This window comes from Pseudoduganella sp. jia 12 (genome assembly GCF_055502675.1).
In genome coordinates this window covers 1-55,727 of record NZ_JBUXKP010000014.1, presented here as the reverse complement: position 1 = coordinate 55,727, position 55,727 = coordinate 1, and the positions used below count along the sequence as shown (strand labels likewise).

The 55,727-nt window shown below is 65.6% G+C and carries 55 protein-coding genes and 1 pseudogene (1 of these 56 running past the window's edge); 30 read left to right on the top strand and 26 right to left on the bottom strand.

Going from position 1 to position 55,727, the window contains the following annotated elements; all coding sequences use genetic code 11:
• The 9 genes from rpsP to ACY65G_RS26215 all read left to right on the top strand — a co-directional run.
• On the top strand, position 1 holds a 1-nt sliver of the coding sequence (gene rpsP / locus ACY65G_RS26255) for a 30S ribosomal protein S16 (RefSeq protein ID WP_465000229.1). 248 nt of this gene lie to the left of the window's left edge; just 1 of its 249 coding nucleotides falls inside the window; the start codon falls outside the window, past its left edge; its stop codon straddles the left edge of the window (only 1 of its three bases is visible, at position 1).
• Positions 2 to 37: 36 nt separating this feature from the next.
• A complete protein-coding gene (rimM, locus tag ACY65G_RS26250) occupies positions 38 to 556 on the top strand; it encodes a ribosome maturation factor RimM (RefSeq protein ID WP_465000228.1) in 519 nt (172 codons plus the stop codon).
• Between the two features lie 25 nt (positions 557 to 581).
• Positions 582 to 1,343 carry a tRNA (guanosine(37)-N1)-methyltransferase TrmD gene (gene trmD, locus ACY65G_RS26245; protein ID WP_465000227.1) on the top strand — a complete coding sequence of 254 codons (762 nt, stop codon included), beginning with the start codon at positions 582 to 584 and terminating at the stop codon, positions 1,341 to 1,343.
• A 106-nt stretch (positions 1,344 to 1,449) separates the two neighbouring features.
• The gene (gene rplS / locus ACY65G_RS26240) at positions 1,450 to 1,842 is read left to right on the top strand and encodes a 50S ribosomal protein L19 (protein ID WP_130185800.1); all 393 of its coding nucleotides are present in this window, start codon (positions 1,450 to 1,452) and stop codon (positions 1,840 to 1,842) included.
• Between the two features lie 141 nt (positions 1,843 to 1,983).
• A complete protein-coding gene (locus ACY65G_RS26235) occupies positions 1,984 to 2,655 on the top strand; it encodes a CoA pyrophosphatase (RefSeq protein ID WP_465000226.1) in 672 nt (223 codons plus the stop codon).
• A gap of 36 nt (positions 2,656 to 2,691) precedes the next feature.
• Positions 2,692 to 3,651 carry a CobD/CbiB family protein gene (locus tag ACY65G_RS26230; protein WP_465000225.1) on the top strand — a complete coding sequence of 320 codons (960 nt, stop codon included), beginning with the start codon at positions 2,692 to 2,694 and terminating at the stop codon, positions 3,649 to 3,651.
• 266 nt (positions 3,652 to 3,917) lie between these two features.
• Positions 3,918 to 4,229, top strand: a complete 312-nt coding sequence (locus ACY65G_RS26225) for a DUF3579 domain-containing protein (protein ID WP_465000224.1) — start codon at positions 3,918 to 3,920, stop codon at positions 4,227 to 4,229.
• 178 nt (positions 4,230 to 4,407) lie between these two features.
• Complete coding sequence (locus tag ACY65G_RS26220) at positions 4,408 to 7,128, top strand: M16 family metallopeptidase (protein ID WP_465000223.1); 2,721 nt, start codon at positions 4,408 to 4,410, stop codon at positions 7,126 to 7,128.
• A 177-nt stretch (positions 7,129 to 7,305) separates the two neighbouring features.
• On the top strand, positions 7,306 to 8,730 hold the full coding sequence (locus ACY65G_RS26215; protein WP_465000222.1) for a serine hydrolase: 1,425 nt from the start codon (positions 7,306 to 7,308) through the stop codon (positions 8,728 to 8,730).
• 16 nt (positions 8,731 to 8,746) lie between these two features.
• Here ACY65G_RS26215 and ACY65G_RS26210 read toward each other — a convergent pair whose 3' ends face one another.
• The gene (locus ACY65G_RS26210; protein ID WP_465000221.1) at positions 8,747 to 9,484 is read right to left on the bottom strand and encodes a GntR family transcriptional regulator; all 738 of its coding nucleotides are present in this window, start codon (positions 9,482 to 9,484) and stop codon (positions 8,747 to 8,749) included.
• A 395-nt stretch (positions 9,485 to 9,879) separates the two neighbouring features.
• On the opposite strand from ACY65G_RS26210, the gene ACY65G_RS26205 reads away from it, so the two are divergent.
• The 3 genes from ACY65G_RS26205 (at position 9,880) to ACY65G_RS26195 (ending at position 14,716) form a co-directional block, all read left to right on the top strand.
• Positions 9,880 to 12,681, top strand: coding sequence for a TonB-dependent receptor (locus tag ACY65G_RS26205; RefSeq protein ID WP_465000220.1), 2,802 nt, complete (start codon positions 9,880 to 9,882; stop codon positions 12,679 to 12,681).
• Between the two features lie 212 nt (positions 12,682 to 12,893).
• Positions 12,894 to 13,739: a cupin-like domain-containing protein gene (locus ACY65G_RS26200; RefSeq protein ID WP_465000219.1), complete on the top strand. Its 846-nt coding sequence runs from the start codon at positions 12,894 to 12,896 to the stop codon at positions 13,737 to 13,739.
• Positions 13,736 to 14,716, top strand: a complete 981-nt coding sequence (locus tag ACY65G_RS26195; protein WP_465000218.1) for a glycoside hydrolase family 18 protein — start codon at positions 13,736 to 13,738, stop codon at positions 14,714 to 14,716. The genes ACY65G_RS26200 and ACY65G_RS26195 overlap by 4 nt, the downstream gene beginning before the upstream one ends.
• An 87-nt stretch (positions 14,717 to 14,803) precedes the next feature.
• Here the strand turns inward: ACY65G_RS26195 and ACY65G_RS26190 are convergent, their stop codons facing one another.
• The 9 genes from ACY65G_RS26190 to ACY65G_RS26150 form a co-directional block, all read right to left on the bottom strand.
• Positions 14,804 to 16,108 (bottom strand): tetratricopeptide repeat protein, encoded by a 1,305-nt coding sequence (locus tag ACY65G_RS26190; RefSeq protein ID WP_465000217.1) that lies wholly within the window; start codon positions 16,106 to 16,108, stop codon positions 14,804 to 14,806.
• A gap of 146 nt (positions 16,109 to 16,254) precedes the next feature.
• The gene (locus tag ACY65G_RS26185; RefSeq protein WP_465000216.1) at positions 16,255 to 17,604 is read right to left on the bottom strand and encodes an MFS transporter; all 1,350 of its coding nucleotides are present in this window, start codon (positions 17,602 to 17,604) and stop codon (positions 16,255 to 16,257) included.
• The gene (gene nagZ, locus ACY65G_RS26180) at positions 17,601 to 19,091 is read right to left on the bottom strand and encodes a beta-N-acetylhexosaminidase (protein ID WP_465000215.1); all 1,491 of its coding nucleotides are present in this window, start codon (positions 19,089 to 19,091) and stop codon (positions 17,601 to 17,603) included. Before nagZ ends, ACY65G_RS26185 begins: the two co-directional genes overlap by 4 nt.
• 37 nt (positions 19,092 to 19,128) lie before the next feature.
• Positions 19,129 to 20,142, bottom strand: coding sequence for an SIS domain-containing protein (locus ACY65G_RS26175; RefSeq protein ID WP_465000214.1), 1,014 nt, complete (start codon positions 20,140 to 20,142; stop codon positions 19,129 to 19,131).
• A complete protein-coding gene (nagA, locus tag ACY65G_RS26170) occupies positions 20,132 to 21,259 on the bottom strand; it encodes an N-acetylglucosamine-6-phosphate deacetylase (protein ID WP_465000213.1) in 1,128 nt (375 codons plus the stop codon). Before nagA ends, ACY65G_RS26175 begins: the two co-directional genes overlap by 11 nt.
• Positions 21,256 to 21,990, bottom strand: a complete 735-nt coding sequence (locus ACY65G_RS26165; protein ID WP_465000212.1) for a GntR family transcriptional regulator — start codon at positions 21,988 to 21,990, stop codon at positions 21,256 to 21,258. Before ACY65G_RS26165 ends, nagA begins: the two co-directional genes overlap by 4 nt.
• A gap of 3 nt (positions 21,991 to 21,993) precedes the next feature.
• The gene (locus ACY65G_RS26160; RefSeq protein ID WP_465000211.1) at positions 21,994 to 22,890 is read right to left on the bottom strand and encodes a glucosamine kinase nucleotide-binding domain-containing protein; all 897 of its coding nucleotides are present in this window, start codon (positions 22,888 to 22,890) and stop codon (positions 21,994 to 21,996) included.
• Between the two features lie 271 nt (positions 22,891 to 23,161).
• Positions 23,162 to 24,520 (bottom strand): GIN domain-containing protein, encoded by a 1,359-nt coding sequence (locus tag ACY65G_RS26155; protein WP_465000210.1) that lies wholly within the window; start codon positions 24,518 to 24,520, stop codon positions 23,162 to 23,164.
• A gap of 147 nt (positions 24,521 to 24,667) precedes the next feature.
• Positions 24,668 to 25,045 carry a hypothetical protein gene (locus ACY65G_RS26150; RefSeq protein ID WP_465000209.1) on the bottom strand — a complete coding sequence of 126 codons (378 nt, stop codon included), beginning with the start codon at positions 25,043 to 25,045 and terminating at the stop codon, positions 24,668 to 24,670.
• A gap of 114 nt (positions 25,046 to 25,159) precedes the next feature.
• Between ACY65G_RS26150 and ACY65G_RS26145 the strand changes: the two genes are divergently transcribed.
• The 9 genes from ACY65G_RS26145 to bufB all read left to right on the top strand — a co-directional run bounded on the left by ACY65G_RS26145 (position 25,160) and on the right by bufB (position 31,532).
• Complete coding sequence (locus ACY65G_RS26145; RefSeq protein WP_465000208.1) at positions 25,160 to 25,366, top strand: hypothetical protein; 207 nt, start codon at positions 25,160 to 25,162, stop codon at positions 25,364 to 25,366.
• A gap of 38 nt (positions 25,367 to 25,404) precedes the next feature.
• A complete protein-coding gene (locus tag ACY65G_RS26140) occupies positions 25,405 to 25,881 on the top strand; it encodes a hypothetical protein (protein WP_465000207.1) in 477 nt (158 codons plus the stop codon).
• A 10-nt stretch (positions 25,882 to 25,891) separates the two neighbouring features.
• Positions 25,892 to 27,481 carry an AAA family ATPase gene (locus ACY65G_RS26135; protein WP_465000206.1) on the top strand — a complete coding sequence of 530 codons (1,590 nt, stop codon included), beginning with the start codon at positions 25,892 to 25,894 and terminating at the stop codon, positions 27,479 to 27,481.
• Between the two features lies 1 nt (position 27,482).
• Positions 27,483 to 28,202 (top strand): general secretion pathway protein GspB, encoded by a 720-nt coding sequence (locus tag ACY65G_RS26130; RefSeq protein WP_465000205.1) that lies wholly within the window; start codon positions 27,483 to 27,485, stop codon positions 28,200 to 28,202.
• Between the two features lie 122 nt (positions 28,203 to 28,324).
• A complete protein-coding gene (locus ACY65G_RS26125; RefSeq protein ID WP_465000204.1) occupies positions 28,325 to 28,504 on the top strand; it encodes a hypothetical protein in 180 nt (59 codons plus the stop codon).
• 92 nt (positions 28,505 to 28,596) lie between these two features.
• On the top strand, positions 28,597 to 29,133 hold the full coding sequence (mobB, locus tag ACY65G_RS26120) for a molybdopterin-guanine dinucleotide biosynthesis protein B (RefSeq protein WP_465000203.1): 537 nt from the start codon (positions 28,597 to 28,599) through the stop codon (positions 29,131 to 29,133).
• Positions 29,134 to 29,234: 101 nt separating this feature from the next.
• A complete protein-coding gene (locus ACY65G_RS26115; protein WP_465000202.1) occupies positions 29,235 to 29,426 on the top strand; it encodes a YjfB family protein in 192 nt (63 codons plus the stop codon).
• A gap of 175 nt (positions 29,427 to 29,601) precedes the next feature.
• Entirely contained in the window at positions 29,602 to 29,877 is a 276-nt protein-coding gene (locus ACY65G_RS26110; protein ID WP_465000201.1) for a BufA1 family periplasmic bufferin-type metallophore, read from the top strand.
• Positions 29,878 to 29,882: 5 nt separating this feature from the next.
• A complete protein-coding gene (gene bufB, locus ACY65G_RS26105; RefSeq protein ID WP_465000200.1) occupies positions 29,883 to 31,532 on the top strand; it encodes an MNIO family bufferin maturase in 1,650 nt (549 codons plus the stop codon).
• On the opposite strand, the gene ACY65G_RS26100 is transcribed toward bufB, so the two are convergent.
• The 3 genes from ACY65G_RS26100 to fumC all read right to left on the bottom strand — a co-directional run bounded on the left by ACY65G_RS26100 (position 31,529) and on the right by fumC (position 33,690).
• Positions 31,529 to 31,888, bottom strand: coding sequence for a hypothetical protein (locus ACY65G_RS26100; RefSeq protein ID WP_465000199.1), 360 nt, complete (start codon positions 31,886 to 31,888; stop codon positions 31,529 to 31,531). The two genes, bufB and ACY65G_RS26100, sit on opposite strands and share 4 nt — an antisense overlap.
• Positions 31,889 to 31,981: 93 nt before the next feature.
• On the bottom strand, positions 31,982 to 32,212 hold the full coding sequence (locus tag ACY65G_RS26095; protein WP_465000198.1) for an RNA-binding S4 domain-containing protein: 231 nt from the start codon (positions 32,210 to 32,212) through the stop codon (positions 31,982 to 31,984).
• A gap of 80 nt (positions 32,213 to 32,292) precedes the next feature.
• The gene (fumC, locus tag ACY65G_RS26090; protein WP_465000197.1) at positions 32,293 to 33,690 is read right to left on the bottom strand and encodes a class II fumarate hydratase; all 1,398 of its coding nucleotides are present in this window, start codon (positions 33,688 to 33,690) and stop codon (positions 32,293 to 32,295) included.
• Between the two features lie 130 nt (positions 33,691 to 33,820).
• Between fumC and ACY65G_RS26085 the strand changes: the two genes are divergently transcribed.
• Entirely contained in the window at positions 33,821 to 35,470 is a 1,650-nt protein-coding gene (locus ACY65G_RS26085) for a type IV pilus assembly protein FimV (RefSeq protein ID WP_465000196.1), read from the top strand.
• An 80-nt stretch (positions 35,471 to 35,550) separates the two neighbouring features.
• Here the strand turns inward: ACY65G_RS26085 and ACY65G_RS26080 are convergent, their stop codons facing one another.
• Positions 35,551 to 35,817: a flagellar protein FliT gene (locus ACY65G_RS26080; RefSeq protein ID WP_465000195.1), complete on the bottom strand. Its 267-nt coding sequence runs from the start codon at positions 35,815 to 35,817 to the stop codon at positions 35,551 to 35,553.
• A gap of 108 nt (positions 35,818 to 35,925) precedes the next feature.
• Positions 35,926 to 36,741, bottom strand: coding sequence for an HDOD domain-containing protein (locus ACY65G_RS26075; protein ID WP_465000194.1), 816 nt, complete (start codon positions 36,739 to 36,741; stop codon positions 35,926 to 35,928).
• A 221-nt stretch (positions 36,742 to 36,962) separates the two neighbouring features.
• On the opposite strand from ACY65G_RS26075, the gene ACY65G_RS26070 reads away from it, so the two are divergent.
• Together ACY65G_RS26070 and ACY65G_RS26065 are read left to right on the top strand one after the other, a co-directional pair.
• Complete coding sequence (locus tag ACY65G_RS26070) at positions 36,963 to 39,029, top strand: M13 family metallopeptidase (protein ID WP_465000193.1); 2,067 nt, start codon at positions 36,963 to 36,965, stop codon at positions 39,027 to 39,029.
• 191 nt (positions 39,030 to 39,220) lie between these two features.
• Entirely contained in the window at positions 39,221 to 39,439 is a 219-nt protein-coding gene (locus tag ACY65G_RS26065; protein ID WP_465000192.1) for a CsbD family protein, read from the top strand.
• Positions 39,440 to 39,518: 79 nt separating this feature from the next.
• On the opposite strand, the gene ACY65G_RS26060 is transcribed toward ACY65G_RS26065, so the two are convergent.
• Positions 39,519 to 41,735 carry a S9 family peptidase gene (locus ACY65G_RS26060; protein ID WP_465000191.1) on the bottom strand — a complete coding sequence of 739 codons (2,217 nt, stop codon included), beginning with the start codon at positions 41,733 to 41,735 and terminating at the stop codon, positions 39,519 to 39,521.
• Between the two features lie 135 nt (positions 41,736 to 41,870).
• Positions 41,871 to 43,259 carry an MATE family efflux transporter gene (locus tag ACY65G_RS26055; RefSeq protein ID WP_465000190.1) on the bottom strand — a complete coding sequence of 463 codons (1,389 nt, stop codon included), beginning with the start codon at positions 43,257 to 43,259 and terminating at the stop codon, positions 41,871 to 41,873.
• A gap of 153 nt (positions 43,260 to 43,412) precedes the next feature.
• Between ACY65G_RS26055 and ACY65G_RS26050 the strand changes: the two genes are divergently transcribed.
• Positions 43,413 to 44,336, top strand: a complete 924-nt coding sequence (locus ACY65G_RS26050) for a DnaJ C-terminal domain-containing protein (RefSeq protein ID WP_465000189.1) — start codon at positions 43,413 to 43,415, stop codon at positions 44,334 to 44,336.
• Positions 44,337 to 44,348: 12 nt separating this feature from the next.
• Entirely contained in the window at positions 44,349 to 44,660 is a 312-nt protein-coding gene (locus ACY65G_RS26045; protein ID WP_465000188.1) for a chaperone modulator CbpM, read from the top strand.
• A gap of 427 nt (positions 44,661 to 45,087) precedes the next feature.
• Here ACY65G_RS26045 and ACY65G_RS26040 read toward each other — a convergent pair whose 3' ends face one another.
• Together ACY65G_RS26040 and ACY65G_RS26035 are read right to left on the bottom strand one after the other, a co-directional pair.
• Positions 45,088 to 46,371, bottom strand: coding sequence for a hypothetical protein (locus ACY65G_RS26040; protein ID WP_465000187.1), 1,284 nt, complete (start codon positions 46,369 to 46,371; stop codon positions 45,088 to 45,090).
• Between the two features lie 150 nt (positions 46,372 to 46,521).
• Complete coding sequence (locus ACY65G_RS26035) at positions 46,522 to 47,439, bottom strand: LysR family transcriptional regulator (protein WP_465000186.1); 918 nt, start codon at positions 47,437 to 47,439, stop codon at positions 46,522 to 46,524.
• A 100-nt stretch (positions 47,440 to 47,539) separates the two neighbouring features.
• Between ACY65G_RS26035 and ACY65G_RS26030 the strand changes: the two genes are divergently transcribed.
• The 3 genes from ACY65G_RS26030 to pncB all read left to right on the top strand — a co-directional run bounded on the left by ACY65G_RS26030 (position 47,540) and on the right by pncB (position 50,419).
• Entirely contained in the window at positions 47,540 to 48,154 is a 615-nt protein-coding gene (locus ACY65G_RS26030) for an FMN-dependent NADH-azoreductase (RefSeq protein WP_465000185.1), read from the top strand.
• A 147-nt stretch (positions 48,155 to 48,301) separates the two neighbouring features.
• Positions 48,302 to 49,168, top strand: a complete 867-nt coding sequence (locus ACY65G_RS26025) for a cysteine hydrolase family protein (RefSeq protein ID WP_465000184.1) — start codon at positions 48,302 to 48,304, stop codon at positions 49,166 to 49,168.
• 36 nt (positions 49,169 to 49,204) lie between these two features.
• Positions 49,205 to 50,419, top strand: coding sequence for a nicotinate phosphoribosyltransferase (pncB, locus tag ACY65G_RS26020; RefSeq protein ID WP_465000312.1), 1,215 nt, complete (start codon positions 49,205 to 49,207; stop codon positions 50,417 to 50,419).
• A gap of 24 nt (positions 50,420 to 50,443) precedes the next feature.
• Here pncB and ACY65G_RS26015 read toward each other — a convergent pair whose 3' ends face one another.
• Both ACY65G_RS26015 and ACY65G_RS26010 read right to left on the bottom strand, forming a co-directional pair.
• Positions 50,444 to 50,746, bottom strand: a complete 303-nt coding sequence (locus ACY65G_RS26015; protein WP_465000183.1) for a hypothetical protein — start codon at positions 50,744 to 50,746, stop codon at positions 50,444 to 50,446.
• 72 nt (positions 50,747 to 50,818) lie between these two features.
• A complete protein-coding gene (locus tag ACY65G_RS26010) occupies positions 50,819 to 51,118 on the bottom strand; it encodes a putative quinol monooxygenase (protein WP_465000182.1) in 300 nt (99 codons plus the stop codon).
• Between ACY65G_RS26010 and ACY65G_RS26005 the strand changes: the two genes are divergently transcribed.
• The gene (locus ACY65G_RS26005; RefSeq protein ID WP_465000181.1) at positions 51,117 to 51,725 is read left to right on the top strand and encodes a GNAT family N-acetyltransferase; all 609 of its coding nucleotides are present in this window, start codon (positions 51,117 to 51,119) and stop codon (positions 51,723 to 51,725) included. The genes ACY65G_RS26010 and ACY65G_RS26005 overlap by 2 nt on opposite strands.
• A gap of 3 nt (positions 51,726 to 51,728) precedes the next feature.
• On the opposite strand, the gene ACY65G_RS26000 is transcribed toward ACY65G_RS26005, so the two are convergent.
• From ACY65G_RS26000 to ACY65G_RS25980, 5 genes and pseudogenes are all read right to left on the bottom strand, one after another.
• Complete coding sequence (locus ACY65G_RS26000; RefSeq protein ID WP_465000180.1) at positions 51,729 to 52,124, bottom strand: hypothetical protein; 396 nt, start codon at positions 52,122 to 52,124, stop codon at positions 51,729 to 51,731.
• Between the two features lie 144 nt (positions 52,125 to 52,268).
• On the bottom strand, positions 52,269 to 52,832 hold the full coding sequence (locus tag ACY65G_RS25995; RefSeq protein ID WP_465000179.1) for a PEP-CTERM sorting domain-containing protein: 564 nt from the start codon (positions 52,830 to 52,832) through the stop codon (positions 52,269 to 52,271).
• Between the two features lie 40 nt (positions 52,833 to 52,872).
• Positions 52,873 to 53,424 (bottom strand): PEP-CTERM sorting domain-containing protein, encoded by a 552-nt coding sequence (locus tag ACY65G_RS25990; protein WP_465000178.1) that lies wholly within the window; start codon positions 53,422 to 53,424, stop codon positions 52,873 to 52,875.
• A 391-nt stretch (positions 53,425 to 53,815) separates the two neighbouring features.
• A complete protein-coding gene (locus ACY65G_RS25985; RefSeq protein ID WP_465000177.1) occupies positions 53,816 to 54,361 on the bottom strand; it encodes a PEP-CTERM sorting domain-containing protein in 546 nt (181 codons plus the stop codon).
• A gap of 1,002 nt (positions 54,362 to 55,363) precedes the next feature.
• Positions 55,364 to 55,705, bottom strand: a pseudogene (locus ACY65G_RS25980) (helix-turn-helix domain-containing protein); the annotation flags it as partial.
• Between the last annotated feature and the right edge of the window lie 22 nt (positions 55,706 to 55,727).

The following is a 55,727-nucleotide window of genomic DNA, read 5'->3' as shown; positions in this document are numbered from 1 at the left end:
AGTTATTACGGGTTTGAGCGGTTTGAGCGGCAAGGGCGTGGTTCCCGACGATCTGGTGCAGGTAGGCTTCATCGCCGGCGCCTACGGTCTGGTTGGTGGCGTGCGGATTCGTCCGTTCTCCACGGATGCCGATGCCTTGCTGCACGCAAAAACCTGGTGGCTGGACAAGCCGGGCCTGCGCGACGTTGAAGTCAAGCGGGCCAAGGTTCATTCCGGCGACGTGGTGGCGACGCTTGTCGAAATCACCGACCGGGACATGGCGGAAGCGCTGAAGGGCGCCGCGGTCTTCATCCCGCGCAGCCAGTTTCCGCAGCTGGACGATGAAGATGAATTCTATTGGGCCGACCTGATCGGCCTGGACGTCGAGAACCTGCAGGGCGAACGCCTGGGCACGGTGCACGACATGATGAGCAACGGACCACAATCGATCCTGCGCATCAAGGATCCGGCCCAGCCGGATGCGGATGAGCGCCTGATCCCGTTCGTGGACCAGTTCGTGAAGAAGGTCGACCGGGAAGCGAAGAAGATCGTCGTGGACTGGGGCCTCGATTACTGAGCCCCGATTCCCTTTTCGATCGATCATGCAGTTCGACGTCGTCACGCTGTTCCCCGAAATGTTCGCCGCGCTCACGCAGTCCGGCGTCACCCGCCGTGCGCACGAGCAGGGCAGGTGGGGTTTGAACCTGTGGAATCCGCGCGATTTCACGACCGACAACCACCGCACCGTGGACGACCGGCCGTATGGCGGCGGCCCCGGCATGGTGATGCTGGCCAAGCCGCTCGAGGCGACGATCGCCGCCGCGAAACGGCGCCAGGTCGTGGCCGGCCTGCCGGCGCCGCGCGTGGTGTACATGTCGCCGCAAGGCCGGCAGCTGACGCATGCGAAGGTCATGGACCTGAAAAGCAAGCCCGGCCTCGTGATCCTGTGCGGCCGCTATGAAGCGGTCGACCAGCGCCTGCTGGACCGCTGCATCGACGAGGAAATCAGCCTCGGCGACTTCGTGCTGTCCGGCGGCGAATTGCCGGCGATGGCGCTGATGGATGCCGTGGTGCGGCAGTTGCCCGGTGTGCTGAACACCGATGCGTCGGCCGTCGAGGACAGCTTCGTCAACGGCCTGCTGGATTCGCCGCATTACACGCGGCCCGAGGTCTATGAAGGCGTGGCCGTGCCGCCGGTGCTGATGGGCGGGAATCACGCCGAGATCAACAGGTGGCGCCGCGAGCGGATGCTCGAGGCGACCGCGCACAAGCGTCCCGACCTGCTCGAGAAGGCCCGCGCCGCCGGCCTCCTGGGCAAGCAGGATGAAAAGTTTTTGGCAGGTTTAGCAAAACCTGTGCAGTAACCAGGGCAGTAACCGTGCGAACCGCCACCGGTTCGCTTGTATAACCCCATCCTCTACCGGGCAATCGAAAACATCGCGCCGGCAAGATGGCAACAGGAGTCATAAAATGGATCTGATCCAGCAACTCGAGCAAGAAGAAATCGCCCGCCTGGGCAAGAACATCCCCGATTTCGCCCCTGGCGATACCGTGGTGGTGAACGTGAACGTGGTCGAAGGCACGCGCAAGCGCGCCCAGGCCTACGAAGGCGTGGTAATCGCCCGTCGCAACCGTGGCCTGAACTCGAACTTCATCGTTCGCAAGATCTCGTCCGGCGAAGGCGTCGAGCGTACCTTCCAGCTGTACTCCCCGCTGATCGCTTCGATCGAAGTGAAGCGTCGTGGTGACGTCCGTCGCGCCAAGCTGTACTACCTGCGCGAGCGTTCGGGCAAATCCGCACGTATCAAGGAAAAACTGCCGAACCGCCGCGCCGCTACCGTCGCTGCGAAGCAGGGCGAGTAATTGCCGGTTTTCGCCGCGAAGTCCTTCGCCGGCGATTGAAAAAGGGGTGCCTCGGCGCCCCTTTTTTTATTTCCCATTCGCCCATACTTGCGGGTATTGCTGCGCAGTCATCACTTCCTGCATCGCCACCTGGAGACCACCTTGGCCAAGCCTTCCTTCGACCCCGCCAGACTGCCCATCGACGCCATCGCCGGCGAGCCGCCGGTACCGCCCGAGCGCCTCGCAGCAGGCTGGCTGCGCGAACGCTTTGCCGCGCCGCCCGACTGGTTGCCCGAAACGTCCGACGAATCGCGCGCCGCGAAACCGCATCCCACGTCGGCCTCCGTGCTGGTGCCGCTGGTCGAGCGCGAGGGCGGCCTCACGGTGCTGCTGACGCAGCGCACCGCGCACCTGCACGACCATGCCGGCCAGGTCGCCTTTCCCGGCGGGCGCGCCGAGCATGACGATGCCGATGCCATCGACACCGCGCTGCGCGAAACGGAAGAGGAGATCGGCCTGCACCGCCGCCACATCGATATCCTGGGCACGCTGCCGCTGTACTACACGGGCACCGGGTATGCGGTGACGCCGGTGGTGGGCCTGGTGCGGCCGCCGTTCGAACTGAAGGCCGACCCGTTCGAGGTGGCCGAGATCTTCGAGGTGCCGCTGCGGTTCCTGATGGACGGTGCCCATCACGAGGTGCGTTCGGCAACGGTGCCGGAAGGTGCGCCGGGTGGAAAACGAACGTTCTACACCATGCCTTACGAGGGGCATTTCGTCTGGGGCGCCACGGCCGGCATGCTGCGCAACCTGTTTCATTTCTTGCGCGCTTAAGCTATCGTAGCGCACATTGCACCCCAAGGGATTTAGATGACTTTTCTTTCGATTCTCTGCGCGCTGCTGCTCGAGCAAATGAAGCCGCTGCGCGCGGATAACCCGATCTACGCCAACATCAAAATGTTCGCGGTGCGCATGGAAACCTGGTTCAACGCGGGGCAGGCAAGCCACGGCCGCATGGGCTGGTTCCTGGTGATGGCGGCCCTGATGGTGCCCACCGCGCTCATCTACTGGGCCCTGCTGCGCTATAACCTGATCCTGGGCGCGTTCGCATGGAACGTGCTGATCGTCTACCTTACCCTGGGTTTTCGCCACTACAGCCATTACTTCACCTCGATCCAGCTGGCGCTGAACGCCGGCGACGAAGCCACCGCCCGCGGCCTGCTGGCCGAATGGACGAAGCACGATACGGTGGGCCTGGAAGCGAACGAAATCGCCCGCATCGCCGTCGAAAAGGCATTGATCACCACGCACCGCAACGTGTTCGGCGTGTTCTTCTGGTTCCTGCTGCCGCTCGGGCCCGCCGCCGCCGTGATGTACCGCGTGTCCGAGTACCTGGCGCGCGCCTGGAACGAGCCGGACCACATGAAGAACGAGGCGTTCGGCCAGTTCGCCGCGAAGGCGTTCTACTGGATCGACTGGATTCCCGCGCGCCTGACGGCCGTGGCGTTCGCCGTCGTCGGCAATTTCGAGGACGCGATCTACGCCTGGCGCAACTTCGCCCACCGCTGGCGCGACGAGGCGATCGGCATCATCCTCGCCGCCGGCGGCGGCGCGATGGGCGTGCGCCTCGGCACGCCGCACGAAAACGCCGCCAAGGTGGTGCCGGCCGATGCCGCGACCGTCGATATCAGCGACGTCGACGTGGAAACGCTGCCCGGCGACGAACCCACCGTGCGCGCATTGCAGAGCACCGTCGGCCTGGTCTGGCGCGCGCTGCTGCTGTGGATGCTGCTCCTGCTGCTGATGTCCGGCGCCATGGCGCTGGGCTGACGCATGCCCGGCGCCAGGCGCGCTGCGGAAAACCGCGATCGCGCGAACCGGCTTACAATGCGGGGCGCGCTTGCGGTCCGCAAGCCGGCTGCACCGGCAGGCGCATCGACGAACATGTGCGGAACGGATATGGGCACGAACGATCATTATTCACTAATCCACCCGCCGCAGTCGGGTACTGCGGCGCCCAGGTCTTCTATAAGATATAATACTCAGCGCGTTATATCCCTGCACGTATCCCTGCCACATACCCAGTTCCTCAGCCTATGGCCAGCGAGTTCTTCATTCTTGGGCTTACCACCGACGGCAAGCAGTTTCGACCCAGCGACTGGGCCGATCGCCTGTGCGGTGTGATGTCATGCTTCCGGCCCGCGGGTACCGGCGGCCGCAATGCCCACCTGCAGTACTCGCCGCTGGTGCGGCCGACCATGATCAACGGCGTCAAGGCCGTCGTCGTCGACGAGGGCCTGAAGGAGATCGAGCCGATGGCCTATCACTTCGTCAAGCAGTTCGCCCTCGATAACAAGCTGCAGGTGGTCGATGCCTGCTATGTGCCCGGCCCCGGCGACAAGCCTTAAGAGCGCCCGACAAACACCCCATGGCTGCGTTGCAGCGTCTTGCCGTACAAAGGCGTACTGTCTGCGACGCCGCCCCTTGCCCCGAGGCGTTTCTGGCGCTCTCTTAAGTTACGGCTCCTTCCGCGCCGCGCCCTGACGGCGTAGGATATGGTTTTGCCAACGCCAACAGCGAAACCACATGACCCTGCGCCGTGCCTCCCTTCCTGCAGCACTGCTGTCCTGCTTCACGCTCACTTTCATCGCCCCGGCCGTCCATGGCCAGGCCCTGCCGCCCGGCGTGGTCAAGGGGCCGTCCGTCGAGGGCATCACCGAGTACCGCCTGCCGAACGGCCTGAAGGTATTGCTGTTCCCCGATGCGTCGAAGCCCACCGTTACCGTCAACGTCACCTACCTGGTCGGCTCGCGCCACGAGAACTACGGTGAAACGGGCATGGCGCACCTGCTCGAACACCTGATGTTCAAGGGCGCGCCGAAGAACCGCAACATCCCGCAGCAGTTCGCCGAGCGCGGCATGGATTTCAACGGCACCACGTCGCAGGACCGTACCAACTACTACGAGGTGTTCCCCGCCAGTTCCGGCAACCTGAAGTGGGCGCTGGAGATGGAGGCCGAGCGCATGACGAAGTCCTTCATCGCGAAGAAGGACCTCGACTCCGAGATGACCGTGGTGCGCAACGAGTACGAATCGGGCGAGAACAGCCCGTTCGGCGTGCTGATGAAGCGGATGGAAAGCGTGGCCTACGACTGGCACAGCTACGGCCGCTCCACGATCGGCAACCGCAGCGACATCGAGAACGTGAAGATCGAGAACCTGCAGGCCTTCTACCGCACGTACTACCAGCCGGACAACGCCGTGCTGCTCGTGGCCGGCAAGTTCGATCCGTCGCAGACCCTGGCATGGATCGGCAAGTCGTTCGGCGTGATCCCGAAGCCGAAGCGCAAGCTGCCCCCGTTCTGGACCGTGGAGCCGGCGCAGGATGGCGAGCGCCAGTTCACCGTGCGGCGCAAGGGCGACGTGCAGCTGGTACTGGTGGGCTACAAGGTGCCGGCCGGCCTGCACGCGGATGCCGACCCGCTGCAGTTCATGAGCCAGATCCAGGGCGATACGCCGAACGGCCGCCTGCACAAGCTGCTCGTGGAAACGGGCAAGGCGGCGCAGGTCTTCAGTTTCGGCCAGACCGGCTATGCGCCGGGCCTGCAACTGTTCGGCGCCGTCGTCAAGGCGGGGCAGCCGGTCGAGCCGGTGCGCGACGCGCTGGTCGATGCCGTGGAAGGCTTCGCCAAGGCGCCGCCCAGCGAGGAGGAAATGGAGCGCACGCGCCGCAACTTCGCCAACGGCATCGAGAAGGCGCTGAACGATCCGCAGCAGGTGGGCGTGGCGCTGTCCGAGCAGATCGCACTGGGCGACTGGCGCCTGCTGTTCCAGGGCCGCGACAGCCTGCCGACGATTACCGCGCAGCAGGTGGCGGAAGCGTCGGCGCGCTACTTCCGGCGCGACAACCGCGTCGTGGGCCTGTTCCTGCCGGAAGATGCCCCGCAGCGCGCCGTCATCGGCGCCGCGCCCACCGCGCAGGAAGTGATGAAGGACTACAAGGCAAAGGAAAGCGTGCTCACGTCCGAGAACTTCGACCCGAGCCAGGACAACATCATGGCGCGCACCGAGATCCGCAAGATCGGCGGCCTCGAAGTGGCGCTGCTGCCGAAGAAGAACCGCGGCGAGACGGTGTCCGTGAACCTGCGGCTGCACTGGGGCGACGAGAAGAACCAGTTCGGCAAGTCGATGGTGGCCGCCGTCACCGGCGAAATGCTCACGCGCGGCACCGGCAAGTACACGCGCGCGCAGCTGGCCGATGCGATGTCGAAGCTGAAGATGAGCGGCGGCAGCGTCTATCACTTCGACACCACCGGCGAATATCTGGACGAAGCGCTGCGCCTGATGACGCACGTGCTGAAGGAGCCGACCTTCCCCGAAGCCGAGTCCGAGCAGCTGCGCCAGCAATGGATCGTCGGCATCGAGGCCGGCCGCAACGAGCCGCAGGCCCTGGCCAGCCAGGCGATCGCCGAATACTTCGACCACTGGCCCAAAGGCGACCCGCGCGACGTGATGACGATCGACGAGCAACTGGCCGAACTGAAGGCGATGAAGCTGGACGACGTGAAGGCCTACCACCGCGACTTCTACGGCGCCTCGCATGGCGAACTGGCGATCGTGGGCGACTTCGACAAGGAAGCTGCCGCGAAGACGGTGGCCGCCACGCTGGCCGGATGGGACAGCAGGATGCCCTATGCGCGCATCCTGGATGCCAACGCGGAGCGCGCCGCGTTGCGCAAGGCGATCGACACGCCGGACAAGGAAAACGGCTTCTATGCCGCACGGATCAACCTCGACCTGCGCAGCGACGATCCGGATTACCCGGCGCTGGAACTGGCCAACTTCATCTTCGGCGACGGCGGCCTGAAGTCGCGCCTGATGGACCGCATCCGCCAGAAGGACGGCCTGTCGTATGGCGGCGGTTCGGGCCTGTTCGTGGGCGACCTGGATCGCGCGTCGTACTTCTCGGTCAACGCGATCGCCGCGCCGCAAAACCTCAAGAAGCTGGAGGCTGCCGTGCGCGAAGAACTGGCACTGGCGCTGAAGACCGGCTTCACGGCCGCCGAGGTGGCAGGCGCCAAGTCGGGCCTGCTGCAGCAGCGCGTACAGAACCGCACGAAGGACGGCGTGGTGGCGAGCGCGTGGACCAACTACCTGTACCTGGACCGCACGTTCATGTGGAGCAAGCAGCATGAAGCGAAGCTGCAGGCGCTGACGGTGGACCAGGTCAATGCCGCCTTCCGCAAACACGTGGATCCGGCGAAGCTGGTCGTGGTGGTGGCGGGCGACGCGTCGAAGGCGAAGTAAGCGCGGGCAGGGGGGCTGCCGCGGCCGTGTTCACATCCACATCGGCCTGCGAATCGGGCCCGCGGCGGCACCCCCGTTTGCCCGGTTCGTCATGCCCATGCGACCGTTCGTCGCATGGCTTGCCCGCCCGCGACGGCAGCGGCTACGATGTGTTTTTCTTAACGTCGAGGAAAACCCATGTTCCAGCGTTCCGCCATCGCCACCGCCGTCGTTGCCTTTTCCGCGCTGCTGCTGCAGGCGCCGTTCGCCACCGCCCAGCCGGCAGCCACGAAGGCCGTGCCGGTGCAGGCGGCACAGGACCCGCTTGCCGCAGGCATCGATGCGCTGCTCGCGCCCCATTTCAGGGCCGATGCGCCGGGCGCCACCGTTATCGCCACGAAGGACGGCAAGACGGTGTTCCGCAAGGCCTATGGCCTGGCCGACATGGACGCGAAGCAGGCCCTGGCGCCGGATGCGGTGCTGCGCCTCGGTTCCATCACGAAGCAGTTCACCGCCATCGGCATCCTGATGCTGGCCGACGAAGGCAAGCTGGCGCTGAGCGACGACATCACGCGCTTCCTGCCCGGCTACCCGGCAGGCGGCCGGCATGTCACCATCGAACACCTGCTGACGCACACGTCGGGCATCGCCAGCTACACCGGCAAGAAGGATTTCGGCGACGTGATGGGCAAGGATGTCAGCGTCGAACAGGGCATCGATTTCTTCAAGAACGATGCACCGGAATTCGCGCCCGGCAGCGCCTTCAAGTACAACAACTCGGGTTACTTCCTGCTCGGCGCGATCATCGAAAAAGTGTCCGGGCTGTCGTACGCCCGCTTCCTGGACGAGCGCATCTTCAAGCCGCTCGGCATGGCGCATACGGGCTATGAAGGCACGGCCCCCGCATTGAAACCCGTGGCTGGCTACAGCGTGGACGACGGCCAGGCCACGCCGAGCCGGCCGCTCAGCATGGCCTGGCCCTATGCGGCCGGCGCGCTGGTGTCGAGCGTGGACGACCTGGCCCGCTGGCAGGCGGCGCTCGTGGACGGCAAGCTGGTGCGCCCTGAAACGCTGCGCCGCGCGTTCACACCCTACACGCTCGCCGATGGCAAGGCGGGCCCGTATGGCTACGGCTGGTTCGTCGGGCAGCTCCACGGCACGCCGGTGGTTTTCCACGGCGGTAATATCAACGGCTTCGCCACCGATGCCGTCTGGCTGCCAAATGAGCGCATCTACGTGGCCGTGCTGGGCAACAGGGAAGGCGGCCCCGGCACCGCGCCGCTGCAAAAGCTGACCCGCCAGGTGGCGATGCGCATCGCCGGCAAGGCGCTGCCGGCGCCCTCCAATGCCAGGCTCGATGCCGCCACGCTGGCCGGCTATGCCGGTGTGTATCCGGGCGACGGCAAGGCCAGCCACACTGTGCGTTACGAGGATGGCGGCTTGTCGATCCAGGCCGCCGGCAGGCCGCGGGCACCGCTGGTGAACTACAAGCCCGATGGTTTCCTGATGGGCGACAGCCTGGTGACGGTCGACTTTTCGCGCGATGCCGGCGGCACCGTCACCGGCATGACGATCGACGGCGAGCGCGGCGTGAGCACCCACCGGCGCACGCCCGCACCCTGATCATTCGTCGCCTGAGTCAAGGCGTGCTCAGCTCCGCCACGAAGTCATACATGTCGCCGCGGAAGATCGATCGGCAGAACTCCACCGCGCGCCCGTCGCGCAGGAAGCCGAGGCGCTCCACGGCGAGCCCGGCATCGCCCACGCGCGTGTGCAGCAGTTCCGCCTGCTCGGCGTTGAGCAGCAGCGCGGACAGGCGCTGCAGCGCGCGCACGGGCCGGTGGCCCGTCTTTTCCAGCGCTTCGTACATCGACACGTCCACCGCGTCGAGCGAGGGCAGGGCGGCGGCGACGATCGTCGCGTACTCGACGCACATCGGCACCTCGTCGGCAAAGCGGATGCGGTTGAAGCGGTAGACGGGCGCGCCGGGCGACAGCCGCAGGCGCAGCGCCTCTTCCGGCGTCACCGTGCCTTCCGAACGCTTCAGCCACACGCTGCGGGGCGTGCGGCCGCGGGCCCGGATATCTTCCGAAAACGACGTGAGCTTGGCGAAGTTCTTTTCGATGCGGGTGTTGATGAAGTTGCCCGAACCGGGGCGGCGTACGAGCAGGCCTTCATCGACGAGGCCATCGATGGCCTTGCGCACCGTGATCCGGGAAATCGACAGGTCGGCCGCCAGTTGCCGTTCCGCCGGCAGCGCCTCTTCCGGGCCGAACACCCGCTTGTCGATCGCTTCCCGCAGCGCCCGCTGCAATTGCTGGTACAGGGGCAGGCCCGTCTGCCCCATGCCGCGCATGATGTCCGCCAGCGAAGTCAATGTGTTCTCCCAATGGTCCGTCTGCATCGTTCGGCCTTGCTGGCGCAGGCCGCAAGGTGGCGTGGAATGGCGGCGTCGATAATACCAAAAAAAGACCATACATAAAGCGGTCCGCACTGGTATTCCCTGCCGGATAGAGGAGGTTAGCGCTATCTGGCGGGGTTTTATCTCAAAGTGGTATGTATTCTGCATACAACATTAGAAAATAATAATGAAATTGGTAGTGTTGTGGTATTGGTTGGCGGTATATTGGCGCTCAATTGGTTTTGCAAGCAACAGCAACAGCCAGAACAACAGCATGGCCAGGCTGCCGGCGGCGTACCGGTGCCCCGGCCAGGCACACGGATCAGTGAACGGACGGCCCGGTCAGACGGGCGCACATCAAGGGGGAGTACATGAAGCGCATCCAGGCAGCACAACCATCCACGCACCGCCCGGCCATCAACCGCCTGACGCCGGCGGCCGCCGCCGCCGCGATCCTGGTGCTCGGCATCTCCGCGCCGGCCCTGGCGCAGCAAGCCGCGGCACCGCAGGGAAGCGCGGCTCAGGCCGAAACGGAAGTGGTGATCGTCACCGGCATCCGCGCGGCGCTGCAGCAGTCGCTGACGGCCAAGCGCAATGCCGCCGCCAACGTGGAAGTGATCACCGCCGAAGACGTCGGCAAAATGCCGGACAAGAACGTGGCCGACTCGCTGCAGCGGCTGCCCGGCGTGAACATCAGCTCGTCCGCCGCGGGTTCCGGCGGCTTCGACGAGAACGACCGCGTCAGCCTGCGCGGCACCGCGCCTTCGCTGACGCAGACCACCATCAACGGCCACGCCGTATCGTCGGGCGACTGGTTCGTGCTCGACCAGGTGGGTGGCGCCGTGGGCCGCACCACGTCGTACTCGTTGCTGCCATCCGAGATCGTCGGCCAGGTCATCGTGCGCAAGGCGCCGACCGCCGACATGGTCGAAGGCGGCGCCGCCGGCTCGATCGACGTGATCACGCGCCGCCCGCTGGACTTCAAGGAGCCGCTGACGCTGGAAGGCTCGGTGCAGGCCGTGTACTCCACGCTGGCCGAAAAGACCGATCCGCAATTTTCCGGCCTCGTGAACTGGAAGAACGCCACCAACACCTTCGGCGTGATGCTGCAAGGGTTCTCCGAGAAACGCAGCCTGCGCCGCGACGGCCAGGAACTGCTGCAGTACACGCAGATCGCGCCCGGCAGCGTGCTGGCGCAGGCCCGGCCGGATCTCGCCAACGTGTGGTACCCGCGCCTGATCGGCTCTTCGCTGTTCACGCAGGAGCGCCACCGCAAGGGCGGCCTGGTTGCCGCCCAGCTCAAGCCGTCGCGCGAGATCTCGCTGGAAGCCACGTACTTCAATTCGAAGCTGGAAGCGTCGAACTACAACCGCAACTACATGACGGACATGAACGGCAGCGGTGCCATCGGCGGCAACGTGGTCCCGGACTCGTACACGGTGCGCAACGGCACGCTGACGTCGGTCAACTACAGCAACAAGGGCACCGCTGCCGCGCCGCTGCGCTACGGCATCGTCGACGACATCGTGCGCGAAGGAGCCTACGCGAAGTCCGAGTTCCTCGACCTGAACGGCAAGTGGCGCGTCAACGACCAACTGACCATCTCGGGCCTGATCGGCAAGACGAAGGGCACCGGTGCCACGCCGTCGCAGGGCGTGTACGAGGGCGACGTGAACAACTCCGGCGTCAGCTACCAGCTGAACGGCCTGGGCTCGCCGGCCACCGTGAAGTTCCCGAGCATCGATACGTCCGTCTTTACCGGCACGGTGCTGGACTGGGTGTTCGGCTACAGCCCGGCCACCACGTCCGACGAAGAGACCTACGGCCAGATCGACGCGGCCTTCCGCCTCGATCACGACACGTTCAAGGAAATCAAGTTTGGCCTGCGCGGCACCGATCACAAGCGCAGCAACTTCGCGATCTCGCAAGGCCCGAACTGGGCGAACACGGAACCCGGCACGGCCAACACGAACCCGGCCTGGAACGGCAACACGTATCCGGGCGATTTCGGCAAGGACCTGGGCGGCGATTTCCCGAAAAACGTGTGGGAACTGGATCCGTCCATCTTGCAGGAATGGGGCAATGTGCACTCGAACCGCAGCGCCGAGCGGATCTACTATCCGGACATGTTCAACCTGACGGAGAAGACCAAGGCCGCGTATGTGTCGACCGAGATGGAAGGCGATGGCTGGAGCGGCAACCTGGGCGTGCGCGTGGTGCGCACCGAGGGCGAGTCGAACGGCTACCAGATCCTGCCGAACCAGCTGCCGGGCGGGAACCTGCCGGCATTCCCCTGGGGCGGCTTCGTGCAGCAGACGCGCATCGAGAACAACCACACGGAAATCCTGCCGAGCCTGAACCTGCGCTTCGACGTGCGCAGCGATGTCGTGGCCCGCTTCGGCGCCTCGCGCACAATGACGCGGCCGGACTTCGGCGCGCTGGGCGGCACCGTGTCGCTGACGGATGAAACGCATACGGGCAACGGCGGCAACGCGGCGCTGAAACCCACGTTATCGAACAACCTCGATGCGACCGTGCAGTGGTACTTCGCACCGCGCGCCCTGGCCTCCATCGGCGTGTTCTACATGGACCTGCACAACTACGTGGGCTACGGCAGCAGCACCGGCACGTTCATCGACAGCCGCGCATCGCAGCAGTCGGGCCAGCCGACGTTCGCGACCTACACGATCACGTCGCCGATCAACGTGGATGCCAGCGTGAAGGGCATCGAGCTGGCGCTGCAGATGCCGCTGGGCGCGGGCTTCGGCGTGGACGGCAACGTCACGCTGTCCGACTCGAAGCAGGACTTCGGCAGCTGCCCGGCCACGCAGACCATGACTTCGTCGGACCCGTGCGACATGCTGGGCGCCTCGAAGACCACCGCCAACGTCGGTGCCTACTTCGAGAACGAACGGTTCAACGCCCGTATCGGCTACGCGTGGCGCTCGTCCTACCTGGCCGCGCAGGACCGCGGCACGCCGCTGTACCAGGACGCGGTGGGGCAGCTTTCCGCCTCGCTGAACTGGAACATCACGAAGAACGTGATCCTGACCGTCAGCGGCCAGAACCTGAACGAGCCCACCTTGAAGAACTACGTGTACAACAAGGACCAGCCGGGCCGCTTCTACGCCAACGGCGCCCAGTACTACGCCGGCCTGCGGTTCAAGTATTGATAACTGCAGCAAACATTTCCTGTAACCGGGGGTGGCGCAGGGGTTTCGCAGAACATGTTCTGCGCCTGCGGAACGGTGCGAGCCTGTCAGCGCGCACTCCTTCCAGACCCCGATTTTGAGAAACATTTCCTAAAACCGGGGTCTGACCCCGGTTTTGAGAAACATTTCCTGTAACCGGGGTCTGACCCCGGTTTTTGGCAATTTTCGCGCACATGACCACTGCCGCTATCGAACTGACCAGCGCTTCCGCTGAAAGCCTTGCCGGCTCGCAGGCTGGACAACTGCCCCTGGTGTTGCGCGGCTACGTGAATTCCTGGCCTGCCGTGGCGGAAGCGCGACGGTCGCCGGAGGCGCTGTGCGGCTATCTGCTGCGCTTCGGCCGGGGCGCGGCGGCCGCCGTAGCGGACACCGTGCTGATGCCGCCGGAGGAAAAGGGGCGGCTGTTCTATTCGCCGGACATGAAGGACTTCAACTTCGTGCGCAGCAAGCGGACGGTGGCGGCCGTGATCGAGCAGGTGGCGCGCTATTCGCAATTCCCGGTCGCGCCGGCGGTAGCGATGCAGAGCGCGTTGCTCGATGACGTGCTGCCCGGCTTCGCGCAGGAGAACCGCGCGCCGCTGCTGGATCAGCTGAACGATCCGGCGGTGAAGCCGCGGCTGTGGCTCGGCAACGAGGTGGTCACGCCGGCGCATTTCGATGAGTCGCACAACCTCGCCTGCGTCGTCAGCGGCAGGCGCCGTTTCACGCTGTTTCCGCCCGGGCAGGTGGCGAACCTGTATCTCGGGCCGCTGGATTTCGCGCCGACGCCCACGCCGATCAGCCTCGTCGACTTTCGCTCGCCCGATTACCAGCGCTTCCCCCGCTTCCGGGAAGCTGCAAAGCATGCGATCGTCGCCGAACTCGAGCCGGGCGACGCGCTGTACATTCCCTCGCTGTGGTGGCATCACGTCGAATCGATCGGCGTACTGAACACCATGGTCAACTACTGGTGGACCGCGCCGGCGGCCGGCGGCCTCACGAAGGCCGGCGTGCTGGCGCAAGCCATGGAAACCCGATGAAGACAAACAAGGTTTTGGTCGCCGCGCTGCTGGCGCTGTGCGGATCGGCCGCAGTGGCGGCCCCGCGCGTCGTCGTCAGTCCCTATAAATTCCTGCCGCTGAACCGCGCGCCGGATCACGTGATCGGCGCGCGCGACGCCACGCCCTACCTGGCCGGCAAGCCGGCGGCGCTGACGTGGGCCTTCGCCACCGGCGAATGCGGCAGCGAGACGTGGCGCGAACAGACGGGCGAGCAGGTCGCAAAGGCCAACGTGGCGGCCTTCGCGAAAGCCGGCGTGGACTACGTGGTCTCCACGGGCGGACAGGGCGGCGTGTTCACCTGCGCCACCGACGAGGGCATGGAGCGCTTCATCGTCCGCTACGATTCGCGGCACCTGGCCGGCATCGACTTCGACATCGAGGCGGGGCAGACGAAGGAGCAGATCGCCTCGCTCGTGCAGCGCGCCGCCACCGCGCAGAAGAAGCGCCCGCACCTGCGTTTCTCGTTCACCGTGGCCACGCATGCGGCGTCCGACGGCAGCCGGCGCAGCCTGAACGCGCTGGGCGAGACGATCCTCGCCGCCGTGCGCGCCGGCGGCCTGCGCGACTGGACGTTCAACCTGATGGTGATGGATTACGGCCCGCCGGCGCCGGATGTGTGCGTGGTGCGTGGCGACGTGTGCGACATGGGCCGGTCGGCGGTGCAGGCGGTGCGCAACGTGCACGAAAAGTACGGTATCCCGCTCGCGCAGATCGAGGTGACGCCGATGATCGGCGTGAACGACGTGGCCCGCAACGATTTCACGCTGGACGATGCGCGCATGCTGGGCGCGGCGGTCAACGAGATGGGCCTGGCCGGGCTGCACTGGTGGTCGCTGGATCGGGACCAGCCGTGCAAGGTTGCGGTGCAGGGGGCCAGCGACCGGTGCAGCGGCGTGACGGGCGCCGCGGGGGCTTTCGATGCGGCGTTTCGCGAAGGATTGGATGGCAAGCGCTAGGGAAAACTGGTGGCTTCAACGCCAACAATAAAAAAAGCGGGAAGGCCATCGGCCATTCCCGCTTTTTTTGCGCCGAAGCGTCGGTGATTACTGGGCTGCCTGCGCCTGGGCGTTGCCGCCGGCAGGGCGGTTCACCCACATGATCCAGTAGCGCGCCAGGTCGCCGCGGCCGTCGGTGCCGGTCACGGTCTGCAGCGTCTTGATCGCGTCGTCCTTGCGGCCGGCCAGCGCATACGAGTAACCGAGGCGCAGCTTGGCGTCTTCGGCGTTCTGCAGGCCGCCCTTGGTGATGCCTTCCTGGATCAGGGCGATGCCCTTGTCGTGCTGGCCCAGCGTCACGTACGCGTAGCCCAGGTTGATCAGGCCGGTGCCGTTCTTCGACTTGCGGGCCGAGGCTTCGCCGGTGCCGATGTTCTTCGTGTCGTCCGCGGCCTGCTTGTCGGCCTGCGCGCGCAGCTTCTTGTGCTCGGCCGCCTTGTTGCCGGTGCCCAGCACGCCGTTCGAGAATCCGGCATCCAGCGCCTGCTTCGCTTCGATCGGCTGGCCTGCCAGCAGCGCCAGTTCGGCCAGGGCCGTGTACTCTTCGGCGGCCATCTTCGACACGGCCACTTTTTCAAGCCGCAGCACGTCCAGCGCGAAGCGGTTCGAGTAGCTGGCCTTGCCCTGCGTGCGGCTCAGCAGGTCGAGCCAGTAATCGTCGTTCGGGTAGTAACGCACCAGGTTTTCCAGCGCCACCAGGTAAGTGGCCTGGTCCTTGGTCTTCGCGCCGGAGTTGGCCAGCAGTTGCAGCTCTTCCAGCTTCGGCGTGGTGCCGGCCTTCTGGTGTGCGTCCAGGTCTTTCAGCAGTTCCGTCTTCGCGGTGGCGAAGTCGTTGTTGAAGTAGTGGGCGCGGATGATGTACGGGCGTACCTTGGTATCGCCGGTCTCGGTCTGGTAGCGGTTGAACCAGGTGATCGCCTTCGGGTAATCCTTGTTGTTGTAGTACTGCGTGGCCAGTGCCTGCACGAAGTCGCGCTGCTCGGTCGGCTGCAGCTTGCCGGAATTGATCACGGCTTCCAGCGCGGTCGTCAGCGTTGCGGTGTCGTTGGTGGCCGAGGCCACGGAGATGCGCATGCGGTTCAGTACGAAATCTTCGTACACGGTCCGGTTCGGCAACGCATCGGCCTGGGCCAGGCGGCTCTTCACTTCGGCGTAGTTCTTGGCATCCATCAGCGGCTTGATCTGGGCCGGATCGACCAGCTTGAAGATCTCAGGGCGCACGGTGTCCTTCGGTGCCTCGGCCTGGGCTGCGGGCTTGTCTTGGGCGAATGCCGCAGCGGGCAGCGCGAAAGCGGCGTTCAGGCCGATGGCTGCCAGCAGGAGGCTGATGCGGGCGAGACGGAACTGGGGCATGATGAAAAAATCCTTCAATCAAGGGACAAACACTTATTGTCCCATAAATTTCAAAATGAATAGGGTTTCAGATTACGCAACTGCGGCGACGCGTAAAGATACTACGGAAGCATTCGCCGCGCCATTGGTACCGCAATCAAATCGGCTCACTGCGCCGCTGTCGCCTGGGGCTCGCCATCCGGCTGTGCGGCGTCTTCGACCACCCGCGATGCCATCGGAATGAACTGCGACAGGATGGCCACGGGAATCGCCGCCACCAGTACCCACACGAAAAAGTGCTGGTAGCCGATCGCCGTCTGGACATCGCCGCTGATCCACCTGAACAGCACCTGCCCGAGCTGCATGATGCCCGTCGCGAAAGCGTAATGCGCGGTCGTGTATTTACCGGGAGCGACCACCTGCATCATGTACAGGATGATGCCGACGAAGCCGAAACCATAGCCGAACATCTCGGCGGACAGCGCGGCGCCGATGATCGCCAGGTCCTGCGGCTGCCACGTGGACAGGTACCAGAACACGAGGTTCGGCAGGTTCACCGCCAGGATCAGCGGCAGGATCGCGCGGCGCAGCCCCAGCCAGGATGAAAAATAGCCGCCGGCGATCGAGCCCACGATGAAGGCGATCGTACCGGACGTGCCGTACACGATGCCCACCTGGTCGGTGGTGAGCCCCAGGCCGCCCTTGGCGAGCGTATCGCGCAGGAACAGCGGCCCGATCGTCTGCACCTGCGCCTCGCCGGCGCGGAACAGGATGATGAACAGGATCGACACCCAGATGCCCGGCTTGTTGAAGAAATCGATGATCACTTCCCGAAGCGTGCGGGCGATGTCGGCCGCCGTGTGTCCGGCGCCGGTCGGGTTCCTTGCGGCCGGCAGCGACCAGCCGTGGTACATGCCGAGCGCGGTCATCGCCACCGCCAGGATGCAGAAGACGATCGTCCATGCGGCCGTGATGCCCTGCGTCTTTTCCAGGTAGCCGGCCAGGATCACCAGGCCGCCCATCGAGATGAAACGGCCCGCGTTGAAGAACGTGCCCGTCCAGCCGGCATACTGGGCCTGCTGCTTCTTCGTCAGGCTGGCGATGTACAGGCCATCGCACGCGATATCGTGGGTAGCGGCGCTGATCGCCACCAGCCACAGCATCGCCAGGCAGGCAGCGAACCAGGAGGGCAACTGCAACGCAAGGGCAACGAGGCCCATGCAGGCGCCGCCCACCAGCTGGAACGTGACCACGACGGCCTTCTTGCTGGGCGCCAGTTCCAGGAACGGGCTCCAGAGCGGCTTGAGCACCCACGCCATCCCGATCGCCGCGGTCCACCGCGCGATATCGCCATTCGCCACGCCCATGCTCTTGAACATCTGCGCCGCGACCACCGTGATCGCGTAGAACGGCAGGCCCTGGGCCAGGTACAGCGTGGGCACCCAGAACTGCGGCCGGCGTGCGGAGGCGGTGTCCTGCATCGTCTTGTCCGTGCTCATGTCGGCGCTGCCGGTCATGCAAAGCCCGGCACCGGGCACTTGCCCTGCGCCTGCAGCTCGCCGGCCAGCCAGGCGTTGACGGCGTCGAGCGCCGGCGCGGCGAAGCCATAGGTCATCAGGGCCGGCGCATCGATGTCGAGCGCCTGGTAGGGGTTCCACAGCGCCACGTGCAGGTCGGGCCGCCACGTGGCGCGCGCATGCGGGCCATAGCGCAGGCGCGACGTGGAAGCGAGGATGGTGTAGCGCCCGTCCGCCGGCAGGGCGGACCAGTCGAAGCCTTCGGCATCGGCGAACGTCACCAGTTCCACGTCGTACAGGCGGCGCAGGGACTCGGCCACTTTCGCCGCCGGCACGCCCGCTTCCGACACGCCGTCGCTGACGACGTCCTGCCGCACCACGAGGCGGACCTTGCTGCCGGCCGCGGGCCGTTGCGGGTTGCCGCGGGCCGTGAGCGCGCGGCGCCAGCCCTCGGCCATGATGGCGCGGTCGACGGCGTCCTCGGCATAGTCGCGCGGTGCGCACGGATACTTCGCGGCCAGCGCGGAAAGGCGGGCCAGCCGTTCGTCGACCTGCGCGCGGGTGATCGTGCCGTCGGCGATGGCCTGCGCGATGGCCTCCAGCGTTTCATCCTGGGTTTGCGGCGTGCCGAGGGCCATCACCATGTCGGCCCCGGCAGCCAGTGCCCGCACGGCCGCGTTGCCGGCACCGTAGCGGCCGGCGATCGCGTGCATGTCCATGCCGTCGGTGATGATCACGCCGTCGTAGTGCCATTCGCGGCGCAGGATGCCGTCCAGGATTGCCGGCGACATCGTGGCCGGATTGTCGGCATCGATGGCGGGGTAGACGATGTGCGCCGTCATCACGGCCGGCGCCATCGGCGCGGCAATGCGGAACGGCGCGAATTCGAACGCTTCCAGTTCGCTGCGCGGCTTGTCGACGGTGGGCAGGTCGCGGTGAGAATCCACGCTCGTGTCGCCATGGCCGGGGAAATGCTTCACGCAGCAGGCTACGCCTTCTTCCTCGCTGCCGGCCATCCACGCCATCGCCAGCTCGGCCGCCCGTTGCGGTTCGGCGCCGAACGAGCGCTCGGCGATCACGGGGTTGTGCGGATTGTTGTTCAGGTCCAGCACGGGCGCGAAGTTCCAGTTGAAGCCCAGCGCCTTCACGGCGCGTGCCACGGCAGCGCCGGTGCGGCGTGCCAGGCCGGTGTCATCCGCCGCGCCGAGTCCCATCGCCGCCGGCGGCGCCGGCACCCACGTGGCGCGCACCACGGCGCCGCCTTCCTGGTCGATCGCGATCAGCGCCTCGGGGCCGAGCGCCGCGCGCAGGTCGGCGGTCAGCTTCGACAGCTGCGCGTGGTCCGTCATGTTGCCGCGAAACAGGCACACGGCGCGAATGCCGTTCGCCTTGAGGAAATCCGCCGTGGCGGCATCGAGCTCGGTGCCGGGGAAACGGATCATGATCAGCTGGCCCGCCAGCTTGCGTAGTTCGCCTGGTTCGCTCATTGGATGCATTGAAAGATGTTGAAGGACGGCCGGAAAATCAGTTGGTCTTGGTGACCTTGGACAGGTGCCGGGGCTTGTCCGGGTCGAGCCCGCGCGCGGCCGACAGTTTCGCGGCCATCACGTAGAACGCCTGGACCGCCACGATCGGGTCCAGGTCCGGCGTGGCGGCCACCGGCAGCGTGAGGTCGCGCTGCGCCACATCGTCGGGCGCGGCCAGCAGCACGCGCGCACCGCGGCCGCGCATCTCTTCCGCCAGCGCCAGCAGGCCCGCCTGCGTGGGGCCGCGCGTGGCGAAGATCAGCAGCGGATAACCTTCGTCGATCAGCGCCATCGGGCCGTGCTTGATCTCGGCGCCGGAAAACGCCTCGGCCTGCAGCGCCGACGTTTCCTTGAATTTCAGCGATGCCTCCAGCGCCACGGGGAAGCTGATGCCGCGGCCCACCACCATGATGTTGCGGGCCGGCGCCAGCACGTCCACGGCCTGCTGCCAGTCGGCCTGCGTGGCCGCCCGCAGCGCGTCGGGCAACGCCGCCAGGCCATCCTTCAGTTCCCGGTCGTCCTGCCAGTTGGCGACCATGCGGGCGCCGGCCACCAGCGACGTGATGAAGCTCTTCGTGGCGGCCACGCTCTGCTCCTTGCCGGCGCGCAGCGGCATCGCCCACTCGGCGGCCTGCGCCAGCGGCGAGTCGATGTCGTTGACGAGCGCCACGGTCGTGGCGCCGCCGTCGCGGAAGTAGCGGATCGGCTCGACCACGTCCGGGCTCTGGCCCGATTGCGACACGGCGATCGTCAGCGTATCGCGCGTGACGAGCGGCGACTTGTGCAGCGTGACGAGCGACATCGGCAGCGAGGCGACCACGCGGCCGAGGCGCGCCATGATCAGGTACGCGATGTAGTTCGATGCATGGTCGGAGCTGCCGCGCGCCACGGTGAGCGCCGTGGAAAATGGCGTGCCGGCGAGCTTGCGGCCCAGTTCCGCGTAGCGGTCGATGTCGTGCGCCAGCTGTCCGGCCACGCATTCGGCCGCGGACAGCGCTTCCTTAAGCATCATTGAGGTCAACGCATTCTCCTTCGATGTAGACGGCTTTCAGTTTGAGGTCGCGGTCGAGCACCACGATGTCGGCCCATGCGCCAGCGGCCAGGCGGCCACGCTCTTCCAGGCCCAGGTAATCGGCGGCGTGCGTGGATACGCGGGCCGACGCATCGGCCAGGTCGAGCCCCAGGCCCACGAGGTTGCGCAGCGCCTGGTCCAGCGTCAGCGTGCTGCCCGCCAGCGTGCCGTCCGGCAGGCGCACGCCGCCCATGCACTTGTGCACCGTATGCCGCCCCAGCATGTATTCGCCGTCCGGCATGCCGGTGGCGGACGTGGAATCGGTCACGCAATACAGCCTCGGGATCGCGCGCAGCGCCGTCTTGATGGCGCCGGGGTGCACGTGCAGCAGGTCGGGAATCAGTTCGGCGAACTGCGCATGGGCCAGCGCCGCGCCGACCATGCCGGGTTCGCGGTGGTGCAGGGGACTCATGGCATTGAACAGGTGCGTGAAGCCGGCCGCGCCGTGTTCCAGGGCGGCCACGCCATCTTCATAGGAACCCAGCGTGTGGCCGATCTGCACGCGCATGCCTTCGTCGGCCAGCTCGCGCACCAGCGTCAGGTGCCCGGCGATTTCCGGCGCCACCGTGATGACCCGCAGCGGAGCAAGGAGCTCGAGCCGTTTGACTTCGGCCAGCGTGGCGGCACGCGCGAAATTCGGTTGCGCGCCCAGCTTGCCGGAATTGATGTACGGGCCTTCCAGGTGCGCGCCCAGCACGCGGGCTTCACCTTTGCCGCGCTCGCGCACCGCCGCGCCGATCGCCGTCAATGCCACGTCGATGTCTTCCGGCGGCGCCGTCATCGTCGTGGCCAGGATGCTGGTGGTGCCGTGGCGGGCGTGCATCGCGGCGATCCTGTGGACGGCGTCGCCGCCTTCCATCACGTCGCGCCCGGCGCCGCCATGCACGTGCAGGTCGACGAAGCCGGGCAGGATGTAGTCGTCCCCGTTCAGCTTCGGATCGACGGCGCTGCCGTCGATGCCGGCGACGCGTTCGCCGAAGGCGAGGGTGCCGGCGATCCAGCCGCCCGGGGTAAGGATATTGCCCTTGAGGGTATCGAGATTGCTTGCATCGTTCATCGACGCGACTCCGCTACGAATTCATAATAATCACTGCGGCACCACGAGTGGGTCAATTCCACCGCGGCGCCGCTTTCCAGGTAGCTCACGCGCGTGATGTGCAGCATGGCCGTGCCGGGCGCGATATCGGCCAGCCTGGCCTGTTCGGGCGTGGCATTGATCGCGCGGATATGCTGCAGCGCCCGCATCGGCACCGTGCCGTGCGCTTCCAGGTAGCCGTACAGCGAATCGGTCACGCGCTGCGGATCGGGGATGTAGGCGGCGGGGATCGTCGATGTCTCGATCGCCATCACCACGTCGTCCGCCGTGCGCAGCCGCTTCAGGCGCGCTACCGGCACGTTCGGCGACAACCCCAGCGACAGCAGTTCCAGTGGCGCGGCGATGCCGATCTCCCGCTGCAGCCAGCGCGAGCCGGCGGTAAAGCCGCGCTGGCGCAGCTCTTCGGAAAAACTCGTCAGGCGCGACAGGGGCTGTTCCAGCTTCGGCGTGATGTAGGTGCCGGAACCGCGGCGGCGCGTGAGCATGCCGCGGTCGCACAGCAGGTCGATCGCCTTGCGCGCGGTGACGCGCGAGATGTTCAGCGCGTCGGACAGCACGCGTTCGGAAGGCAGTGCCTCGTTGGCGCGCCAGTCGCCGCCGGCGATGCCGTCGGACAGACGGTTCGCCAGTTGCATGTACAGCGGCGTGTCGCTTGTTGCATCGGGGTGGAAATCGCGCAGTCGGGCGGGCATGGTCTACTCCTTCACGGCGGCATGTGCAGAATCCGCGGGCAGGCTTTGCCGGATCAGTTGCAGCGCGCCGGCCGCGGAGTCGCCATTGGCGGGCACGATGCGCGCCAGCAGGTCGCCCGGCAGGAAGGCGCGCATCGGTTCCGCGAGGCCGCCGCACAGGGCGATCGGCAACCTGGCCGTCGTGTCAAGCGCGCCGGCGATCAGCGCCACCTGGCGGCCCGCTTCGATCATGATCTCGCGCGCCGTATCGTTGCTGTCCGCATGGGCCAGCACGATGCGCGCCACTTGCGCATACAGGGTTTGCGTGGCGCTGGCGAGCCACAGCTGGATGGCGTCGCGGCTGCCGCCGCAGTGCTCGATGACGGCATCGGCAAACGCGCTGGCTGCGGCACGGCCGTCGATCACGTGCTGCACGTGGTTCACCGCGTGCATGCCGATCCAGGCACCGCCCGCTTCATCGCCGGACGGGAAGCCCCAGCCGCCCACTTCGCGCCGCGAGCCATCCTCGCACAGCGCCTCGCCGACGCTGCCCGTGCCGAGGGCGATGATGGCACCGGGCCGGCCCTCGTGCGCGCCGAGCACCGTGGTGTAGGCATCCGTTTCCAGCGCCACCGCCGCGTAGCCGGGATTGGCACCGATGAAGTCCGCCGCCCACCCTTTGTTGTGGACGCCGGCCAGCCCCAGCCCGACCGCGATGCATTCGCGCTGCGGAACCGGAATGCCGGCCGCCGCGAACGCCTTTGCCGCCGCCTGTTCGACGGATTGCCATGCGTTGGGAATGCCATGCAGCAGGGCGGACGGTCCGCTGCTGCCTTCGCCAAGTAACGTGCCGTCCGGCCCTGCGAGACGCACCCGGGTGCCGGTGCCGCCGCCGTCGACGCCGATCAGATAATCGATCATAGGAGAGGTGTAGGAAGAAATCGAAGTGACTATAGGGTGACCTAACCAGCTTGTCAACAGGTATTTAACTGGTATTATCGAGACGCGTTTCGATGAAGAGTCGAAGCCGGGGTAATATTAGATAAGTACATGTTTATTAATGGAAAATTATTAGATATAAATGGTATCCCATCTGGTATGTATAGTACCGGTTTGGCTAATACCAAAAGCAAAAACCCGGCACGTGGCCGGGTTCTCCCGGCCGGGCCGGGAAGGACGGGAGGAGGAGGCGTCAGCGCATGTCGCGCGTGCCGTCACGGTCGATCGTCACCAGCCGGTCGGGTCCGGCCCTGCCATGTGTTTCGACCTTGCCGCGCACATTGACGACGGCATTGCCTGGACCGCGCACCGAGACCTGGGCCTGGTCGGCAAGCAGTTCGCGGCCATCGATGCCGCCCGAGCCGGTCAGCGTGGCCGCCAGCCGTGCCGTGCTGCCCTGCAGGTGGGCGGTGCCCGGGCCGCCCAGCACCAGCCGCACGCTCTTCGCCTCCGCCCGCGCGGTCAGGTCGCCCGAGCCGCGCAGTTCGGCGTCCAGCGAGTCCGTCACCCGCTGCAGGTGGATGTTGCCGGGGCCGTGGCCGCGCAGCACGGCCCGGCCGGCCGCCAGCGCTTCGCCATCGAAATTGCCCGAGCCGCTCACCGACGCTTCCAGCGCCGCCGTCGTGCCGGCCAGCTTCATGCTGCCGGGGCCATCGAGCTGCACGCGCAGGCTCTGCGTCTGCAGGCCGCGTGCCTCCAGGTCGCCGGAACCGCGCACCCGTGCCTCCATCTTGCGGATTGTGCCGGCAACGCAGGCGCTGCCCGGGCCCGACAGGTTCGCGCTGGCGCTTTCCACCGCCAGGGCACATGCCTCCAGGTCGCCGGAACCGGCCAGCGTGGCGTGGATTTCGCGGCTGCGGCCTTGCAGCGTGACGGAGCCGGGGCCGGTCAGCGCGGTGCTGACCTTGTCGGCGCGCAGGTCATTCACTTGCAGGTCGCCGGAGCCCGTCACGTCGGCCGCCAGTTCCTGGGTAATGCCGGCGGCTTCCACGTCGCCCGGCCCGCTCAATTTCAGGCGCAAGGTGGCCGTGCGCAGGCCGCGCAGGTCGATGTCGCCGCTGCCGCTGCCGCGCACGGACAGCTCGCGCACGTTGCCATTGGCCTGCAGGTCGCCGGGGCCGGTCACGGCCAGTTGCAGCGTGTCGCCGCGCGCGCGGTCCAGCCGCACGTCGCCGCTGCCGGCGGCGCGCAGGCTGGCCAGTTGCGGCGCGCCGATCGTCACCGTGACGGGCTCGCGGCGCTTGCCGAAGCCGAAGTGCCAGCCGCCATGACCCTTGCGGCGCACCACGAGCGTATCGCGGTCGATGAACGTTTCGATATCGGCCAGCTCCTTCGCGGGGCCCGCCAGCCGCAGCGAGCGCGGTGCCTGGGCATCGACATGCACGTCGAAGGGACCGGAGAGGTCGATCGCGGTGAAGGTGCCGATGTCGCGGGTCTCGGTGGCGCTTGCCGTTGCCGGGGCAGCGTGGGCGGCAGGGGCTGCCTGCAAGATGAGGGCAGGCAGGGCGAGCAGGGCGAACGGGAAAGCAAGCGGGAACGAGGGGCGGTTCATGTTGGCCTCATTGGAAAAGCATGACGGGATGCCAACAGGGTAAGCGAGCAGCGCCCGCCGGGCGAGGGCGGCGGGATGGACTGGTGAAAACGCGGTGCCGGCGGCAGAATGAGGCGACAGGCGGAATGACTGGCGGGGGGCGGGCGTTCAGTCGAACCGGTCTTCCTTGCGGCTCACTTTCAGGAAGATCAGCGCCAGCCCGACCAGCAGCATCGATGCCATGTCCGGTTCGGGAAGTGTGGGCGGCACCTCGACCCTGGCCGGCATGGGCACCGCCGGCATGGCGGGCGGCGCCGGTGCAAGCGCCGTATCGGTGGAGAGGCGCAGGGACGGCTGCCCCTGCGCCCATGGCGCGCCGTCGCGGTGATAACCCGACAGGGCTTCACCCGTGAAATACCAGGCTTGCGTCACGTCATTCACGTCCGCCATCTGCCAGGTGGCAAAGGTGACCGGTTCTGGCGCCGCGTGGACGGTGGCGGCGGATGCTGCGGTGGCAAAGGCAACTGCACGAACGATTTTCATCATGGTCCCGTCCCGGCTTGAGCCTGCCTATTAAAGCATAGTCCGTAGCGAAATGATAACGATTCGCGGAAAATAGACGCCGTAGATGCCGGCCGCCGCAAGGAGGTGTCATAATGCATGTCGGAGGAATTTCGCAAAATGATCAAGTATTTAGGCACCCGGAAAACCGATCAGGGCGGGACGTTGTACGTGTTCCTCATCAACGGGCAGGAAAAGCAGGTGCCGGAAAGTGCGCTGAAACAGTACCCGGGTTGCTACGAAGCGCTCCCGGAATCGGCCAAGGCCAGGATCGCCGCCAACCGCAAATGGTTGCAAAAGCTGTAAGGGGTGCAGGGGCTGCAGCAGTTGCAAAGTCCAGCGCCGTGAAGGCCTCGCTGTTCCTCGGCTGCATCCTCGGCGGGGTCGTCGCGCCGCCGCTGCAGGCGAAAGTACCCACGCATTTCGGCGTGGTGATGGGTAACGGCCTGCTGTGCCGCGACCAGACTTCGAACCGCTATTATTTCGACTACATGGTGCGCTGGTTCGGCCAGCCCTACAAGCGCGAGGGCGGCGCGTACTGGTTCCGCACGCCCGAGGCGAAGCTGTGGGGCTTTGCCGTGCGCGAAGTGATCGTCAGCGACGAAACCTTTCCCTACCGCTTCGTGGGCGCGGTGGCCGACACCACGCCGGACAAGCTGGCGGCGGCGATCACGCAGCGCGACGGCCTGCGCTATGCGACAATCACGGGTTCCGCGACACCGGTGCGCGAAACGTCCACCGGCGGGCGCATCGCCTACGCCGATACCCGCTCCAAGATCTACTGCGCCAAGTTCAAGCCGCTGCCGCCCGCGCTGCGCTGACCGACCATCCATGTACACGCGATTCTTCAACCTGACCCGCAGCCCGTTTTCCATCGCGCCCGATCCGCGCTACCTGTACATGAGCGAACGCCATCGCGAAGCGCTGGCGCACCTGCTGTATGGCGTGGGCGGCGGTGGCGGCTTCGTACTGCTGACGGGCGAGATCGGTGCCGGCAAGACCACCGTGTGCCGCTGCTTCATCGAGCAGGTTCCCGAAGGTTGCAGGCTGGCGTATATCTTCAACCCGAAGCTGTCGGTCGAGGAACTGCTGCAAGTCGTCTGCGACGAATTCCGCATCGCGCTGCCGGCGGGGGCGGGCACCGTCAAGCACTACGTGGATGCGATCAACCGGCACCTGCTGGAGAGCCATGCGCGCGGCGAGAACAGCGTGCTCGTCATCGACGAGGCGCAGAACCTCTCCGCCGCCGTGCTGGAGCAGCTGCGCCTGCTGACAAACCTGGAAACGAGCGAACGCAAGCTGCTGCAGATCATCCTGATCGGCCAGCCAGAGCTGCGCACGATGCTCGCGCGGCCCGAGCTCGAGCAACTGGCGCAGCGCGTGATCGCGCGCTATCACCTCGGTTCCCTGAGCGCCGTCGAAACCGCGCACTACATCGCGCACCGGCTCGCGGTGGCCGGGCTGGCCGGGCCCTCGCCATTCCCGGCCGGCGTGGCGACCACCATCCACGCCTTGGCGAAAGGCGTACCGCGGCGAATCAACCTGCTGTGCGACCGCGCGCTGCTGGGCGCCTACGTGGAAAACAAGGCGCAGGTCACGCGCCGGATCGTGCGGCGCGCCGCGCAGGAAGTGTTCGGCGCGGACATGCCGCGTCCACGCCCGCGCTGGCCGCTCGTGGCCGGCGGCGTGCTGGCCGGCGCCGTGCTGACGGCCGCCGCCGCGTGGCAGCTGGCACCACGCCAGGCCGCGCCGCCTGCCGCCGCGACTGCACCGATTGTGCCGTCCGCGCGGCCGGCACCGGTGCAGGCGCCACTGCAAGGGACGGACAGCGAGGCCACGCTGCGCCGCCTGGCCGCGCTGTGGGGCGTGGCGTGGAAGGAGGGTGCGGGCGACGTGTGCGCGGAAGCGCGGCAACAAAACCTGCGCTGCCTGTCCAGCCGCGGCACGCTGGACGAGCTGCGCCTGCTGGACCGGCCGGCGATGCTGGCGCTGAACGACGATCCGGCCACGCCGACCTACGCCTTGCTGGTGGCGCTGGGCGAACGCGAAGGCACGATCGATATCGGCGGCCGGCGCCACACGGTGGCGCGCACGGCGCTGGACAACCGCTATGACGGCACCTTCACCACGTTCTGGCGCGCGCCGCCCGGCTGGCGCGAGCAGGTGGCGGCCGGCGACCGCGGCCCGGAAGTGGACTGGCTGGCGCGGCGCCTGGCCGGGTGGGCGAACGCCGCGCGGCCGCAGGACGATGCACCGCTGGGCGGCGAGACACTGCGCCGGCTGCGCGACTTCCAGGCGGCGCAGCAACTGAAGGCGGACGGCGTGGCCGGCCCGAAAACGTTCATCCGGCTGAGCCTGCTTGGCGAAGCCGGCACGCCACACGCGGAGCCCCGCCTGGCACCGGCTGCCGGGAGCAAATGACATGTCCTATATTCTCGAAGCACTGAAGAAGGCCGAGGCCGAGCGCCAGCTTGGGGAGGCGCCGAGCATCCATGCACCGCTGCCGGACGCGCCGGCCGCGGGCGCTGCGCCGCTGCGCAAGCCACTGCTGGCGGCGATGATCGCGATGGGCGCCGTCATCGTCGGGCTCGCCGTCGTCGTCTGGCGGCAGGCCGGCGCACCGGCAGCATCCGCGCCACCGGTGCAGCCGGTACCGGCAGCGCAGCCGCAGGTGGTTGCCGCGGCGCCCGCACCGGTTCCCGTCGCGATCGCGCCGGCACCGGTAGCGTCAGCGGTACCGGCGCCTGCCGCTGCGCCGCTACCGGCAGTCCCGCCGGTGCCGGCAGCCCAGGCGGCACGGGAAACGCCGCCTGCCGTCGCGTCCAGGAGGCCGGACCCAGCCGCGCGAGCCGAAGCGCCGCCAGTCGCGGCGGCCGCATCCGTCCCGCAAGCCGAAGTGCCACCGCGCGAGGAACCGGTGCAGGCGCTGCGCGACTTGCCGGAACCGATCCGCCGTGCGATCCCGCCGGTGGCGATGAGCGGCTACATGTATTCGCCGAATCCGGCCGACCGGCTCGTGCTGATCGACAAGGTGCTGCGCCGCGAGGGCGACGAAGTCGCACCGGGGCTCGTGCTGGAACGGCTCGAAGCGAAGGGGGCCGTGTTCGCGTTCCGGGGCTACCGGTACAGGATGCCGTACTGACGGGCGTTCCGGTCCGCACCGGTGCCATCGCTGTGCTGGCTGTCGCGCACGATCGATACCGTCATCGTGGCGTCATAAAGGATTGTCACACTTTCTTCATCGACAATTCCACGGACTGACTTATGAAGTTTTCCATCTTGCATGCGTTGCCCCTGCTGGCCGCCGCCGCTCCAGTGCGTGCTGCCTTGCCCGACGGCGCGGCGTCCGAACCGGGCGTGCTGGTCGTCGTGATCGCTTGCGTCGGCCTGTTGTGCCTGATGGGCAAGGGTGGCGGCGACGGGCCTTTCCGCCCGGACAAGTAATCCCCCATCGCACTTGATATGGGCACGCGCCCGCTCCATACCGGACACGAGAGCCGGTCTTCTATAATGGCTCCATTCGTACAGGAGCAAGAATGGAGCACATACACGCCGCCGCGGCACCGGTCATCGGCATTGTCGGCCGGTCGGGCAGCGGCAAGACCACGCTGCTGGAATACCTGATCGGCCAGTTGGCCGGGCAGGGCCGCAAGGTCAATGTCATCAAGCACAGCCACCACGACCTGGACCTGGAGCCGCCGCACAAGGACAGCGCCCGCCTGCGCCGCGCCGGCGCGGCCGAAGTCATGGTAGCGTCGCCTTACCGGTTTGCCATTGTCCGGGAAATGCGCGGCGCCCCGGAGCCGGGGCTCGACGAGCAACTGGCGCGGCTGGCACCGGCGGACCTGACACTGGTGGAAGGCTTCAAATCGTTCCCGATCGACAAGCTGGAAATCCACCGCGGCGTCGGCGACAGGGGTCCCCTCTATCCGGACGATCCGCACATCGTGGCCGTCGCGTCGACGCTGCCGCGCCCGGCCGACGTGGCGCCGCACGTTGCCTGGCTGGACCTCGACGACCGCGAGGCCGTGCTGGCGTGGCTGATCGACACATGGTTGCCCAAGAAAAGTTGAAGAATAAAAACACGTAGCCGGCCTCAAGTTCGCCGTGGCTCTTCCGTAAACGGAGGATATGCCTCGATGCGGGGCGGCACAGTGGAGGAAGTATGGACGCAATGAGCATTGCCCGCCTGTCGACGACGATCGCCGAGACAGGCACGAAGCAGGACGTCAGCATGGCCGTATTGAAGAAGGCCATGGATTCGCAGGCAGCATCCGCCGCCGCGCTGCTCGACGCGCTGCCAGCCTCGCAGCCCGCGCCGACCCTGCCACCGCACCTGGGCAACCGGATCAACACCACAGCTTGAGCGCGCCCCCGAGCGCGCTGGCCCGCTGTTCCCCGTGGACAGCGGGCTTTTTTATTGCCTGAAAATGGGCGGTCCGGTGCTCCGGACGTCCGAATCTTTCCTGGAAAATGGGGTACGTCCCCATTTTTCGGGCAACTTTCGCTAGAATCATCGGGTTTGACCGACTGGAGGGACAATGAACAAAAGTGCAATGATTGCCGCGGCGCTGGCTGCCACGTGCGCGGCGGGTGCCGCGCAGGCGCAGATGGGCGGCGGGGCCGACAAGGAAAAATGCTACGGGGTGGCGAAGGCGGGCCAGAACGATTGCGCGTCGTCGGACGGCGCGCATGGCTGCGCGTCGATGGCGCGCACCGACAACGCCCCCACCGAGTGGAAATGGGTAGCCAAGGGCAGCTGCGAAAAACTGGGCGGCAAGACCACGCCGCCGGCCAAGCCCGCCGGCAGCGACTGAGCAGCATGGCTGCGCCCGCCACGCTTGCCGGCGTTGGCCTGCGGGCGCCGCACTACCGCGATTTCCTCGAGGGCCGGCCGCGCGCCGGCTGGCTCGAGGTGCATACCGAGAACTACCTGGCCGACGGTGGCCGCGACGTGCAGGTGCTGCACCGGTTGCGGCGCGATTACCCGGTCAGCCTGCATGGCGTGGGCCTCGGCCTGGGGTCCGCCCACGGCATCGCGCCCGGGCATCTGCAGCGCATCCGCGCGCTGGCCGAACGCATCGAACCGTTCCTCGTTTCCGAACACCTGAGCTGGGGCGGCTTGCCGGGCCGGCACCTGCACGACCTGTTGCCGCTGGTGCTGGACGAGGCCACGCTCGACCTGCTGGCCGCCCGCGTGGCGCAGGTGCAGAATGTGCTGCAGCGGCAGATCCTCGTCGAGAACGTGTCGGCGTACGTGCGGTTCTCCGCCGATACGATGAGCGAGGCGCAATTCCTCGCCGCGCTGGCGCAGCGCACGGGGTGCGGCCTGCTGCTCGACCTGAACAACCTGCATGTCAACGCCTGCAACCACGGCGAAGACGCGCTCGCCGCGCTGGCAGCCATCCCGCCGGGGCTGGTCGGCGAGTTCCACCTCGGCGGCCATCTCGCCGCGCCGGACGTCGTCATCGATCACCATGGCGCGCCGATCGCGGAACCCGTGTGGCATCTGTACGAAGCGGCGCTGGCGCGCTTCGGCGCCGTGCCCACGCTGGTCGAATGGGATGCCCACGTGCCGCCGATCGGCGTGCTGCTGGCCGAGGCCGACAGGGCATCGGCGCTGTTGTCGCGGGCGGCACCGATGCCGGCGCCGTCCGGGCGGCCACGGCCGACATCGCTGGCCGAACCCGACACGGCCGCGCTGGCCGTCGTGCAGCAACGTTTCGCCGATGCATTGCTGCCGGCCGGCGAAGCCGGCGGCCTGGCGGACGTGCTGCGCGCGGCGCCGCTGGCATCGCGCCTCGCGGTCTATCGTGGCAATCTCGCCGGCGGCTGGATCCTGGCACTGGCGGCCGCTTTTCCCGTCGTCACGCAACTCGTTGGCGAAGATTTCCTTGCTGCGCTGGCACATGCGTACGGCACGCGCCACCCGTCGGCAAGCGCCGACCTGAACACATTCGGCGCCGGCTTTGCCGACTTCCTCGCTGGCTTCCCGCACGTGGCCGGCCTGCCATACCTGCCGGACATGGCGCGGCTCGAATGGCTGCTGCACCGTGCCTGTTACGCCGCCGACGTGGAACCGCTGGCCCCGGCCGCGCTGGCGCACGTTGCGCCGGAGGCATTCGAACACTGCCGGCTGGTGCCGCATCCGGCGGCCGCCGTGTTCGCATCGGCGTGGGCCGTGGTACCGCTGTGGCAAGCCCACCAGCCGGGCACCGAAGTGCCGTTCCCGGACGACATGGCGGCGCCTTCATGGGCCCTGGTGGCCAGGCGCGGCTGGCAACCGGACGTGCTTGCGCTGGATGCTGCCACATGGCATGCGCTGGCCGCGCTGGAACAAGGCGCGTCCGTGGGAGAGGCGCTCGACGCGGCGCTGGCGGTGGATACGGGTTTCGACCTGGTGCCCCGGCTGGGGCAGTGGATCGCGCACGCCGCATTCGCGGCACTGCGCGGCAAGGCGGACGACGACTAGCTGAAAGCGCGGAAGAGCCGGGCTTCGCCGGTGCTGTCGCGATGGCGCAGGCTGGCTTCGTGCGTGGCGGCGATCATCCGCTCGAGCTGGGCATCTTCGATCCGTTGCAATTCCTCGTTTGCCACGGCCAGCGCCTGCGCGAGCTTGTCGCGCGCGGCGCGGTAGGCACCGTTGCGTGCGCTGTCGGTGCAATTGAACAAGTCTTCGGCATTGTCGATCACCTGCTGCAAATCGCCGATCAGGCGCTGCTGCATGGGGTGCGGTGACAGGGGCTGCAAGGGGGCCGCGGCGGGCGCTGCCTTCTGCAAGGATGGTTTCGGCGGTTCAGGATATCGGGTGGGGTCGAGATGGTCCATGCGTGCTCCGGATTGATAATTCCTTCCACAAATCCTGCCACTATAGCCGCCGAAGTAGCATGCGATTTGCAAACGATTAAGACCGCCGGAACCTTATTTCCCTGCCGCGTTGCCAATCACGGTGATGCGCACGTCGCCGATGGCAACCTGCTGGCCGGCGCGGATCTTGGCGGTCTTGCGCAATTCCTGCTTGCCATCCACCCGCACGTCGCCGCTGGCCACGATCTGCTTGCCGGCGCCGCCGCTGTCGCACAGGCCGACCACCTTCAGCAACTGGTTCAGTTCGATAAATTCCGACGTTAATTCAAAGTCTACTTTTTGCATTTTATCCTCGTTTCCGTGTGGCCGGAGAAATTTAATTGTTCCGTTACTAACTTTATTCGCCTCCGGCCCACGCGGCCTGGTCAGCCTTTCGCACCCGGCCGTGTCATGGCCAGCGGCACGATCCACTCGTCGAACTGCTCCGCCGTGACAAAGCCCAGGGCCAGCGCCGCTTCCTTCAGCGTGGTGCCTTCATGCTGCGCTTTCTTGGCAATCTGGGCGGCGCGATCATACCCGATGTGGGGCGCCAGCGCGGTCACCAGCATCAGCGAGCGCTCCATCAGCTCGCCGATCCGTTCGCGGTTCGGTTCGATGCCGCGCGCGCAGTGCTCGTCGAAGCTGCGCATGCCGTCGGCCAGCAGGCGCGCGCTTTGCAGGAAGTTATGGGCGATCAGCGGCTTGTAGACGTTCAGTTCGAAGTTGCCGGAAGCGCCGCCGAAGGAAATGGCCACGTCGTTGCCGAACACCTGGGCACACAGCATCGTCACGGCTTCGCACTGGGTGGGGTTGACCTTGCCCGGCATGATCGAGCTGCCCGGCTCGTTTTCGGGGATGGTGATTTCTCCCAGTCCGGAGCGCGGGCCGGACGCCATCCAGCGCACGTCGTTGGCGATCTTGAACAGCGCTGCCGCCAGGGTCTTCAGGGCCCCGTGGGCCGCCAACAGTGCCTCGTGGCCGGCCAGCGCGGCAAACTTGTTGTCGGCAGTGCGAAACGGCAGTTGCAGGCGCTGCGCCAGCTCGGCGGCGATCCGCGTCGCATATTCCGGGTGGGAGTTGAGCCCGGTGCCGACGGCGGTGCCGCCGGCGGCCAGTTCCAGCACGGCGGGCAGGGCGTGTTCGATCGCGCGTTCCACGTAGTCGAGCTGTGCGACGTAGCCGGAGAATTCCTGGCCCAGCGTCAGCGGGGTGGCATCCTGCAGGTGGGTGCGGCCGATCTTGACGATGTCGGCAAACGCCTGCGCCTTGCCGGACAGCGTGGCGCGCAGCTGGCGCAGCGCTGGCAGCACGTCGGTTGCCAGCGCCACGCCGGCCGCCACGTGCATCGCCGTGGGGAAGATATCGTTCGACGACTGGCCCTTGTTGACGTCGTCGTTCGGGTGCAGCTTGCGCTCTTCGCCGCGCACGCCGCCCAGCAGCTCGGAACCACGGTTGGCCAGCACTTCGTTCATGTTCATGTTCGACTGGGTGCCGGAACCCGTTTGCCATACCGACAAGGGGAACTCGCCGGCATGCCGGCCTTCCAGCACTTCGTCGGCGGCGCGCACGATCGCATCGGCCTTGGTGGCATCCAGCACGCCCAGGTCGACATTCACGCGCGCGGCGGCCCGTTTCACGTTGGCCAGCGCGCCGATCAGCTCGGGCGCCATCTTTTCGGTGGAAATATGGAAGTGATGCAATGAGCGCTGCGTTTGCGCGCCCCATAGCTGGTGTGCCGGCACATCGATCGGGCCAAAACTGTCGCGTTCGGTTCTGCTGTCCATGGCGTCCTCTGGGTAAAAGATGCATTAAGTGTAACCCACGCATGAAAATCGGTTCGAGCACTCAAAGAATGCGAATTTCCGCCGTTAAACACTTACGTCACGGAAATTTTCATTTACCATTCCAATCACCATGCCGCTTCCGCTACGTTCCACCCTGGCCGTGCTGGCGTTTTCAGCCGCCAGCGCCGCCACCACCGGTACTCATGCCGCCGAATTCGGCGATGCCTCGGTGCGCTCGTTCAGCGGCCAGCCGCTGTCGGCCGACATCGAACTGACCGACCTGACGGCGCAGGAACTGGCCGACCTGCAGGTGCGCCTCGCCCGGCCGGATGTGTTCCGGGGCGCCAATGTAAAGATGAGTCCGGCACTGGCCGACGCCGGCATCTCGATCGTACGGCGCGACAACCGCCGCGTGCTGCACGTGACGACCAGCGCGCCGGTGCAGGGGGACGTGCTGCACCTGTATTTCCAGCTGATTTCGGGTGGCAAGGAACGGGTGCGCAGTGTGTCGCTGTGGCTGTCGCCGGATCCGAACCCGGCACCGAAGCCGGCGCCTGCCGCCCCAGCCACGCTGGCCGCCACGCCGGCACCTGTCGAACGCGACAGCAAGACCGCCGCTCGCCGCGCTGGTCACGAGCGCCCCGTGGCGCTGGTGGCCATGGTTTCGCCCGGCAAGGAAGCCACCGCGGGGGAACGGGAACTGCTCGGCGCGGTTGAACGCGCATTCGGCGCGCACGGCGGCAAGGTGGAAGAACGCCAGCCGGCCAAGGCCGTGCCGGCCAAACAGGACAGCCACAAGCCTGAACACAAGGATGTGCGCAAGGAAGCGCTGAAATACGCATCGACTGCCGACGATTTCAAGCGCGGCGCCAAGCCGGCCAGGCTGGCGGTGGCGGAGCGCAAGGTGGCGCAGGAGCCAGCCCACGAACCGGCACCTGAACCGGCAAGCGAGCCTGCGCCGGAGAAGAAGGCGCCGCAGCGCTCGTTCCTGCCATCGAAGGCCGAACTGGCCGAGGCGGCACGGGCGACGCGCGCCAGTGTGGAGGGCGCCAAGGCAACCGCCGCGCCGGCCGCGCCGGAAAAATCCGCGAAAGCCGTGGAATCCGTCGCGCAGGCCGGGCCAGCCGTCGGCCAGCCCGATATGGCCATGTTGAACAAGCTGTCCGAACTGGAAGGCAAGCTGAAAACCTTGCAAGCGCAACTGGGGATCACCAGCGAAGCGGGCGCCGCCCGTGCCGCGGTGCCGGTGACGGGCAAGCCGGCCATGGCGCCCGAGGCACCGAAGCCCGCGGACCCGGCCCCTGCGGCGGCGAGGACACCGGACGTTGCCACCGTTGCCGCGGCGGCCGCCGCGCAGCCGGCCCCTGCCGCGAAGGCCGATGTGGCACCGCCGGCGCAACCGGCGCAACCGGAGGAAGCGGGCGCAGGCGTTGCCGCAGGACTTGCCGCAGCCGGCGCTGCCGTCCCGGCTGCCCCCGTCGAGGAAGCAAAGGCCGCACCGGAGGAAAAGAAACCCGAGGAAAAGAAAGAAGCCGCGCCGCCGCCGCCGGAACCCAGGAAGGAAATCAAGATTTCCCGTCCCAAGCTGCTGATGTTCCTGTTTGCCGGCTTCCTCGTGCTGGTGGGGATCTTCGGCGTGACCGTGCACGTCGTCCGCAAGAAAAAGATGCGGCGCAGCCCGATCGTGCGGCAAAGCTGGAGCCGCGACGAGGACGATGCGCCAGTGCGCATCGAGCCGGCCATCGCGCCGGCAGCGCCGCCAGAGAGCAAGGTGGCCTGACCGGGGAGGGCGCGCGGCCTTTCCCAACAAAAAAGCGCCCCGCAGGGCGCTTTTTTGTTGGGAGACCATAGACCGATAACTCAGCCGTTCAGGCGGCCCATCCATGGTTCGGTCACGTCGCGGATCGCGCGGTCGTTGGCCATGATCTGCTTCAGCAGGTCGATCTTGCGCTGGCGGGCATTGCCTTCGAGCTTGGCGACGCCGCCGAGAGAGGGTACCGACTGCACGGCGCATTGGGTTTCCAGGCGCCCCAAGGTTTCCCAGTCGCTGGCTTGCGCAGCCATGGCCATCTTGCTGGTCAGTCCGGCAATATTTTCATACATCGAGAGAACGTCGGTGGAAGTCATGGCGCGCCTTGTAGATCGTAACGGATTGCTGCTTGTCATGATTTACGTCAGGCGCGCGGCGAACTTTAGGCTTTTTGAAAAAAAATTTGAAAATAGTTTTTGGCATTGTCACTTCATCATCTCATCGAGCCCCGCCGCCAGTTCGTCGGGCGAAGGCATCTCGTCGATGACGGTGTCGGCATCGAGGCCCAGTACCTCGGCGACATCCTGGGGAAAGTCTTCGGCCGGGTGGGCTTCCTCCAGCGCGCGAACGCGCCAGGCGGCCACGTGGACGATGGCCGCCAGCCGGTCCACGGCCTCGCGCTCCAGCGGCGCGGGAAACGCCGCGATGGCATCCGAGAACACGGCGGGAAACTGCCAGCGCCGCGCCAGTTCGGCGCCCACGTCGGCATGGGTGAAGCCCAGCGCTTCCCGCTCCACGGCGAGGCGGCGCCCGTCGAGCGGCGGCGCGATGGCGTCCAGCGCCACGGCCTTGTCGGGCATGCCCGCATGGATCACCAGCTGGCCGATCGCATGCATCATGCCGATCGTGAAGGCCAGCTCCTGGTTGTCGCGGGTCTTTTTCGCCAGCCACTTCGCGGACGCGGCCGTGCGCATGCTGTAGCGCCAGAAATCGCCCAGGTCGAGCCCGGTGACCGACTTGAAACCGTTGACGAGTCCGGAGCTGATGACCAGCGTGCGCACGGCAACAAAGCCCAGCATCAGCACCGCATCCTCGACGGTGGCGATGCTGCGCGACAGGTTGTAATAGGCGGAGTTCGCCAAGCGCAGCAGCTTCGCGCTCAACACCGGGTCGAGCGACACCTTGCGGGCGATCTCCTCGGTGGATACGGATGCCTTGTCGAAGCTGGCCACCAGTTCCTGGACGACCTTCGGCGCCGTGGGCAGCGCGGTGGGCTGGTCGAACAAATCTTCCAATGTCATCGTGCGTCCTCCGCAATTATTTCCGTAAGTGAACTATAGCCTTGTCGGTGGCCCGGCAAAAGCACTATCTCGCCCATCCGTGTGCCTGCCCGACTTCGGCAGGCTATCCGCGATTGCCGCAGTCTGTCGCACAACGCTCGTCACGGCAGGGATGCGGGACTACAGTGGAGACTGGCGTACCACGCCACAATTTCTTCAACATCGACAAAACAAGGGACTTTATGGAAGCACTCCGAGTATTGCGCCGTCCACCGCGGGCGAGCACCCTCGCCGTGGCGCTGAGCATGGCGCTGGCATGGACGAACGCCGGTGCGCAGGAACCGGCGCCGTCGGCAGCCCGGCAGCAAGCTGCCGCGGCCGTGCCGCCGGGCGACGCGCCGGGCGATGATTTCTACCTGTTTGCAAACGGCCACTGGCTGGCGGCCACCGAGATCCCCGCAGACCGCGGCAGCTGGAGCGCCGCCAACGCGGTGGTCGACGAAACGAACGGGCGCATCCTGCAATTGATCGAGGCGGCAGGCCACCCGGGGGCATCGGCCGATGCGAAAAAGGTGGCCGCGTACTATGGCGCGATCATGGACGAAGCCGGCATCGAAGCGCGCGGCATCGCCCCGCTCAAGCCGATGCTCGACAAGATCGCCGCGATCCGCGACAAGGCCGGCCTCGTGCAGGCGTTGGGTGCCGGCCTGCGTGCCGACGTCGATCCGCTGAACGCCACCGATTTCAGTACCGAGAACCTGTTCGGCGTGTGGGTCGCCCAGGGCTTCACCGATCCCGACCATTACATGCCCTACCTGCTGCAGGGCGGCCTCGGCATGCCTGACCGGGCGTTCTACCTGGACGAGAACGAGCGGATGGGCCGGCTGCGCACGGCTTACCAGGCCCATATCGCCGCCATGCTCAAGCTCGCCGGCTTCACCGAGCCGGAAGCGCGCGCCGCCCGCGTGTTCGAACTGGAACGCAAGCTGGCGCAATCGCATGGCTTGCGAGAGGAATCGTCCGATGTCAGGAAAGCCAACAACGTGTGGACCGACAAGGACTTTGCCGCCAAGGCCCCCGGCCTCGACTGGAAGGCATTCTTCCAGAGCGCCGGCCTGGGCAAGCAAAGGAAATTCATTGTCTATCACCCCACCGCGATTACCGGTGCCGCGGCCCTCGTGGCCGAGATGCCGATACAGACATGGCAGGACTGGCTCGCGTTCCACACCATCAACCAGTACAGCGGCACGCTGCCGAAGGCATTCGTCGACCAGCGTTTCGATTTCTATGGCCGTACGCTGAGCGGCACGCCGCAACTGTCGGCGCGCTGGAAGCGGGGCCTGGCGTCCCTGAACGAAGCCATGCCGGAAGCGGTGGGCAAGATGTACGTCGATAAACACTTCCCGCCGGCGGCCAAGGTGAAGGTGCAGAAGATGGTGGCGAACATCGTCGACGCCTTCCACCAGCGCATCGACCGGCTCGACTGGATGGCCCCGGCAACGAAACGGGAAGCGCAGGCCAAACTGAAGGTGCTGTACGTGGGCGTGGGCTATCCGGAAAAATGGACGTCATATGGCGGCCTCCAGGTCAAGGCGGACGATGCGTTCGGCAACGCCTGGCGCGCCAATGCCTATCGCTACCGGCAGCAGCTGGCCAAGCTGGGCAGCAAGGTCGATCCGAAGGAATGGTCGATGCCGCCGCAGCTCGTCAATGCCGTCAACATGCCCATGCAGAATGCGCTGAACTTCCCGGCCGCGATCCTGCAGCCGCCGTTCTTCGATCCGAACGGCAGCGATGCCGTGAACTATGGCGCCATCGGTTCCGTGATCGGCCACGAGATCAGCCACAGCTTCGACAATATCGGTGCCGAGTTCGATTCGAAAGGCCGACTGCGTGACTGGTGGACAAAGGATGACCGCGAGCATTTCGCCAAGGCGGCGCAGGCACTCGTGGCGCAATACTCGAGCTATGAAGCGTTTCCGGACCTGAAGCTCAACGGCCAGCTCACGCTGGCGGAAAACCTGGCCGACCTGGCCGGCCTGGCCGCGGCGCTGGATGCCTACCATGCTTCGCAGGGCGGCAAGGCCGGTGTGGAAACGGATCGCCAGTTCTTCCTCGGCTATGCGCAGGCCTGGCGCACGAAGCCCCGCGAAGCATCGCTGCGCAACCAGGTCACCACCGACGAGCACGCGCCGGCGCAGTGGCGCACCTACACGGTGCGCAACCTGGACAACTGGTACAAGGCATTCGATGTGCAGCCCGGGCAGAAACTGTACCTGCCGCCTGAGGCACGCGTGCGAGTGTGGTAACGGCCTTTTGAAGCTTAGTCGAAACTTAAACCCGACCGCAGGTAGCTGATTCTTTTTGCAATGTTAGGGAACGTACGGAGGGGAACAGTTCCTGATCGTATGATTTCCCTAACCACACGCCCTACAGCGTGTGATCCAAAGGCAGCGGCCCATCGTGGACCGCCAGCCGCAACGCATAGAGGAGCTCGATCATGAACAGCGATCAAATCAAAGGCAAGGCGAAAGAAGTCGGCGGCAAAATTCAGGAAGAGGCCGGCGAACTGGTCGGCAGCTCGAAGCAGCAGGCCAAGGGCCTGAAAAACCAGGCTGAAGGCAAGATCCAGAAAAAAGTGGGCGACGCCCGCGAAGCCGTCGAAGACGCGATGGACGACGATGTCACCATCAACCGTGGCAATCGCCAGGGTCTGTAATCCCCCGGCCCGGTGCCGACAATGAAACAGCCGCCCGAGGGCGGCTGTTTTGCTTTACGGTGTTACTTCAAAACCGGTTCTACTGCACCGTTTCCGGCTTCAGGTGCTTGCGGAAGAACGCCTCGATGATCGTCTGCACGTGCTTCTTCTGCTTGCGGTCCGAGACGCCGTGCTTGGCGCCCGGATAGGTCATCAGCTCGAATTGCACGCCGCGGTTGACGAGCGCGTCGACCATTTTCGTGGTGTTGGTGAACAGCACGTTGTCGTCCGCCATGCCGTGGATCAGCAGCAGGTTCGACTTCAGCCCGTCCACGTGGGCGAACACGGTGCTGTCGGCGTAGCCGGCCTTGTTTTCGGACGGCTTGTCCATGAAGCGTTCCGTGTAGTGCGTGTCGTACAGCGCCCAGTCGGTCACGGGCGCGCCGGATACGCCGGCGGCGATCTTGTCCGAACCCTGGGACAGCAGGCGCAGGGCCATGAAACCGCCGTAGCTCCAGCCATACACGCCGATGCGCTGCGGGTCGACGAAGCTCTGCTTGCCGAGGAAGTCGATGCCGGCCAGCTGGTCTTCCACTTCGACCTTGCCCAGGTTGCGGTAGATCGCATCCGTGAAGGCGCGCTCGCGGCGGCCCGAGCCGCGGTTATCGAGGCGGAACACCACATAGCCCTGCTGCGCCATGAACATGTCGAACGGATCGCCCCATTTGCGCGACACGTATTGCGGGCCCGGGCCGCCGTAGGTGGACAGGTAGACCGGGTACTTCTTCGCCGGATCGAAGCGGTAGGGCTTGATCATCGACCAGTACAGCGTCTGCCCGTCGCTGGCCTGCATGGTGCCGTATTCCACGGGCAGGTGATCCGACTTGTACTGGTAGTACGGGTGCGATGCATTGACCTCGTTCTTTTCCAGCCACGTGAGGATCGCGCCGTCCGGCTTGCGAATCGAGACCTGCGGCGGGTTCGCCGGGTCGGACCACGTGTCGACGAACAGCTGGCCATTGCGCGCGAACGTGGTGTCGTGCCAGCCGTCGGTCTGCGTCACGCGCTTCGGCTTGTCCGCATCGCGGCCATCGAGCGACACGGCGTAGGTCTGCTTGTCGATGATCGCATCCTTGTTGGACGAGAAATACACCTTGCCCGCGCCTTCGTCGACGGCCAGCAGGTTGTCGATGCCCCATTCGCCCCTGGTCAATGCGTGCCTGACGTTGCCGTCCATGTCGAACAGGTACAGGTGGTTGCGGCCGGTGCGGTGCGACGACCAGATGAAGCCTTTTCCTCCGGAGAGGAAGCGCAGGTCGTCGTTGATGTCGGTCCACGTTTTCGCCGTTTCGGTGACGAGTACCTTCTGCTGCAGCGTGCCCGTGTCGACGGCGATCAGTTCGAGCTTCTTCTGGTCGCGCGCCTGGCGCTGGAACAGCAGTTTTTTACTGTCGGCCGAGAAGTCTGCGCGCACCAGGTAGATATCCTTTTCCGGGCCGAGGTCCACTTCCTTCGTGGCGCCGGTGACCGGATCGACGATGCGCAGTTCCACGATCGCATTCTTGTCGCCGGCGGCCGGGTAGCGCTGCTCGATCACGTCGGTGCGGTCGGCATAGATCTCGAAGCGGCGCGCCACCGGCACCTGGGCTTCGTCGTAGCGGCGGTAGGCGATCGCGGAGTCGTCCGGCGCCCAGTAGTAGCCCGTGTACTGGTGCATTTCCTCCTGCGCCACGAACTCGGCTTCGCCATTGTGCAGCGTGCCCTTGCCATCGGTCGTCAGGGCCTTTTCCTTGCCGGTGGCCAGGTCGATCACATACAGGTTCTGGTCGCGCACGAACGACACGTACTTGCCCTTCGGCGAGATCTTCGGATCGGTCACATTGCCCGAGGCGACCAGGCGCGCCGCATCGGGCTTCGCCACGTCGATCAGGTACAGGTTGCCGGCGATCGGCACCAGCAGGCGCTTGCCGTCCGGCGACCAGCTGTAGTTGATGATGCCTTTCAGGGCCGCGGTGCGCTCGCGCTCGCGGCGCGCCTTTTCGGCATCCGACAGGTTTTCCTCGGCCACCAGCACCTTCGAATCGACGAGGCGGCGCGTCGACTTGTCCTTCAGGTTGAACTCCCACAGGTCCATCTGGAACTGGTTGTCCGGGCGGCCGCGCAGGAACGTCACGCGGGCGCCGTCCGGCGAGACCTTCAGCGCGCGCACGCCGTTGCCGGCCAGCGCGGGATCGCTGTGCAGGCGGTCGAGGGTCAGGCGGTCGGCGGATGCCGTGCCGGCGGCCAGCAGGGCCAGGATACTGAGAGCGGTGCGCATTGGAGTCCCGAAATGAACGATTTGTTATAGAAAGGAAATCGCAAAACGATACCAGACTCAGCTACGGCTGGCGAGGCGCGAAAGTTCGGAATACTGCACCGGGTGCCGATTTTCGTTTGGTGCATCGCGCATACCTCAAATTGTCGCAAGCGCCCTCTGGCGCGACAGCCGTTGCAGGTACACGATGAGCAGCACGGCCGCCACGGTCAGGCCCAGCACGAGGCCGATCCAGAAGCCGGTGGCCGACATCGGTTCGCCCGGCGCGAACGGCACCCACTGTGGCGCCAGCCCGAGTACGCAGCCGACCGGCAGCGCCACGCCCCAGAAGGCGATCAGCTGGATCACCATGGGCCCGCGCGTGACCTTGTAGCCGCGGATCGCGCACGATGCCGCCACCTGCGCGGCATCGGACAACTGGAACAGCGCCGCGAACAGCAGCAGGTGGGCGCACATTTCCTGCACCGCCACGTCCGACGTATAGGCGGCGGCGATCTGGTGGCGGAAGATGGCGATGAACAGGGCCGACAGCACGGCGAAACCGGTGGACATCCACAACCCGACGAACGAGGCGAAGCGGGCGCGCTGCGGATTGCCTTCGCCCAGCGCCTGGCCCACGCGGGCGATCATGCCGATGCCGAACGACAGCGGTACCATGAACGTGAGCGATGCGAAGTTCAGGGCGATCTGGTGCGCCGATACCGTGACCACGCCGAAGCGCGCCACCAGCAGGCTGACGGCGCCGAACACACTGACCTCGGCGAAGTAGGTGACACCGATCGGCACGCCCAGGCGCAGCATGTTCCACACTTCGGGCCAGTGCGGCCATTCCCACTTGTCGAACGGGTACGACGCCTTGTAGGCGGGCGCGATGCGGATCCACAGCACGATCGCCAGCAGGTCGAGCCACACCACGGTGCCGGTAGCCACCGCGCAGCCTAGCGCGCCCATCTTCGGGAAGCCGAGGTTGCCGAACACCAGTACCCAGTTGACGGCGATGTTGACGAGCAGGCCGATGATCGCGATGACCATCACGGGCTTGGTCTGGTTGATGCTGGCGCTGTAGCCATACAGCGTGCGGTAGGCCGCGAACGGCAGCAAGCCGATGCTGACGATGTGCACGAACATCGAGGCGCGCGCGTTGACCTCGGGGTCGAGTTGCAGATGATCGAACAGCAGCGTGGCGAGGTTGGCGGCAAGCGCCGCCACGATGCCCACGCCCACCGCCTTCCACAGCGACTGCCGCACCGAGTGCGCAATCAGGTCGAACCTGCCTGCGCCCACCTGGTGCGCGACCACCGTGTTCACGGCCATCATCGTGCCGTTGACCGTGACGAGGATGATCGACCACACGGAAGCGCCGAGCGACACGGCGGCCAGTTCGGCGGCGCTGGTATGGCCGGTCATCGCCACGTCCGCCACGCCCATGCCCACCGTGGCCAGTTGCCCGATCAGTACGGGCCAGGCCAGTTGCCACAATGCCGAGGCTTCTTTGCGGATGTTGGACAGCGTGAATGTGTAGGGCATCGATGGCGTTTCGAGTAGGGAGAACTTGCGATTCTACCCACAGATGGGAGGTGCGTGCACTGTACTGGTGCGGGAGCGGATACGGCGTGGTTTTGTTGTAAGCTTTCAGGCAGCAGTGAACCCGGGAAGTTGTCCGATTCGGAGAGCGATATCGTGGAGTACAAGGATTATTATGCGGTGCTGGGCGTACCGAAGACGGCGGGCGCCGACGACATCAAGGCCGCCTACCGCAAGCTGGTGCGCAAGTACCACCCGGACGTCAGCAAGGAAGCCGACGCCGACGCGAAGACCAAGGAGCTGAACGAAGCCTATGGCGTGCTTGGCGACGCGGAGAAGCGCGCGGCGTACGATGAACTGGGCAGCGCGCGCTACCGGCAACCCGAGGACGGCGGCTTCCGCCCGCCGCCCGACTGGGGCTCCGGCTTCGAATCCGATGGCGGCGCTGCCGACAACGATTTTTTCCAGGACCTGTTCGCCCACGTGGGGGGCCGCCGGCGCGGTTTCCAGATGCGTGGCGACGACAGCCACGCCGTCATCGAGATCGCGCTGCAGGATGCCTACCAGGGCGCCAGCCGCACCATCGGCCTGCGCGTGCCCGAGGCGGACGACCATGGCCGCGTGATCACGCGCCAGCGCACCCTGGACGTGACGATCCCGAAAGGCGTAACGGAGGGCCAGCAACTGCGCCTGGCCGGGCAGGGCCAGCCGGGCAGCGGTGGCGGCGCCGCCGGCGACCTGTACCTGGAGATCCGCTTCGCCGAGGAGCGCCGCTACCGCGTGGAAGGGCGCGACGTGTTCCAGACCGTGCCGGTGGCCCCGTGGGAAGCCGCGCTGGGCGCCGGCATCGAGGTGGGCACGCCGTCCGGCCGCGTGTCGGTCACGGTGCCGGCCAATTCGCAAGGCGGGCGCAAGCTGCGGCTGAAGGGCAAGGGGATTCCCGGCACCGCCGCCGCGCCGGCCGGCGACCTGTACCTGCTGCTGGAGATCGCGCTGCCGCCGGCCGACACGGCGCAGGCAAAGGCGCTGTATGAACGGATGGCCCGCGAGTTCAACTTCGAACCGCGGCGCGGCTTGTGAGGAGGAAGGGCGATGGCAAGCGAACAACCGATCCGCGCCGTGCCGCTCGACGAGACGGCATTGACGCTCGATGAACTGGCGCAAGCCTGCGCCGTGGAACCAGGCTGGATCGTGCACCGCGTGCGCACCGGCATCCTGCTGGGCGGTACCGCAGCGGCACCCGAAGCGTGGCGCTTCACCAGCGTCGACCTCGTGCGCGCCCGCAGCCTGCTGCGCATCGAACGCGATTTCGACGCGAACGAGGAAGTGGCGGCGCTGGTGGTGGATCTGACGGAGGAAGTAAGGCGGCTGCAGCGCAGGCTGCGCGCTGCCGGGCTGGCATAGAGCCCGGTGATTGGCATCGGGTTCGGTAAAGCCCCCCGCTTGGCGATTATTCGATGCCGCCAGCGGCGTCGGCGGTCTGGTGTCGGACACCGGCTTTTCGGTGTCGGACACCGGTGTTCACATGAGGTGCCGATTCTCTGAGCCGAAAACCGGTGTCGGACAACTTTCCCGGATGAGGCGCCCGGAAAAAATGTCCGACACCAGGCAAAGTTAATCGGTGCCGGTCACGGGTTTGTGGCCAGCGGCGTTGGCGGTCTGGTGTCGGACACCGGCTTTTCGGTGTCGGACACCGGTTTTCATATGAGGTGCCGATTTTCTGAGCCGAAAACCGGTGTCGGACACTTTTTCCGGATGAGGCGCCCGGAAAAAATGTCCGACACCAGGCAAAGTTAATCGGTGCCGGTCACGGGTTTGTCAGGGGTTTGTTTTAGCGCTGGTCTTCCGAGCCACCACCGCGCGAGCCGCCGCCGCCGGACTGCTTGGTGCCGATGTCATCGATGTCGTGCCCCGGTTCGCCTGGCGAGCCCTGCATGCCGAGCTGGCGGTCGGACTGTTCGTTGTCGCTGCGGTTGTTCGGCACGGACTGGTTTTTCCACGTGCCCGATTGCGCGTTGCCCGCCTTGTCCGATTGCTGGCTGTTGCCGCGGCTGCCCATGCCCACGCGCTCGCCGCCCATCGCATCGGCCGGCAGCGCGTCGAGGCTGTCGCGGTCGGCCGACTGGCTGCCGCCGCTGCCCTGCGTCGTTTGCCCGATCAGGTTGTCGCCGGATTGCTGGTTGCCCTTGCTGGAGCCCTGCATCTCCACATTGTTGCCGCCCATGCCGCCGCGGCCCGTCTGGCCGCTTTGCGCGCCCACGTCGTGCAAATCGCCGCCCCGTTCGCCCCCCATGCCGCCCGAGTGCTGGCCACCGTGGCCGCCGCCGGAGCCGGCACGCGGAGTGGACTGCTCCATCTGCTGCGATTGACCGCTGCCCGGGCCGCCTTGCTGCTGCTGTTCCTTCATTTGCGACAGGCCGTTCTGGCCGGGGCCGCCCTTGCTGTTCGCCGATTGCTGGTTGCCGGGACCGCCTTGCAGCTTGTCGGCCATGCCGCCCGAACCGCCCGGGCTGCTCGACTGCTGGTTACCGAGCTGCTGGCTGCCGCCGGTGCCGCGCTGGGCCGTGCCGGCGCCGGGCGCCGAACCGTCGTCGCGCCCCTTGCTGTGCTGCGACGCCTGGCTGCCGCCATGGGCCACCTGCTGCTCGCTGCGGCCGTCGCCGACCTCGCCCGACGTGGCGCCCGATTGCTGGGCGCCATAGCTGTCGCGGTTCGATTCCTGCGGGTCGAGCTGCGTGCGCGGATCGTTGCGTACGCCTCCCTGGCCGCCGGGTGAGCCGCCCAGATAGTCGGATTGCCCTTGCGAGTGGCCCTGCGCGCTTTGCTGGCTCTGCCCGCCCTGGTTGATGCCCTGACCGCTCTCGCCGCCTTGCGTGCCCGATGGGGTGCCGCTGATACCGTCCTGTGCGCCGCTGCCGCCGATCGATTGCTGTGTCATGTCCGTTCCTCCCGAGTTGCCGATGGGGCCGCTTTGCTTGCTCGCCCCCGGATTGATGTTGGGTGCCCTGTTGACTTGCGTGGTGTCGTTTGCCGGCTCGCCCGCGGCGTGGTTACCGCTCTGCGTGAAAGTGCCCGCGTCCTGCGTATTGGTGAGTTGGTCCTTTTCCCTGGTCATGTGCGATCTCCTCTTGAAGTCGTGATCGGAACCGGCTCGTGGCCCGGTCCCGGCAGAGGTTTATCGTAGGACGGCGCGCGTGGCATGGGTGTCAGCGCACACGCCGCGCCCATGTAGGAAGTCGAAGGCGCGGCTGTCCTGGATTGTTGTTCAGTAGGCGCCGTGCGGCAGCGTATAGTCCAGCTCGAGGAACTGTTCCTTCAGCCAGCCGCCGGCGGGGCCCAGCTGGTCGTCCGCGCGGTGGATGACGAACAGCGGATACTGCAACGCATCGCCATCCTGCACGCGCAGGCGCACGAGGCGGCCATTGGCCAGGTCCTCGGCGATCATGGCTTCCGGCATGCTGCCCCAGCCAAGGCCGCCCCGCAGCAGCGCATGCTTGGAGTGCAGGTCGGCCAGGCGCCAGTCGCGCAGGCCGCGCACGCCGAAGTCCTGGCCCGATGTCAGAGGGCTGCGGTCCGTCACCACCAGTTGCAGGTGCTCGCGCAGCGTGGCCGCAGGTATCACGCCGTCGATCGCCGCCAGCGGGTGGCCCGGGGCGCACACGGGCATCATCGTCACATGGCCGGCCAGCTGGCGCTCGATATTGTCAGGCAGGTGTACCGGCATGCCGCTGATGCCCAGCTGGCAGCGGCCATCCAGCACCATCTGGGCGACGCCGCCCAGCGCTTCCGTGTGCAGCCGCAGCGCGACGGTCGGGTACTCGCGCTGGAACGATTCCAGCAGCATGACAAGGCGGCACATCGGGAACATCACGTCGACCACCAGGCATACCTCCGCCTCCAGGCCGGCACCGAGCGCCCTGGCGCGGGCGCGCATGCCATCGACCCTGGCCGAGACCGCGCGGGCGTCGGCCAGCAGCGCCTTGCCCGCTTCCGTGAGCGTGACCTTGCGCCGGCCGCGGTCGAGGAGGGCGATGTTCAGCTGTTCCTCGAGATTGGCGATCGTGTAGCTGATGACGGATTGCGTGCGGTGCAGTGCCCGTGCCGCGTGCGCGAAACCGCCATGGTCGATGACGGCGATGAACACGCGCAACTGGTCGAGCGAGGGGAGGCCAGGTTCTCTCATATCCAGAAAATCGATTGTATTGATTGAAATAAAGGGGATTTCATCGATATTAATGCCGTTCTATGATGGCTGCAATCAATCACTTATCGAGGAGTTCATCATGGCAAACGTCCTGTACATCAACAGCAGCGTGCGGTCTTCCGGTTCGCTGTCGCGGCAACTGTCCGCCGAGTTCATCGCCAAATGGAAAGCGAACCATCCCGCCGACACGGTGGTCGAGCGCGACCTGGCGGCCAATCCCGTGCCGCACCTGACCGAGGAAATGCTGGGCGCGTTCTTCACGCCGCCCGAGGCGCGCAACGCGGAGCAGGCGTTCACGGTAAAACTGTCGGACAAGCTGGTGGACGAAGTGCTGGCCGCCGACGTGATCGTGATCGGCGCGCCGATGTACAACTTCTCCGTGCCGTCCGGCCTGAAGGCCTACATCGACCACATCGCCCGTGCCGGCCGCACATTCAAGTACACGGAAACGGGCCCCGTCGGCCTGGCCGGCGGCAAGAAGGTGTATGTGTTCACGGCCAGCGGCGGCGTCTACAGCGCAGGCCCCGCGGCCGGCTACGACTTCCTGGCCACCTACCTGCGCGCCGTGCTGGGCTTCCTCGGTATCACCGACATCAGCTTCATCCAGGCCGAAGGCGTGGCGCTGGGCGAGCAGGCACTGGCCGACACGCTGGCGAAAAGCCGGCAGTCGATCGACGAACTGGCCGCCGCATAAGGCTTCCCTGCTGCTCAGCCCGTGTTGTCGGCCTATAGGCCGACTGCCAGGCACCGGGACACGGGCTGAGCAGCAGTCTCCGCACGCGTTTGGTAGGTTTTCATGCCAGCCGGTATGATGGGGTTTGCTGCCCCACGGAGCCTATCAATGAAAGACCGACTGCACCTGCTTGTCATCGACCCCCAGAACGACTTCTGCGACCTGCCCGCCGAATCCCTGCCGATCGACGCGGCCACCGGCCGGGCGCGCATGCCCGCGCTGCCGGTGCCGGGCGCCCATGCGGACATGCTGCGCCTGGCGCAACTGATCGAGCGGGGTCGTGAAGGCATCGCGGCGATCACCGTCACGCTCGATTCTCACCACCGCTACCACGTGGCGCATCCCACGTTCTGGCTGGCCGGCGACGGCGGCCCGGTAACGCCATTCACCGAAATCACCGCAGCCGACGTGCGTGCCAGCCGCTTCCTGCCGCGCGATCCGCGTGCCAGGGAGCGCGCGCTGGCCTACCTCGACGCGCTGGAAACGGCCGGCCGCTACCGGCTGATGGTGTGGCCGGTGCACTGCGAGATCGGCACCTGGGGCCATAACGTGCACGACGCCGTGCGCACCGCCTACAACCGCTGGGAAGACGCGGCGCTGGGTGTGGTGGCGAAGGTGGCCAAGGGCTCGAACCCGTGGACCGAGCACTATTCGGCCGTGATGGCCGAGGTGCCCGATGCGGGCGAACCGGACACGCAGGAAAACCGCAAGCTGCTCGACAGCCTGAAGGATTCGGACCGCGTGTACATCGCCGGCGAAGCGGGCAGCCACTGCGTGAAATCCACGGTGGAACATATCGCCGAGCGCTTCGGCGCCGATGCATCGAAGCTCGTGCTGATCACCGATTGCATGAGCCCCGTGCAAGGTTTCGAGGCGCAACAGGCGGCGTTCTTCGAACGCATGCGCGCGGCGGGCGTCGGCTTTGCCCAGGCATCCGACGTGGTGCAGGAACTGCTCGTGAACGCGGGGCGCTGAATGACCGACACTACCGACAAGACCGACATGACCGACATGACCGACAACACGGGCGGCGACTTCAGGCCCGTCGTCCGCAGCCTGCTTGAAACCGACCTGTACAAATTTTCGATGTGGCAGGCGCTGCTGCACTGGCACCCGGGTGCGCAGGCCGAATACGAGTTCAAGTGCCGCAACCAGCCCGCTTATCCGCTCACGGACCTGCAGGAGGAAATCGAGCGCCAGCTCGACCACCTGTGCACGCTGACATTCCGCGAGGAAGAGCTCGAATACCTGCGCTCGCTCCGCTACATCAAGAGCGACTTCGTCGACTTCCTGACCGTGTTCCGCTTCCAGCGCAAGTTCATCACGGTGGAGGCGAACGGCGACGAACTGCTGATCCATGCGCGTGGCCCGCAGGTACACGTAATGGGCTTCGAGATCTTCGTGCTGTACATCGTCAACGAGCTGTACTTCCGGCGCTTCGACCAGGAATCGGCCCTGGCCGAAGGGCGCCGGCGCCTCGATGCGAAGATCGCCGCGCTGAAGGCATTCGGCCAGGAGCCGATGCAGCGCAATCCGTTTGAGTTCTTCGATTTCGGCGTGCGCCGCCGCTTCTCGAGCGCCTGGCACGACGAAGTGGTGGGCCGGCTGGCGACCGAGGTGCCGGAATTCTTCAAGGGCACGTCCAACGTGTACCTGGCGATGCGCTACAAGATCCACCCGCTCGGCACGATGGCGCATGAGTACATGCAGTCGTTCCAGGCCTTCGGCGTGCGCCTGCGCGATTTCCAGAAAGCGGCGCTGGAGGATTGGGTGCAGGAATTCCGCGGCGACCTGGGCACGGCGCTGACGGACGTGGTGGGCATGGATGCATTCCTGCGCGACTTCGACCTGTATTTCGCCAAGCTGTTCGACGGCCTGCGCCACGATTCGGGCGACCCGGTCGAGTGGGGCGAAAAGGCGATCGCGCACTATGCGCGTCTGCGCATCGACGCGAACACGAAGCGGCTGGTGTTTTCCGACGGCCTGGATCTGGACAAGGCCATCTTCCTGTACCGCCATTTCGCCGACCGCATCATGACCGGCTTCGGCATCGGCACGTGGCTCACGAACGACCTGGGCGTCAAACCCTTGAACATCGTGATGAAGCTGGTGCGCTGCAACGGCCAGTCGGTGGCGAAGCTGTCGGATTCGCCGGGCAAGACCATGAGCAAGGACGAGACCTTCCTCGCCTACCTGCGGCAGGTGTTCGAACACCCTGCCGCATGATCGGATGATGAAGAGGGCCGGGGCTCAGGCCTCGGCGCCGCCGTAGCGCAGCATGATGGTGGTGGCCTGCTCGCGCTGGTCGCTGGAGTCGACGTCCACGGTCAGCAGCGCTGCCGGGCGCTGCACCGGATGATCGGTATTGTCCGCATCGTCCGGTGTCAGCGATTCCATGATGTTGTCGACGGCCTGCGTGGCGGTGTCGGCGGCACGCGTGTCGTGCAGGTTCAGTTGCACGGCCGAGCCCTGGAAGCCGGCGTCGAGCAGCGCGGCGCGGGCGGCCTCGGCATCCTCGACCGTCTTGAAGTTGCGGTGAATCGTGTCTGGCATGGCAGTTCCTGTAGGGGTTGACGTGCCGTCATTGTGCTGCAAAAACAACAAGGGCGGCGCGCCGGTGCCCTGTCAGAAGCCCTGCACCACCGTCTCCGTATGCTCCACCTTCGGCGGCTCGGCGAAATAGCCGCCGACGAGGCCGCGCCAGGCCGTGAAGTCTTCGCTGCCGCGGAAGTCCACCGTGTGGTGCTCCAGCGTTTCCCAGCCGATCACGAGGCGGTAGGTTTCGGGGCGCTCGATGGTGCGGTCGATGCGCATCGATACGCAACCCTTGGCGCGTCGGAACAGGGGCACGGCTTCGCGCACGGCGGCTTCGAAGGCATCGCGGGTGCCAGGCTTGATCGTGAGTTCGGCGATTTCGTGGATCATGAAAGGTCTCCTGATGAGTAATCCAGGCATTGTGCCTCAACCACGCGCGGAAAGCAGGGCGGTATTGGCTACCGATAGGCTCTTGCTGCGTTTGTGGCGCGACGACGATGTGGCACCGTTCGTGGCGCTCAATGCCGACCCGGCGGTCACGCAATTCCTGCCCGGGCCCGCGACGCCGGAGCAGGCCGGGCGACTGTTCGCGGCGCAGAACGCGATGTACGCGCAACATGGCTGCTGCTACTTCGCCGCCGAGCTGCGGGAGACCGGCGAACTGGCCGGTTTCGTGGGATTGAAGTACCAGGATTTCGCGACAGCATTCGCGCCGTGCCATGAAGTTGGCTGGCGGCTGGCGTCGCAATATTGGGGGAAGGGGCTGGCCAGCGAAGGCGCACGCGCGGCGCTCCGTTTCGGGTTTGAACAGCTAGGCCTGGAAGAGATCGTGTCGTTCACGGTAGCGGACAACCTGCGTTCGCGCCGCGTGATGGAACGGCTGGGAATGGTGCGCGATGCCGATGGGGATTTCGCGCACCCTGCATTACCGGCTGGGCATCCGTTGTCGCGGCACGTGCTGTACCGGCTGCCGCGGGGTGCATTTACCGGGCTTTAAGGATCAGCCCTGCCGGTTGTCGTCGCTCGACTGCTGGTTGCCGGCCGAGCCTTGCAGGCCGGTCGGATCGGAGGGCCGGCCGCCGCCGGACAGGCTTTGCTCATGGTCCTCGTCACGCGCCTGCTGGCGGTTGCCGCTGCCGCGCTGGGTGCCCAGATCGCTGGTGCCGTCGCTGACGAAACCTTCTCCGTCCTGGTCCGCTTCCGAGCCGTCGGACAGCAGGTCATCCGTGCGGGTGTCGGACTGCTGGTTGCCGGTCCATGGGGTGTTGGCGGCTTCGTCGTAGCCTTCATCCGTGCCCGTGCGACCGGTACCGCCCGTGCCCATCGTTGCCGCGCTGCTCGTGCCGTCATGGGTTTTCTGGTCGTAGGTACGGCCGGGTTTGTCCTGATCTTGCATGATGGTCTCCTTGTCGGTTGAGTGACGACCATCGTAGGCGCCAGCCTTGCACTGCGGAATAGGCGCGCGAGAGAAGAGGGTGTAGGAGGACAGGCAATATGCAAAACGGCGGAGTCGCGACTCCGCCGTTTTATCACTACAGCATCAGCCTTGCGCGGCCTTGCGGCGCGCCGTGAAGCCCACGGCGGCCAGGCCCAGGCCCAGCATCAGCCAGGTCGATGGTTCCGGCACGGCGGCGACCGGGTTGTTGAAGACCGGGCCCGGCGTGATGTTGCCCGGGCCGCCGATCGTAAACGAGTAGGCGCCGTATTCCGAATCGTTGAAGCCGGTCACGACGAACGTGTATTGCTCACCGGCCGTCAGCCCCCAGCGCAGGCCCGATGTATTGGGCGACAGCAGGTCGTCACTGAACCGCACGCGGTTTTCGTTCGGCTTCGACGCGTCGAAGCCGCCTTCGTACAGGATGACCATGCTGTCGAAACGGGCGGCAAGAAGGATTTTGTACGTGCCGTCCTCGTCGACATGGAAATCGAATGCCTGGTAAGGCACCGAGGTGCCGGCGGCGTCGAAGGCGGCGTCGACATCCCACGTGGGCGCGCCGGTCGAGTCACCGACATGGCTGAAGAATTCCGCGTTGGCGGTGCTCGTTACCCCTGCAAACAGTGCGCATGCCGCCAGCGCGGTACGGAACAGTTTCGTGATGTTCATGGCGTTTCCCTGGAATGTAGTGGTTGGTTGTGACGTTGCATCAGCGGGCAGCTTTGCGGCGTGCCGTGTAGCCGACGGCGGCAAGGCCCAGGCCCAGCATCAGCCACGTGGACGGTTCCGGCACCGAGGAAATAACGACGCTGCCCGGGCCGCCGATCGTCAGGCTGTACTTGCCGAATTCGTCGTCCGCAATACCGGACAGCAACAAGGTGTACTTCACGGTCGGCACCAGGAAGGAAACAAAGCCGGACGTGTCGAAGCCGGAATCGTCCGGCGTAAAGATATCGTTGTTAAGGGCGATCAGGTTTGCCGTGGGAGCGGCAGGATCGAAGCTGTCTGCATAGAGGAAGATAGCGCTATCAAACTCGGCGATTTCAAGGAACTGGTAGGTGCCTGCCTGCGTCACCTCGAACGTCAGCTGATTGTAGGGAACGGCATTGCCGGCATCGATGTAGATCGCGCCTACGTCCAGGGTGGGGCTTCCGGTCGTGTCGCCGCGTTCGATATGGAAATCGGCCTTTGCAGTACTCATGAGTCCGGCGAACAGCGCGGTGACGGCAAACGCTGTACGGAAAAGCTTGGTGAAATTCATCGCTATGGTTCCTTGTGAGAATAATGAACGTGAAAACCGGCACTGTTATCGATGTGCCAGCCATGACCCGGCAAACAGCTCCCGAAGAGATAACTCGACAGGCCGGATCAGTATTGCATGTGAGTTTTCTTTATGGTGCAATGCCCTGAGGTTTATTTAAGAATTAGGTTATGAATATTTATTAGTGGAATCTTAAAATGATTTATGGCTATGTTCTGTAGAGTGGAATGCCTGCATTCCGCGAAAATAGTATTCGTTCGGCTGGTGTTGGTTTCATGCGACATGGATAATCCACGTATCAGTCATTCAGGCAATAAGCCGATTGGACAATAAAAAAGCGGAGAATGTCTCCGCTTTTGATGATGATGTCATCCCCCGAAAGGGGAGTGGTTTAATGCAGGCGTCGCCGACGTTGCGTATAGCCCACCGCAGCAACGCCCAGCGCAAGCATCATCCATGTGGCAGGCTCTGGAACGGCCGAGATCATCCCCGGTCCGGCAATCGTCACGCTGTACGCACCGAATTGTTCGCTGTCGAATCCGGTCATGACGAATACATAGGTCATGCCAGTATTCAGTGTTGCCTCGAATCCGGAGGTATTGAGGCTGATTGCATCGTCATTGCCGGCAAGACCGTTGATAAAGGGCGCTGTCGCGTCGAACGAGCCTTCATACAGGAAGGCAAAGGTATCGAACCCCAATCCCGTTGCCACGAATGAATAGTCGCCATCCATATCGACGGTGATTTCATGCGTTCGATAAGAAACGCCTTCGCCATTTGGGGAGTAATCCGAGAAGTCGGCAAAGGTTCGGTTATATGCCGGGCCGCCGGTGGTATCTCCGGTCAGCGTGACGATGTCGGCATGCGCCGCCTGGGTCAAACCAATGAAGAGGACGCTCGTTGCAAGGGCTGCACGGAACAGTTTCTGGATATTCATGGTGTTCGCTTTCTCAAAAGAATTTCGATGAAGGAACCTGTGAATAAGGCGACAGGAAGATCAGTATGCGACTGTTTTCTTGCATGTCGATCGTTTTCCTTGAGGGTTTTTCAAGATTTTCATGCGAGTTATTCTTGGGGGAACTGCAGGTTGCAAGGGGGTATGGCTGCTGCTGGGAGAGCGTGGCGGGATGGTGTGGATGAGAGGTTTTGGGGATGTGGGGTGGATGCGACGATGCTGTTGCTACTTGGGTTGCATGGACCTGCATGCTTATGTCTGCAAGCTATGCCCGGCAATTGACTTGGTGCGCCAGCAAGCCCGCCGGGCGGTAGCGGCATCGCGAAGCGATGTCGAGAATGGGCGAATCGAAGAGACGTGCGCTTGCAAGCGCACGTCTCTTTGGCGGCGCCGAGCAGTGCTCGGCGCAACCCCGCCAAAGCCCATAGCCTCCCGCTTGCAAGCGGGAGTCGCTTCACGGGCAGGCCGCATGCGGCCTGAATTCCCCGTTCCGCCGTCCGTGAACGGACGCAGATGAGATTCCCGTCGTCGGAACCACAAGAACAAAAGAAAAGGCCCCTAGCGAGCTAGGGGCCTTTTCTTTTGTTCGGTGGTGGAGACGGTGGCTATCGAACTTACAAATAATAATATTTATAATCAATAACTTGCATGTGCATTGTGATAAAATTTAAAGCTAATACCTCCAGTGATACCCCGCTCAGCGGTAGATAGCATTGGACTGCATCAGATGTTACAACCGGCGACGCGTAGTGGTGCAAATGCAACACTTTGTCATTGAGTAGCGAGAACATTGGCGGGAAGACTGTAGCTGCTGAGCCCTCTCAGTCATACGTTCCTTGCCAAACTTTAGTTTCCAGGAGAACATAGCAGTTTGCAAACTTGCTGAGCTCCATCATGCCGCCTGAGGTTGAAAATATTACGGTTGTGAAGAACATTGTCGTCCATAGGCTTCTAAAGTGTTCGTTTGCTTGATGGATTGACCCGCTCAGTTTGACCCTCCCTCCACACCCGCGCGAACGCTGCAACCCTGTCGTAAGAACCCTCAAATCCCAATTCCTTCAGGTCCTCATGGATCTGCTTTAGCGTACGCCGCTGCTTTCTAGATCGTGCTGCCTCGGTCTTGAGCATGGCTGAAAGTTGAATCGAGTATTTGTCGATTGCGCTGCGCGAGCGCCGCTCGGTGTAGGCCGGCTCGGTGATTTCCTCGCGCAGGTAGCGCCGGACAGTGTTTCTTGAGATGCCTAAGCGTCTGGCGATCTCTCTAAGGGGGACCTGGTCACGAATGTGCCAGCGTCGAATAATGCCTAGTAGTGCCACGTCGATCACTCCGGTTCCCCACTCAACTTGT

Coding starts and splice junctions, on each gene's coding strand:
- ACY65G_RS26085 (WP_465000196.1), top strand. CDS start 33,821: ATGCCGCTTCCGCTACGTTCCACCCTGGCCGTGCTGGCGTTTTCAGCC.
- ACY65G_RS25990 (WP_465000178.1), bottom strand. CDS start 53,424: ATGAATTTCACCAAGCTTTTCCGTACAGCGTTTGCCGTCACCGCGCTG.
- ACY65G_RS26035 (WP_465000186.1), bottom strand. CDS start 47,439: ATGAGAGAACCTGGCCTCCCCTCGCTCGACCAGTTGCGCGTGTTCATC.
- ACY65G_RS26190 (WP_465000217.1), bottom strand. CDS start 16,108: ATGCCCCAGTTCCGTCTCGCCCGCATCAGCCTCCTGCTGGCAGCCATC.
- ACY65G_RS25995 (WP_465000179.1), bottom strand. CDS start 52,832: ATGAACATCACGAAACTGTTCCGTACCGCGCTGGCGGCATGCGCACTG.
- ACY65G_RS26110 (WP_465000201.1), top strand. CDS start 29,602: ATGAACAAAAGTGCAATGATTGCCGCGGCGCTGGCTGCCACGTGCGCG.
- ACY65G_RS26135 (WP_465000206.1), top strand. CDS start 25,892: ATGTACACGCGATTCTTCAACCTGACCCGCAGCCCGTTTTCCATCGCG.
- ACY65G_RS26030 (WP_465000185.1), top strand. CDS start 47,540: ATGGCAAACGTCCTGTACATCAACAGCAGCGTGCGGTCTTCCGGTTCG.
- ACY65G_RS26115 (WP_465000202.1), top strand. CDS start 29,235: ATGAGCATTGCCCGCCTGTCGACGACGATCGCCGAGACAGGCACGAAG.
- rplS (WP_130185800.1), top strand. CDS start 1,450: ATGGATCTGATCCAGCAACTCGAGCAAGAAGAAATCGCCCGCCTGGGC.
- trmD (WP_465000227.1), top strand. CDS start 582: ATGCAGTTCGACGTCGTCACGCTGTTCCCCGAAATGTTCGCCGCGCTC.
- ACY65G_RS26130 (WP_465000205.1), top strand. CDS start 27,483: ATGTCCTATATTCTCGAAGCACTGAAGAAGGCCGAGGCCGAGCGCCAG.
- ACY65G_RS26080 (WP_465000195.1), bottom strand. CDS start 35,817: ATGACTTCCACCGACGTTCTCTCGATGTATGAAAATATTGCCGGACTG.
- ACY65G_RS25985 (WP_465000177.1), bottom strand. CDS start 54,361: ATGAATATCCAGAAACTGTTCCGTGCAGCCCTTGCAACGAGCGTCCTC.
- ACY65G_RS26070 (WP_465000193.1), top strand. CDS start 36,963: ATGGAAGCACTCCGAGTATTGCGCCGTCCACCGCGGGCGAGCACCCTC.
- ACY65G_RS26040 (WP_465000187.1), bottom strand. CDS start 46,371: ATGACCAGGGAAAAGGACCAACTCACCAATACGCAGGACGCGGGCACT.
- ACY65G_RS26075 (WP_465000194.1), bottom strand. CDS start 36,741: ATGACATTGGAAGATTTGTTCGACCAGCCCACCGCGCTGCCCACGGCG.
- ACY65G_RS26150 (WP_465000209.1), bottom strand. CDS start 25,045: ATGATGAAAATCGTTCGTGCAGTTGCCTTTGCCACCGCAGCATCCGCC.
- fumC (WP_465000197.1), bottom strand. CDS start 33,690: ATGGACAGCAGAACCGAACGCGACAGTTTTGGCCCGATCGATGTGCCG.
- ACY65G_RS26220 (WP_465000223.1), top strand. CDS start 4,408: ATGACCCTGCGCCGTGCCTCCCTTCCTGCAGCACTGCTGTCCTGCTTC.
- ACY65G_RS26175 (WP_465000214.1), bottom strand. CDS start 20,142: ATGATGCTTAAGGAAGCGCTGTCCGCGGCCGAATGCGTGGCCGGACAG.
- ACY65G_RS26125 (WP_465000204.1), top strand. CDS start 28,325: ATGAAGTTTTCCATCTTGCATGCGTTGCCCCTGCTGGCCGCCGCCGCT.
- nagA (WP_465000213.1), bottom strand. CDS start 21,259: ATGAACGATGCAAGCAATCTCGATACCCTCAAGGGCAATATCCTTACC.
- ACY65G_RS26005 (WP_465000181.1), top strand. CDS start 51,117: ATGAAAGGTCTCCTGATGAGTAATCCAGGCATTGTGCCTCAACCACGC.
- ACY65G_RS26215 (WP_465000222.1), top strand. CDS start 7,306: ATGTTCCAGCGTTCCGCCATCGCCACCGCCGTCGTTGCCTTTTCCGCG.
- ACY65G_RS26025 (WP_465000184.1), top strand. CDS start 48,302: ATGAAAGACCGACTGCACCTGCTTGTCATCGACCCCCAGAACGACTTC.
- ACY65G_RS26055 (WP_465000190.1), bottom strand. CDS start 43,259: ATGCCCTACACATTCACGCTGTCCAACATCCGCAAAGAAGCCTCGGCA.
- ACY65G_RS26205 (WP_465000220.1), top strand. CDS start 9,880: ATGAAGCGCATCCAGGCAGCACAACCATCCACGCACCGCCCGGCCATC.
- ACY65G_RS26185 (WP_465000216.1), bottom strand. CDS start 17,604: ATGACCGGCAGCGCCGACATGAGCACGGACAAGACGATGCAGGACACC.
- ACY65G_RS26160 (WP_465000211.1), bottom strand. CDS start 22,890: ATGATCGATTATCTGATCGGCGTCGACGGCGGCGGCACCGGCACCCGG.
- pncB (WP_465000312.1), top strand. CDS start 49,205: ATGACCGACAACACGGGCGGCGACTTCAGGCCCGTCGTCCGCAGCCTG.
- ACY65G_RS26000 (WP_465000180.1), bottom strand. CDS start 52,124: ATGCAAGATCAGGACAAACCCGGCCGTACCTACGACCAGAAAACCCAT.
- ACY65G_RS26095 (WP_465000198.1), bottom strand. CDS start 32,212: ATGCAAAAAGTAGACTTTGAATTAACGTCGGAATTTATCGAACTGAAC.
- ACY65G_RS26195 (WP_465000218.1), top strand. CDS start 13,736: ATGAAGACAAACAAGGTTTTGGTCGCCGCGCTGCTGGCGCTGTGCGGA.
- bufB (WP_465000200.1), top strand. CDS start 29,883: ATGGCTGCGCCCGCCACGCTTGCCGGCGTTGGCCTGCGGGCGCCGCAC.
- ACY65G_RS26145 (WP_465000208.1), top strand. CDS start 25,160: ATGTCGGAGGAATTTCGCAAAATGATCAAGTATTTAGGCACCCGGAAA.
- ACY65G_RS26015 (WP_465000183.1), bottom strand. CDS start 50,746: ATGCCAGACACGATTCACCGCAACTTCAAGACGGTCGAGGATGCCGAG.
- ACY65G_RS26100 (WP_465000199.1), bottom strand. CDS start 31,888: ATGGACCATCTCGACCCCACCCGATATCCTGAACCGCCGAAACCATCC.
- ACY65G_RS26155 (WP_465000210.1), bottom strand. CDS start 24,520: ATGAACCGCCCCTCGTTCCCGCTTGCTTTCCCGTTCGCCCTGCTCGCC.
- nagZ (WP_465000215.1), bottom strand. CDS start 19,091: ATGAGCGAACCAGGCGAACTACGCAAGCTGGCGGGCCAGCTGATCATG.
- ACY65G_RS26200 (WP_465000219.1), top strand. CDS start 12,894: ATGACCACTGCCGCTATCGAACTGACCAGCGCTTCCGCTGAAAGCCTT.
- ACY65G_RS26045 (WP_465000188.1), top strand. CDS start 44,349: ATGGCAAGCGAACAACCGATCCGCGCCGTGCCGCTCGACGAGACGGCA.
- ACY65G_RS26230 (WP_465000225.1), top strand. CDS start 2,692: ATGACTTTTCTTTCGATTCTCTGCGCGCTGCTGCTCGAGCAAATGAAG.
- mobB (WP_465000203.1), top strand. CDS start 28,597: ATGGAGCACATACACGCCGCCGCGGCACCGGTCATCGGCATTGTCGGC.
- ACY65G_RS26065 (WP_465000192.1), top strand. CDS start 39,221: ATGAACAGCGATCAAATCAAAGGCAAGGCGAAAGAAGTCGGCGGCAAA.
- ACY65G_RS26225 (WP_465000224.1), top strand. CDS start 3,918: ATGGCCAGCGAGTTCTTCATTCTTGGGCTTACCACCGACGGCAAGCAG.
- ACY65G_RS26060 (WP_465000191.1), bottom strand. CDS start 41,735: ATGCGCACCGCTCTCAGTATCCTGGCCCTGCTGGCCGCCGGCACGGCA.
- ACY65G_RS26165 (WP_465000212.1), bottom strand. CDS start 21,990: ATGCCCGCCCGACTGCGCGATTTCCACCCCGATGCAACAAGCGACACG.
- ACY65G_RS26010 (WP_465000182.1), bottom strand. CDS start 51,118: ATGATCCACGAAATCGCCGAACTCACGATCAAGCCTGGCACCCGCGAT.